52 protein-coding genes and 3 tRNA genes (1 of these 55 only partly in view) are annotated in these 56,538 nt (G+C 62.8%); 31 read left to right on the top strand and 24 right to left on the bottom strand.

Translation table 11 applies throughout. The features are described 5' to 3' along the window. Both E3T38_RS05860 and ccsB read left to right on the top strand, forming a co-directional pair. On the top strand, positions 1-1,474 hold the 3' portion of the coding sequence (locus tag E3T38_RS05860) for a cytochrome c biogenesis protein ResB (protein WP_134547018.1). The gene continues 203 nt to the left of window position 1, outside the view; only the last 1,474 of its 1,677 coding nucleotides appear in the window; its start codon lies beyond the left edge, outside the window; the stop codon is at positions 1,472-1,474. An 18-nt stretch (positions 1,475-1,492) separates the two neighbouring features. Then, positions 1,493-2,542 carry a c-type cytochrome biogenesis protein CcsB gene (ccsB, locus tag E3T38_RS05855; RefSeq protein WP_134547069.1) on the top strand — a complete coding sequence of 350 codons (1,050 nt, stop codon included), beginning with the start codon at positions 1,493-1,495 and terminating at the stop codon, positions 2,540-2,542. Between the two features lie 14 nt (positions 2,543-2,556). Here the strand turns inward: ccsB and E3T38_RS05850 are convergent, their stop codons facing one another. The 3 genes from E3T38_RS05850 to E3T38_RS05840 form a co-directional block, all read right to left on the bottom strand. Continuing rightward, on the bottom strand, positions 2,557-3,540 hold the full coding sequence (locus E3T38_RS05850) for an o-succinylbenzoate synthase (RefSeq protein WP_134547016.1): 984 nt from the start codon (positions 3,538-3,540) through the stop codon (positions 2,557-2,559). A gap of 159 nt (positions 3,541-3,699) precedes the next feature. Then, positions 3,700-4,035, bottom strand: coding sequence for an ATP-dependent DNA ligase (locus tag E3T38_RS05845; protein ID WP_134547014.1), 336 nt, complete (start codon positions 4,033-4,035; stop codon positions 3,700-3,702). 39 nt (positions 4,036-4,074) lie between these two features. Continuing rightward, a complete protein-coding gene (locus tag E3T38_RS05840; protein WP_166805443.1) occupies positions 4,075-5,058 on the bottom strand; it encodes an RNA polymerase sigma factor RpoD/SigA in 984 nt (327 codons plus the stop codon). Positions 5,059-5,334: 276 nt separating this feature from the next. Here E3T38_RS05840 and E3T38_RS05835 point away from each other — a divergent pair, with 276 nt between their 5' ends. From E3T38_RS05835 to E3T38_RS05815, 5 genes are all read left to right on the top strand, one after another. Further along, positions 5,335-6,474, top strand: a complete 1,140-nt coding sequence (locus tag E3T38_RS05835; RefSeq protein ID WP_241984321.1) for an AMP-binding protein — start codon at positions 5,335-5,337, stop codon at positions 6,472-6,474. Positions 6,475-6,757: 283 nt separating this feature from the next. After that, entirely contained in the window at positions 6,758-7,294 is a 537-nt protein-coding gene (locus E3T38_RS05830; protein WP_134547010.1) for a hypothetical protein, read from the top strand. 21 nt (positions 7,295-7,315) lie between these two features. Continuing rightward, positions 7,316-7,657, top strand: a complete 342-nt coding sequence (locus tag E3T38_RS05825; protein WP_134547008.1) for a hypothetical protein — start codon at positions 7,316-7,318, stop codon at positions 7,655-7,657. Between the two features lie 8 nt (positions 7,658-7,665). Next, positions 7,666-8,709, top strand: a complete 1,044-nt coding sequence (locus E3T38_RS05820; protein ID WP_134547006.1) for a peptidase — start codon at positions 7,666-7,668, stop codon at positions 8,707-8,709. Between the two features lie 123 nt (positions 8,710-8,832). After that, positions 8,833-9,753, top strand: coding sequence for a 1,4-dihydroxy-2-naphthoate polyprenyltransferase (locus tag E3T38_RS05815; RefSeq protein ID WP_241984323.1), 921 nt, complete (start codon positions 8,833-8,835; stop codon positions 9,751-9,753). On the opposite strand, the gene E3T38_RS05810 is transcribed toward E3T38_RS05815, so the two are convergent. Beyond that, the gene (locus E3T38_RS05810; protein ID WP_134547004.1) at positions 9,727-10,026 is read right to left on the bottom strand and encodes a DUF4229 domain-containing protein; all 300 of its coding nucleotides are present in this window, start codon (positions 10,024-10,026) and stop codon (positions 9,727-9,729) included. The two genes, E3T38_RS05815 and E3T38_RS05810, sit on opposite strands and share 27 nt — an antisense overlap. Positions 10,027-10,098: 72 nt before the next feature. Here E3T38_RS05810 and E3T38_RS05805 point away from each other — a divergent pair, with 72 nt between their 5' ends. Both E3T38_RS05805 and menD read left to right on the top strand, forming a co-directional pair. Beyond that, positions 10,099-10,575 carry a PLD nuclease N-terminal domain-containing protein gene (locus E3T38_RS05805; RefSeq protein ID WP_134547002.1) on the top strand — a complete coding sequence of 159 codons (477 nt, stop codon included), beginning with the start codon at positions 10,099-10,101 and terminating at the stop codon, positions 10,573-10,575. After that, positions 10,541-12,271, top strand: coding sequence for a 2-succinyl-5-enolpyruvyl-6-hydroxy-3-cyclohexene-1-carboxylic-acid synthase (gene menD / locus E3T38_RS05800; protein WP_370448994.1), 1,731 nt, complete (start codon positions 10,541-10,543; stop codon positions 12,269-12,271). Before E3T38_RS05805 ends, menD begins: the two co-directional genes overlap by 35 nt. Positions 12,272-12,280: 9 nt before the next feature. Here menD and E3T38_RS05795 read toward each other — a convergent pair whose 3' ends face one another. Then, the gene (locus E3T38_RS05795) at positions 12,281-13,477 is read right to left on the bottom strand and encodes an isochorismate synthase MenF (protein WP_134547064.1); all 1,197 of its coding nucleotides are present in this window, start codon (positions 13,475-13,477) and stop codon (positions 12,281-12,283) included. A gap of 114 nt (positions 13,478-13,591) precedes the next feature. Between E3T38_RS05795 and E3T38_RS05790 the strand changes: the two genes are divergently transcribed. From E3T38_RS05790 to E3T38_RS05780, 3 genes are read left to right on the top strand one after another with little or no spacing between them, the layout of a single operon-like run. Beyond that, positions 13,592-14,293, top strand: coding sequence for a demethylmenaquinone methyltransferase (locus tag E3T38_RS05790; RefSeq protein WP_134546998.1), 702 nt, complete (start codon positions 13,592-13,594; stop codon positions 14,291-14,293). Between the two features lie 22 nt (positions 14,294-14,315). Next, positions 14,316-15,386: a polyprenyl synthetase family protein gene (locus E3T38_RS05785; protein ID WP_134546996.1), complete on the top strand. Its 1,071-nt coding sequence runs from the start codon at positions 14,316-14,318 to the stop codon at positions 15,384-15,386. Positions 15,387-15,446: 60 nt separating this feature from the next. After that, positions 15,447-16,829 carry an FAD-dependent oxidoreductase gene (locus E3T38_RS05780; RefSeq protein WP_134546994.1) on the top strand — a complete coding sequence of 461 codons (1,383 nt, stop codon included), beginning with the start codon at positions 15,447-15,449 and terminating at the stop codon, positions 16,827-16,829. A gap of 131 nt (positions 16,830-16,960) precedes the next feature. Here E3T38_RS05780 and E3T38_RS05775 read toward each other — a convergent pair whose 3' ends face one another. Beyond that, positions 16,961-17,449 carry a YajQ family cyclic di-GMP-binding protein gene (locus E3T38_RS05775; RefSeq protein WP_104126358.1) on the bottom strand — a complete coding sequence of 163 codons (489 nt, stop codon included), beginning with the start codon at positions 17,447-17,449 and terminating at the stop codon, positions 16,961-16,963. 314 nt (positions 17,450-17,763) lie between these two features. Here E3T38_RS05775 and E3T38_RS05770 point away from each other — a divergent pair. From E3T38_RS05770 to E3T38_RS17350, 3 genes are all read left to right on the top strand, one after another. Then, a tRNA-Tyr gene (locus E3T38_RS05770) sits at positions 17,764-17,845 on the top strand. A gap of 72 nt (positions 17,846-17,917) precedes the next feature. Beyond that, complete coding sequence (locus tag E3T38_RS05765; RefSeq protein ID WP_241984319.1) at positions 17,918-18,754, top strand: inositol monophosphatase family protein; 837 nt, start codon at positions 17,918-17,920, stop codon at positions 18,752-18,754. Between the two features lie 181 nt (positions 18,755-18,935). Further along, positions 18,936-20,123 carry a M23 family metallopeptidase gene (locus E3T38_RS17350; protein ID WP_134546992.1) on the top strand — a complete coding sequence of 396 codons (1,188 nt, stop codon included), beginning with the start codon at positions 18,936-18,938 and terminating at the stop codon, positions 20,121-20,123. A 159-nt stretch (positions 20,124-20,282) separates the two neighbouring features. Here the strand turns inward: E3T38_RS17350 and E3T38_RS05755 are convergent, their stop codons facing one another. Continuing rightward, positions 20,283-21,107: a GTP pyrophosphokinase family protein gene (locus E3T38_RS05755; RefSeq protein ID WP_370448993.1), complete on the bottom strand. Its 825-nt coding sequence runs from the start codon at positions 21,105-21,107 to the stop codon at positions 20,283-20,285. Continuing rightward, a complete protein-coding gene (locus tag E3T38_RS05750) occupies positions 21,104-22,804 on the bottom strand; it encodes an alpha-amylase family glycosyl hydrolase (protein ID WP_134546990.1) in 1,701 nt (566 codons plus the stop codon). Before E3T38_RS05750 ends, E3T38_RS05755 begins: the two co-directional genes overlap by 4 nt. Before the next feature lie 126 nt (positions 22,805-22,930). On the opposite strand from E3T38_RS05750, the gene E3T38_RS05745 reads away from it, so the two are divergent. Further along, positions 22,931-23,002 (top strand) — tRNA-Thr (locus E3T38_RS05745). Between the two features lie 31 nt (positions 23,003-23,033). Next, a tRNA-Met gene (locus tag E3T38_RS05740) sits at positions 23,034-23,107 on the top strand. On the opposite strand, the gene E3T38_RS05735 is transcribed toward E3T38_RS05740, so the two are convergent. Further along, entirely contained in the window at positions 23,105-23,530 is a 426-nt protein-coding gene (locus tag E3T38_RS05735; protein WP_255452727.1) for a tyrosine-type recombinase/integrase, read from the bottom strand. The genes E3T38_RS05740 and E3T38_RS05735 overlap by 3 nt on opposite strands. An 82-nt stretch (positions 23,531-23,612) precedes the next feature. Between E3T38_RS05735 and E3T38_RS16650 the strand changes: the two genes are divergently transcribed. Together E3T38_RS16650 and E3T38_RS05730 are read left to right on the top strand one after the other, a co-directional pair. Next, positions 23,613-23,756, top strand: a complete 144-nt coding sequence (locus E3T38_RS16650) for a hypothetical protein (RefSeq protein WP_166805442.1) — start codon at positions 23,613-23,615, stop codon at positions 23,754-23,756. A 13-nt stretch (positions 23,757-23,769) separates the two neighbouring features. Next, entirely contained in the window at positions 23,770-24,111 is a 342-nt protein-coding gene (locus E3T38_RS05730; protein WP_134546986.1) for an anthrone oxygenase family protein, read from the top strand. A gap of 117 nt (positions 24,112-24,228) precedes the next feature. On the opposite strand, the gene E3T38_RS05725 is transcribed toward E3T38_RS05730, so the two are convergent. Further along, positions 24,229-25,578, bottom strand: a complete 1,350-nt coding sequence (locus tag E3T38_RS05725) for an FtsX-like permease family protein (protein ID WP_134546984.1) — start codon at positions 25,576-25,578, stop codon at positions 24,229-24,231. Further along, entirely contained in the window at positions 25,575-26,321 is a 747-nt protein-coding gene (locus E3T38_RS05720; RefSeq protein WP_198417312.1) for an ABC transporter ATP-binding protein, read from the bottom strand. Before E3T38_RS05720 ends, E3T38_RS05725 begins: the two co-directional genes overlap by 4 nt. 113 nt (positions 26,322-26,434) lie before the next feature. Here E3T38_RS05720 and E3T38_RS05715 point away from each other — a divergent pair, with 113 nt between their 5' ends. The 3 genes from E3T38_RS05715 (at position 26,435) to E3T38_RS05705 (ending at position 30,132) form a co-directional block, all read left to right on the top strand. Then, complete coding sequence (locus E3T38_RS05715) at positions 26,435-27,706, top strand: histidine kinase (protein ID WP_134546982.1); 1,272 nt, start codon at positions 26,435-26,437, stop codon at positions 27,704-27,706. A gap of 16 nt (positions 27,707-27,722) precedes the next feature. Further along, positions 27,723-28,376, top strand: coding sequence for a response regulator transcription factor (locus E3T38_RS05710; protein ID WP_174775213.1), 654 nt, complete (start codon positions 27,723-27,725; stop codon positions 28,374-28,376). A 373-nt stretch (positions 28,377-28,749) separates the two neighbouring features. Beyond that, the gene (locus tag E3T38_RS05705) at positions 28,750-30,132 is read left to right on the top strand and encodes an MFS transporter (protein ID WP_304466232.1); all 1,383 of its coding nucleotides are present in this window, start codon (positions 28,750-28,752) and stop codon (positions 30,130-30,132) included. Between the two features lie 91 nt (positions 30,133-30,223). On the opposite strand, the gene E3T38_RS05700 is transcribed toward E3T38_RS05705, so the two are convergent. Then, positions 30,224-31,243: a LysR family transcriptional regulator gene (locus tag E3T38_RS05700; protein WP_370448992.1), complete on the bottom strand. Its 1,020-nt coding sequence runs from the start codon at positions 31,241-31,243 to the stop codon at positions 30,224-30,226. 44 nt (positions 31,244-31,287) lie between these two features. Here E3T38_RS05700 and mmsB point away from each other — a divergent pair, with 44 nt between their 5' ends. Together mmsB and E3T38_RS05690 are read left to right on the top strand one after the other, a co-directional pair. Further along, entirely contained in the window at positions 31,288-32,232 is a 945-nt protein-coding gene (mmsB, locus tag E3T38_RS05695; RefSeq protein WP_134546980.1) for a 3-hydroxyisobutyrate dehydrogenase, read from the top strand. 59 nt (positions 32,233-32,291) lie between these two features. After that, on the top strand, positions 32,292-33,776 hold the full coding sequence (locus E3T38_RS05690) for a CoA-acylating methylmalonate-semialdehyde dehydrogenase (RefSeq protein WP_134546978.1): 1,485 nt from the start codon (positions 32,292-32,294) through the stop codon (positions 33,774-33,776). 136 nt (positions 33,777-33,912) lie between these two features. Here the strand turns inward: E3T38_RS05690 and E3T38_RS05685 are convergent, their stop codons facing one another. The 8 genes from E3T38_RS05685 to mftA form a co-directional block, all read right to left on the bottom strand. Next, entirely contained in the window at positions 33,913-34,653 is a 741-nt protein-coding gene (locus tag E3T38_RS05685) for a DUF429 domain-containing protein (RefSeq protein ID WP_134546976.1), read from the bottom strand. Positions 34,654-34,757: 104 nt separating this feature from the next. Next, positions 34,758-36,167: a mycofactocin biosynthesis glycosyltransferase MftF gene (gene mftF / locus E3T38_RS05680; protein ID WP_134546974.1), complete on the bottom strand. Its 1,410-nt coding sequence runs from the start codon at positions 36,165-36,167 to the stop codon at positions 34,758-34,760. Beyond that, positions 36,164-36,946, bottom strand: a complete 783-nt coding sequence (gene mftE / locus E3T38_RS05675; protein WP_134546972.1) for a mycofactocin biosynthesis peptidyl-dipeptidase MftE — start codon at positions 36,944-36,946, stop codon at positions 36,164-36,166. The genes mftF and mftE overlap by 4 nt, the downstream gene beginning before the upstream one ends. A gap of 108 nt (positions 36,947-37,054) precedes the next feature. Continuing rightward, positions 37,055-38,263 carry a pre-mycofactocin synthase MftD gene (gene mftD / locus E3T38_RS05670; protein ID WP_104196871.1) on the bottom strand — a complete coding sequence of 403 codons (1,209 nt, stop codon included), beginning with the start codon at positions 38,261-38,263 and terminating at the stop codon, positions 37,055-37,057. A 278-nt stretch (positions 38,264-38,541) separates the two neighbouring features. Next, positions 38,542-39,708, bottom strand: a complete 1,167-nt coding sequence (locus tag E3T38_RS05665; protein WP_241984318.1) for an NDMA-dependent alcohol dehydrogenase — start codon at positions 39,706-39,708, stop codon at positions 38,542-38,544. Positions 39,709-39,756: 48 nt separating this feature from the next. Further along, positions 39,757-41,151 (bottom strand): mycofactocin radical SAM maturase, encoded by a 1,395-nt coding sequence (gene mftC, locus E3T38_RS05660; RefSeq protein ID WP_134546970.1) that lies wholly within the window; start codon positions 41,149-41,151, stop codon positions 39,757-39,759. Further along, positions 41,148-41,423 (bottom strand): mycofactocin biosynthesis chaperone MftB, encoded by a 276-nt coding sequence (gene mftB, locus E3T38_RS05655; RefSeq protein ID WP_134546968.1) that lies wholly within the window; start codon positions 41,421-41,423, stop codon positions 41,148-41,150. Before mftB ends, mftC begins: the two co-directional genes overlap by 4 nt. Before the next feature lie 9 nt (positions 41,424-41,432). Then, complete coding sequence (gene mftA / locus E3T38_RS05650; RefSeq protein WP_134546966.1) at positions 41,433-41,564, bottom strand: mycofactocin precursor MftA; 132 nt, start codon at positions 41,562-41,564, stop codon at positions 41,433-41,435. A 99-nt stretch (positions 41,565-41,663) separates the two neighbouring features. On the opposite strand from mftA, the gene mftR reads away from it, so the two are divergent. Continuing rightward, positions 41,664-42,296 carry a mycofactocin system transcriptional regulator gene (mftR, locus tag E3T38_RS05645; RefSeq protein ID WP_134546964.1) on the top strand — a complete coding sequence of 211 codons (633 nt, stop codon included), beginning with the start codon at positions 41,664-41,666 and terminating at the stop codon, positions 42,294-42,296. 5 nt (positions 42,297-42,301) lie between these two features. Further along, complete coding sequence (locus E3T38_RS05640; protein WP_134546962.1) at positions 42,302-43,954, top strand: GMC family oxidoreductase N-terminal domain-containing protein; 1,653 nt, start codon at positions 42,302-42,304, stop codon at positions 43,952-43,954. A 150-nt stretch (positions 43,955-44,104) separates the two neighbouring features. On the opposite strand, the gene E3T38_RS05635 is transcribed toward E3T38_RS05640, so the two are convergent. The 4 genes from E3T38_RS05635 to E3T38_RS05620 all read right to left on the bottom strand — a co-directional run bounded on the left by E3T38_RS05635 (position 44,105) and on the right by E3T38_RS05620 (position 47,908). Further along, complete coding sequence (locus tag E3T38_RS05635; RefSeq protein ID WP_134546960.1) at positions 44,105-45,130, bottom strand: glycine betaine ABC transporter substrate-binding protein; 1,026 nt, start codon at positions 45,128-45,130, stop codon at positions 44,105-44,107. After that, positions 45,131-45,835 (bottom strand): ABC transporter permease, encoded by a 705-nt coding sequence (locus E3T38_RS05630; protein ID WP_370448995.1) that lies wholly within the window; start codon positions 45,833-45,835, stop codon positions 45,131-45,133. Positions 45,836-45,963: 128 nt separating this feature from the next. Beyond that, a complete protein-coding gene (locus E3T38_RS05625) occupies positions 45,964-47,238 on the bottom strand; it encodes an ATP-binding cassette domain-containing protein (RefSeq protein WP_134547050.1) in 1,275 nt (424 codons plus the stop codon). Between the two features lie 28 nt (positions 47,239-47,266). After that, the gene (locus tag E3T38_RS05620) at positions 47,267-47,908 is read right to left on the bottom strand and encodes an ABC transporter permease (RefSeq protein ID WP_134546956.1); all 642 of its coding nucleotides are present in this window, start codon (positions 47,906-47,908) and stop codon (positions 47,267-47,269) included. Positions 47,909-48,416: 508 nt separating this feature from the next. Here E3T38_RS05620 and E3T38_RS05615 point away from each other — a divergent pair. The 5 genes from E3T38_RS05615 to E3T38_RS05595 all read left to right on the top strand — a co-directional run bounded on the left by E3T38_RS05615 (position 48,417) and on the right by E3T38_RS05595 (position 55,981). Then, complete coding sequence (locus E3T38_RS05615; RefSeq protein ID WP_241984317.1) at positions 48,417-49,595, top strand: ROK family protein; 1,179 nt, start codon at positions 48,417-48,419, stop codon at positions 49,593-49,595. A gap of 140 nt (positions 49,596-49,735) precedes the next feature. Then, on the top strand, positions 49,736-51,097 hold the full coding sequence (locus E3T38_RS05610) for an extracellular solute-binding protein (RefSeq protein ID WP_134546953.1): 1,362 nt from the start codon (positions 49,736-49,738) through the stop codon (positions 51,095-51,097). Between the two features lie 2 nt (positions 51,098-51,099). Beyond that, positions 51,100-52,047 carry a carbohydrate ABC transporter permease gene (locus E3T38_RS05605; RefSeq protein ID WP_134546951.1) on the top strand — a complete coding sequence of 316 codons (948 nt, stop codon included), beginning with the start codon at positions 51,100-51,102 and terminating at the stop codon, positions 52,045-52,047. A 7-nt stretch (positions 52,048-52,054) separates the two neighbouring features. Beyond that, complete coding sequence (locus E3T38_RS05600; RefSeq protein ID WP_134546949.1) at positions 52,055-52,885, top strand: carbohydrate ABC transporter permease; 831 nt, start codon at positions 52,055-52,057, stop codon at positions 52,883-52,885. A 24-nt stretch (positions 52,886-52,909) separates the two neighbouring features. Beyond that, the gene (locus tag E3T38_RS05595) at positions 52,910-55,981 is read left to right on the top strand and encodes a glycoside hydrolase family 38 C-terminal domain-containing protein (protein WP_134546947.1); all 3,072 of its coding nucleotides are present in this window, start codon (positions 52,910-52,912) and stop codon (positions 55,979-55,981) included. Positions 55,982-56,538: the final 557 nt, after the last annotated feature.

Genomic DNA, 56,538 nt, shown 5'->3' with positions numbered 1-56,538 from the left:
CGGGGTCACCCAGTACTTCACCGACAACCCCGACCTGGCGCCGATTCTTGACAAACTGCAGGCTTTCGACGTCTACACCTCGGCCTGGTTCTCGTCGATCTACCTGCTCCTGTTCATCTCGCTCATCGGCTGCGTAATTCCGCGCACCAAACATCACTTCCAGGCCCTGCGCGCCAAGCCGCCGACCACGCCGGCTCGCCTCGGACGCCTGTTTGGTTTCACCACGCAAGACGCGCCGGCGCACACGGATGCCCGCGACGCCATCACGCACGCCCGCACCGTCCTGAAATCCAGCGGCTACCGCGTCGCGCGCTTTGATTCCGACACCGAGTCATCCGTTTCGGCCGAGCGTGGCTACCTGCGGGAGACCGGAAACCTTGTCTTTCACGCTGCGCTGGTGGGTATTTTGATCACCGTTGGATTCGGTGGCGGCTATGGTTTTAGCGGCCAGCGAGTGCTCGTCGAGGGCCAGACCTTCGTGAACACGCTGCTCGCCTACGACTCTTTCAACCCGGGACGATTCTTCGACGACACCACTCTCGACCCGTACACCCTGAGCCTGGATGACTTCTCGGTCTCCTATGAACAACGGAATCTGCAGGCATACGGCCAGCCGATCGACTTTACTGCCGACGTGACCGTCACGCCCAAGGCCGAGGCGGCTGAGCCCGGCGCCGTCAAGGTCAACGGACCGCTACGCACCAACGGGACGAGCATCTACCTGCTCGGCAACGGGTACGCACCGACCATTCAGGTAACGGCCCCCGACGGTACCGTCGTCTTTTCAGACTCGGTGCCATTCTTGCCGCAGGACGCCAACCTCACCTCGCTCGGCATCGTGAAAGTGCCCGACGGACTGGCCGAGCAGATCGGTATGATCGGCTTCTTCTATCCCACTCAGGACACAGCGGCCTCCGGCGCGAACTTCTCCAGCTACCCCGACCTCGAATACCCGCTGCTCACTCTGAATGTCTATACCGGCGACCTCGGTCTCAATGCCGGCGTGCCGACATCCGTTTATGCCCTCGACACCGACACCCTGACGCAGCAGACCGGCGGTAAGACCGGTGTTGCCTCAATCGAGCTCAAGCCGGGTGCATCGGCCGCACTGCCGGGCGGCCTCGGCACCGTCAGCTTCATCGACAACAATCCGGCGTCCTCGGCGGCCGGCGATTTCACCCAGTCGGTTCCGCGCTTTGCGAGCTTTGACATTCATCACGACCCCACACAGATCTGGCTGATCTCTTTCTCCATGCTCGTATTGTTCGGCCTGTTCACCGGGCTGCTCGTGCCGCGTCGCCGTGTTTGGGTGAAGGCAACGACCCGAGCCGACGGAACCGTACACCTCGAATACGCCGGCCTGGCCCGTGGCGATGACCCGGCCCTCGAGGCCGCCGTCAGCGCGGTGGCCGCGCGTCATCTCAAGCTGTTGAAGACCCACCAAACCGTCGTCGCCACCCCCGAATCGACTTAGGATCGCACTGTGAATCTGATTGACTCCGCACTGCTCAACTCATACTCGCTCTACGCGCTGTATTCGGCAATGGCCATCTACGCCCTCGCTTTCATCGCTTTCGCAGTCGACCTCGCGCGTCGTTCGAGCGCCGTGGGTGCGATTGAAGCCGCCGACCTGGTCGAAACGGATGCTGCCTCCTCGGCCGGTTTTGCCGCCTCCGCCGGCAGCACCGTCACCCTGAAGCGACCCGTGCTGTCGCGCATCAGCGCCCGCATGGACGACGACGCGGCGCTGCCGTACGGCCGCTCGTCGAGCCTGCGCGTGGGAGTTGCGCTCACCGTACTGGGCTGGGCGTTGCACCTCGCGGCGACCATCATGCGCGGCTTCGCGGCCGACCGGGTGCCGTGGGCGAACATGTACGAGTTCGCACTGACGGGCACGCTGCTCATCATGACGGTGTTCCTGATCGTGCTGATCCGCGCCGACCTGCGTTTTCTCGGCACCTTCGTCACCGGTCTCGTGCTTGTACTGCTCGGCGTGGCAGCCCTGCAGTTCTATGTGGAGGTTGCTCCACTGCCGCCGGCACTGCAGTCGGCCTGGCTGGTCATCCACGTATTCGTGGCGTCGTTGGCCACCGGGATGTTCGCGCTCGGCTTCGCGCTGTCGACCGTGCAACTGCTGCAGTTCCGGCGCGAAAACAGAACGCTCGAGGCCGCCGCGGCGCGCTCGGCTGTGGCATCCGGTCGGCGCCTGCGTTTTCTGGCCACCTTGCCGTCGTCGGCGACACTGGAAAACCTCGCCTACCGCATCAACATCATCGGCTTCATTTTGTGGACCTTCACCCTCATGGCCGGTTCCATCTGGGCCGAACAGGCCTGGGGGCGTTACTGGGGCTGGGACACCAAAGAGGTGTGGACCTTCATCATCTGGGTCATCTACGCCGGTTATATCCACGCCCGTGCAACCCGCGGCTGGCGCGGATCGCGTTCGGCCTGGCTGGCGATCATCGGTTTTTCCGCTGTCATGTTCAACTTCGGCATCGTCAACGTGTTCTTCAAGGGCCTGCACGCTTACTCGGGCCTGTAGCCCTTCGGTTGCCGCTACTCAGCAGCGACCAGTGCGTGCGAGCGCGTGAGGCGCGCGAGCCACCAGTCGCGACGATCAGGACTGGTCGCGTGCTGAGCGAGGAGAGCAGCGTCTGGCACGACGCGGCGCACCGGGATGGCCCCCGCGACCGGGAGCAGCGGATTATCCGTGACATCCTCGGCGAGTAGTGAGGCGGTGCCAAGGCCACAGTCGAAGTAGAGTCCAGGAACGGATGCCGCGAGGTGCGCGCCCATCGAGAGCCCGATCGACGTGTCGAGGGCGCTGGAGACCACGACAGGCAGCCCGGTCCGACCGATGATCGACAGTGCGGCGCGGATGCCCCCAAGCGGCTGGGCCTTGATGATGAGAATGTCGGCGGCGCCGGCCCGCGCCACGGCGAGCGGGTCGCCGCTCTTGCGCACGCTCTCGTCGGCGGCGATCGGTACGCTCAGGTACGTTGTGCGCTGGCGAATCTCGGCCAGTTCAGGCACGCTCATGCACGGCTGTTCGACGTATTCCAGGTCGAAAGCGCTTAGTGCGTGAATGGCGTGTTCGGCTTCGTCCACGTTCCACAGGCCGTTCGCATCGATGCGGATACGACCCTCCGGACCGAGTACGCGACGTACCTCGGCCACCCGGGCGACGTCGTCGGCCAGGGCCTGATCCGGGCTGGCGACCTTGACTTTTGCCGTACGACAACCGGGAAAACGTGCAAGCACTTCGGCGACCTTGTCCGCTGGCACGGCCGGTACCGTGGCGTTGACTGGGATGCTCGTACGCAGGGCGTGCGGCGTACTCTGCCAGCCGAAGTCGATGGCGGCGCGCAACCAGTTGGCGGCCTCGGCATCATCGTATTCCACGAACGGGGAGAACTCAGTCCAGCCCTCTGGGCCTTCCAGCAGCAGTGCTTCCCGATTGTCCAGCCCGCGAAACCGGTCGAACAGTTTCAGGGAGACGACGTGCGCGGAACCGAGTAACTCATCCAGTGAGGGCATCATGGGTCCAGTGTGTCAGTCTCCGGCTGGGTAGACGGCCAGAGCCTCGCTCAACCCGCCCGTACAGCTCGCCGCCATCGATCTCGATCTCGATCTGGATCGATTCGATGGAACGGTCGCTGGGCGAACATGATTTCTTGTCGCAAACGGTGTCGATGCGATCTAAGGCTCGTCCTTCACAACGCCCGGCTGCACTGCCGGAGAGCTGGTTTCCGGAATGATTTGCAGCCCGCCGGAGGAATTTGCCGTCGCCATGAGCGCTTCGATCCACTCGCGGTTGAGCGTGGGCGCACGGCTGCCGAAATACTTGTAGGCGATGGGGATTCCTGGGTGGAGCCAAATCGTGATGCGTCCGTCGCCAACCTGCGGCTCGTCGCGCCACGTGAAGTAGAACGATTCCCCACGGCGCAGCTTGGCGCCGATCACGACCTGTATGTGGGCGAGCACGCGATCGTCAAAGTCTGCGGTAAGGGTCGAGTCGTAGGTTAGTTTTCCCATGTCGCGCTCCTGCTGGCGTGCAATCGATACGGTCGGCGTTTAGTCCCGCAGATAATGCTCCAACCGTGGCACGTGCAGCAAAGCGAGGGCACGCTTCTCAATCTGACGCACTCGTTCCCGGGTGACGCCCTCAGTGTGGGCGATCTGGTCCAGGGTGCGCGGTTCATTGCCGTCGAGGCCGAACCTGGCTCGCAAAATAGAACGTTCCCGTGGTGGCAGCGTGTCGAGAAAGTAGCGGATGTCTGCCGCCCGCAGCGTCAGCGTGGCGTGTTCGTCGGGTTGGGGGAGGTCGTCATCAATGATCAGTTCGGCCATATCGCCGGCGCCATCACCGACCGGAGTATGCAGGGAGATCGGTTCGTTGTCGTATTGCAAGAGGCGCAGCACATCGCGCACGGGAAGCTGGGCGGCTTCGCCGATTTCACGTGCCGTGGGGTCACGATCGAGCACGCTGGTCAGGTCGCGTCGGATGCGCTTGATTTTGTTGAGCTTTTCGGCGGTGTGCACCGGGATACGGATCATGCGGGATTTGTCGGCCATGCCGCGGTGGATTGCCTGGCGAATCCACCAAGTGGCATAGGTGGAGAATTTGTAGCCGGTCATGAAGTCGTACTTTTCGACGGCACGAACGAGCCCCATGTTGCCGTCCTGCACGAGGTCCATGATGGGCACTCCGCGGCCGGAATAGTGCTTGGCAATGCTCACGACCAAACGCAGGTTGGCCTCGATGAACTGATTTTTGGCGCGGCGCCCGTCGTGCACAAGCCAGGACAGTTCGCGCTCTTCGGCCGAGTCGCGAGTACCGGCACCGTCGCCCTGCAGCAGCCTGGCCTCAGCGAAGAGTCCGACCTCGATGCGGCGCGCCAGATCAACTTCCTGCTCGGCGTTGAGTAAGGCCCCCTTGCCGATGCGGCGCAGGTAGTCGCCGAAAGCATCCGTCGATGCGGCGGCGTAGTTGCCCGGCGAGGCTGATCGGCGAGGCGACGCGGGGCTCGTTCGTGGCTCCTGAGCGGTGGTAGTCATCGTTATGAGCCCCCGCATGTGGTTTTCGTACCTTGCGTGATGTCCATGGCGACCTCCCCGTACTTTCCAAGTCATTAGTACACCCCCGAACGGGGTGGACGACAAGGGGTTGACTTCTTGCTTATTCCACATTACCTGAGGTTTTTTCGTCTTCTCAATCCCCAATCTTACGAGTTGGAAAATTCGAAAAGTCAATGCTGGCGCCGCGTAGGCTGGCACTATGAGTGAACGGGTGCATGATTTCTCCTCCGGGCGCCCAAGCGACGCAGCAGCGCCGTGGTGAGGCCGCTGCGGGCGCTCGTGCCGGAGGATCCGCCGGCCTTTCTCGCGGCGCTGAGGGATGCACTCGCGGGCAACGGACCGGCACTGATGCCGATGCCGACAGGTGGTGGAATGGTTCTCGAAGACGTGCCGATACGGGTCGCGGTTGTGATCGAAACCTCCGGGTCGACCGGCACGCCGAAACGGGTCATGCTCGCCACTAACGCACTGCTGGCCGGCGCCGCAGCCTCAGCTGTCGCCCTCGGCGGGACCGGACAATGGCTGCTCGCTCTACCCGTGCACTACATCGCCGGGGTGCAGGTGCTCGTGCGCTCGATCGCCGCCGACACCAATCCGCTCGTGCTTCCACCGGGCCACTTTGATCCGGTGGACTTTCTTCGGCTAGCCGAGACCATGACCGAGCCGCTGCGCTTCACCGCGCTGGTGCCGGTGCAGCTGGCCCGCCTACTTGACGCAGCGGATGACCCGGCACTGCTGGCTGTGCTGCGTCGCTTCACCGCGATTCTGGTCGGCGGGCAGGCGATCAGGCCCGATCTCATTGCTCGGGCAGCTGAACTGAACGTGCCAGTCGTGCGCACCTACGGGTCGTCGGAGACCGCTGGCGGCTGTATCTACAATGGGGTTCCGATCGGTGACACCCTCGTGCGGGTTGTCGACGGGCAGCTCGAACTATCGGGCTCCGTGCTCGCTGAGGGCTACCTCGGCGATGAAACGCGCACCAGTGAGCGCTTTCTGGTGGAGCACGGTGTGCGCTGGTACCGCACCGGCGACCTCGGCGAAATCGACCCGATAACCGCTCGGGTCACGGTTCTGGGTCGCGCCGACAATGTGATCATTTCGGGCGGCGAGAAGGTGTCACTCGATGCCGTCGAAGGCATCGTGCGGTCCTGCCCCGGTTTCGAGCAGGCTGTCGTGATCGGGGCCGACGACGACGAGTGGGGGCAGGTTCCGGTCATAGTAATGCCCGGGAAGACGGGTGCAGTAATGGATCTGGAGGGAGTGGCAGCATTCGTCGTTCCCATTCTGGGCCGGGCCGCGCGACCGGGCCGCATTATGGTTGTGACGGTAATTCCACTGCTTTCCTCGGGTAAACCCGATCGCCTTGCCCTGGCGATTCTGGCGAAACGCCGGTAGGGCGGCAGATGGAGCGAGTGCCTCGGGGCGGCACTGAGTCCTTGAGAAGCGCCCGTAAATTGCCGCTCGCGGGGGTCGAGTGTGCGCCGAGCACCACGACCACGCCGATGCTTTAGAACTTGAGGATTACCCCTCTATTGGGGATGACGGGGATTGGAGCCGCGGCGGGTCGGCGCAATAGTCTGTCCTCACAAAAGGGGACCGACCTTCTTGGGTCGGTTGTTCCCCCCTCCAGTCACAGGGGGGAAATTCGTGACCCGGACCCCCAGGAAGAGAGCTATATATGAACTTGAAAACACGCGCGTTCGCGGCAGCTGCCGGTGTGGGAATTCTCACGTTGGGCATCGTGCTGCCGGCTTCGGCGGCCCCCGGCGACACAACGGCCACGGTCACGGTACAAGGTGGGGTCTTGGCGATCTCCGTGCCGACTTCGGCAGGAAACCTCGGCACTCGCGCCAACACGGTCGACGGCGGAACGATCAGTGGCTCCCTGGGAATCGTCAAGGTCAGTGATGCTCGCAGCGCTGGTGCGGGTGCCACCTGGATTGCCAGCGTCATCTCGACCGCCTTCACCCCGCTAGCGGGCCCCACCATTGCCGCCAGCTACGTGGGCTACACGGCCGGAACAATCAGCAAGTTTGGAACGGCCACGTACCTGGCTAACGATCCGGCCAATCTGACCGGTGTCTCTCCGGCGGTCACGGCCAGCGGCATTACCGGCGACAATGCCGCGTCCTGGAATCCGACGATCAATGTAAAAATCCCTGGCGGCACGCCCGCCGATGTCTACGCGGCTACGATCACCCACTCGGTTCTCTAACTCCTTAAAGCTGGACACAATATGTTGGAGCAGGGGGCACGGTTCATTCGCCAGGCGACGACCCGCAGGGTCGTCGCCTGGTCCAGCGCGATCCTTATGCTGAGCCTGCTGCTCGCCCCGGCACCGGCCAGCGCAGTCGCGCCGGTGGCGCTGGTGCGCTCCGCTGCCGACTTCTCGGTGTCCAACGAGGTGGATTCCACCGGGGCGTCGCTGGCGGACCTGACGGTTGAACCCGCGGCGCCAGCCAGGGATGCGGTCGTCGGGTTCAACAGGGCCAGCTGGGACCCGACAATCACGGTGGCCGTGCCCGGTGGTAGTTCTGCTGGCCTTTACTCGTTCACTATCACCCATTCCGTGCTTTAGGAGTCTCCTTGCCAATACAACCCGTCGTTGCTGCCGTCCTTGCTGTCGCTACCGGTCTGCTGGTGTCGTTCGCACCGCCCGCCCAGGCGGCCGGGAGTTCGGCGCCAGCCGGCAGCATCGGCCTACGGCTCCTGGACATTCCGGCCAACGCGACTGATGACCCGCGCGCGCGCCTCTATATCGTTGACCACGTCGCTCCCGGAGCGGTCGTCAAGCGCCGGATCGACGTGGCGAACGGTTTGCCGGACGCGACGATGATCAACCTGTATTCCGGCGCGGCAAGCGTTACCGACGGCGCCTTCCTCGGTGCCGAAGGTAACACCCCCAACGACCTGTCCACCTGGCCCTCTGTCGATCGTGAATCGCCCACCGTGCCTGCCGGTGAAAGTGTGACAGTTACGGTGACAATCACGGTTCCCGCAGATGCCGCACCCGGCGAACAATACGGCGTGGTCTGGGCGGAAGTGAGCGCACCGCCCACAAGTGGAGGCGGTGTGAGTGTAGTCAACAGGGTCGGGATTAGAATCTACCTCTCTGTCGGACCGGGGGGAGCGCCCGCGGCCGACTTCCTGGTCGGCACGCTCACCGCCGCGCGATCGGCCGACGGTCAACCCATGGTCGTTGCGTCGGTGCAGAACATCGGTGGGCGGGCCCTTGATATGTTCGGCACCCTGGAATTGCTGGGAGGCCCCGGCGGGCTCAGCGCCGGTCCATTCCCCGTCGTCCTCGGTACAACCGTGGGTATCGGTGACACCGAACCTGTCACGATTGTTTTGGACAAGGAGGTACCGGCCGGCCCCTGGGATGCCACGATCACCCTGCACAGCGGGCTCCTGGAACGAAGCGCGAATGCGACTATCACCTTTCCTGACGTCGGCACAGCGGCCGCGGTACCACTAACGTCTGGACCGCCCGAGTGGCTGTATTTCGCCATTATTGGTCTGCTACTGCTGTTGGTCCTGATCGCTCTTCTCGTACGGCGTCGGCGCGACGATGACCTAGCTGACCGGCCGGCTATCGGGTATGGCGTTGTGCAGACGGACGCCCAGTAACATGGGGGCGTGGCACAAGGAGCTCGGCCGGTCAGGCCCAAACAACAACGATTGAACCCCGCGGCGAAGCTGGCTGGTCTTGATCCCGCCAGAAAGACCAGCGGCAAATCGGGCCATCCGGCCATCAAAAACGGACCACCCCGCAAGGGACCGGCCGCGTTCAAACCGGCCACCGCCGCCGACTGGGTATCGGGCGCACGCCTGCGCACTCTGCCGCTCGCCGTTGCGCCGGTGCTGCTCGGTACCGGCGCCGCCATCGTGGCGAGCGGACCCGGCGTCTACCATCCGGTGCGCGCGCTGCTCGCACTCGCCGTGGCGCTGCTCCTGCAGATCGGCGTCAACTATGCCAATGACTATTCCGACGGCATTCGAGGCACCGACGCCTTTCGGGTCGGACCAGCCCGGCTCACCGGCGGCGGCGTCGCCAATCCGCGCACCGTGCTGCGCGTGGCCCTGATCTTCTTTGGCCTTGCTGCCGTGGCTGGCGTCACGCTCGTCATTCTGACCCAGTACTGGTGGCTATTGCTCGTTGGCGTCGTGGCCCTCGCTGCAGCGTGGTTCTATACCGGCGGCAAGAAGCCCTACGGCTACCAGGGTCTTGGTGAAGTGTTCGTGTTCGTGTTCTTCGGTCTCGTAGCCACCGCGGGCACGACCTATGTGCAGGTCGGCGACTTCACCACCGAGAGCGTTCTCGGTGGTGTGGCGATGGGGCTGATCGCCTGTGCCGTGCTCATGGTCAACAACCTGCGCGACATCGTGCCAGACAAGGCCGCCGGCAAGCGCACCCTCGCGGTGCGAATCGGAAGCACGGCCTCCCGGGTCGTCTTCTCGATTTTCCTGCTGCTGCCGTTCGTGATCGCGGGTCTTTTCAGCCTGATCTATCCGCTCGGAATCTTCACGTTCTTCGTGCTGCTGCTGGCTCTGCCGGCCTGCCTCATCACGATCACCGCCACGTCCGCGAAAGAATTCATCCTCGCCCTCAAGCTGACGAGCCTCGCGGCGCTGGCCTACGGCCTGCTACTGGGACTTGCCTTCGCGTTCTGACTTGACACGTTCCTGGGCACTCATCAGCGAGTCCTCGATCTCAGAATCCGGGTTGGCGGTCTGCTTGTCGGGGTGTCGCGCGTGGTAGAGATCGCGGGCAACACTCGCGCGGGACTTGCCCAGCAGAAGGTACGACAAGCACAGGCCGACCAGCGCGGCGATCACAGCGGACGCCCAGGGCCACAGCCCCAGGGACAGGAGAATTGCGAGCGGTACGGCAAACATTAGGACGCGCAATATGGAGTAATACAGCCAAGGGGGCAGGAATTTCATAGATCAAGCTTAGAATGCCGCGGCTGAGTAGGCGCACATGTCTCTCACGGTCTAGCGGCTTACAATCTAGGTATGCCCAAGCTCTTGATCGGACTAGGACTGGCCCTCGTCATCCTCACCGTCTATACCCTTGTGGACTGTGCAATGTTCGACCGCAAACGCATTCGCGGATTGCCGCGCTGGGTCTGGATTTTCGTCATTGTTCTCGTGCCACTGATCGGCCCATTGCTATGGCTGCTCGTCGGCCACGGACGCTCTACTCCCGCGACCCGGTCCTTTCGTTCGGTGGCGCCCGATGACGACCTCGAGTTTCTGCGCGGGCTGAACAGCGATGGTCCTGACGGCGCCGGTCTCAACGGCGGCAACGCGAAATCCGACACCGGCCAAAACCGTCCCTTCAACGAGAAAGACCAGCAGGAACGCATTCGCCGTATGGAGCAGGACCTCGCGGACCTCGACAAGAACGACCCAACTACCGGGGAAACGACGAAGAAGAAAAAGAAGAACGAACCGGGTGAAGGCGAGCAGCCTGGCCGGCGGGATGCCTGAAAGCCTCAAGAGCAGCCCGGCGTCCGATTTCAGCTTCGCGCTTTTGGACGAATTCGTTCGGCTAGGGGTTCGTGATCTGGTGCTTTGTCCCGGAGCGCGCTCGCAGGCGCTCGCCTTGGCCGCGGCGGCGCTGGAACAGGCAGGGAGCATCCGCTTACACGTGCGCACCGACGAACGCAGCGCGGGCTTTCTCAGCGTGGGCCTTGCCCTCGAAACCGCCCTGCCAGCGCTCGTTGTGGTGACGTCGGGTACGGCGGTCGCCAACCTGCACCCGGCCGTGCTCGAGGCGCACCATGCCGGGGTGCCCATGATTTTGCTGACGGCCGACCGCCCGGCCGAGCTGCGCGGTATCCGCTCGAACCAGACCACCGTACAGTCAGGCCTGTTCGGGGTTGCCACCCGGCTGTGCCTCGATGTTCCGGCGCCGGTCGGCGAGCCCGATGAGGAAGGCATTGCCGTGGCGCTGGCACGGCAGGCAATGGATGCTGCGACCGGCGGTTCGACCGCGGCTCCCGGCCCGGCACAACTCAACCTGGCCTTTCGCGAGCCGCTGTCGGCTGCGCGGCCTGCCCGCCCTACTCTGATGGCACGCTCTATCCGCGTAACCCCGTCTACATCAAGTGATGGGCCGGCCATGCTCCTCGCGCCGGGACTACGCACGGTCGTCGTGGCCGGCGATGGTGCCGGACCTGAGGCCGAAGAGCTGGCCCATGCCGGTGGCTGGCCGTTGCTGGCCGAGGTATCGAGCGGCGCTCGGTTCGGCCCGAATTTGATTGTGCACTACCGGGAACTACTCGCTGCCGCCGATCTCGGCGGCCAGGTGGAACGGGTGGTCGTGTTCGGTCATCCCACCCTCAGCCGGGAGATTCCGGCTCTCATCGCCCGTGACGGTGTCGAGACCATCATTGTCGCAACGACCGGACTCGAATGGTACAATCCGGCCCATGCTGCACGAGCTTTCACCCGTTCGATCGGCGCGGACGCTGAGTGTGTGCTGGCGGCCCAGACGCCCGCGGCACGGGAATGGCTCGGCCGCTGGGTCATGACCAGCAGGGCTCTTGCAGAGGCCGCGGCTGATGAAGGCCGGGCACCGATCGATAAGCGCGGCATAACCCGCGCTGAATTGGCAATTTTGCGAGCCCCGCTGACGAGAACGCTGCTCGTCGACGCGGTCTGGCGTGCATCGTGGCCGCACGACCGGCTCGTGCTCGGCGCGTCCCGGCTGATCCGGGAGGCCGATAAGCGCGTCCCCGGCAAGAAGATCACCGTGCTGTCCAACCGTGGACTGGCCGGTATCGACGGCACGATTTCCACCGCGCTCGGGGTGGCGCTGGCCAGCCAGGCCGAGCCCGAGCCGCGTTCGGTCGGCGTGACCCGGGTTCTGATGGGCGACCTCACCTTTCTTCACGATGTCGGTTCGCTGCTGCTCGCCCCGGGCGAACCAGAACCCCGGCTGCAGGTCATCGTCGGCGTTGACGGTGGTGGCAGCATCTTCGACGGCCTGGAGGTCGCCGCGACGGCTTCGGCCGCCGCGATGGAGCGGGTGCTCTACACCCCGCGCAGCGTCGATCTGAAGGCGCTCGCCGCAGGCTACGGCTGGGACTATGAGATTGCTGCCACGAGATCCGAGTTGGAGCGTGCCCTCACCGGCGCCCCTACCCGCCCCAGCATCCTCGAGGTTCCGCTAGTTCGTTAGCGGCTCGAATCAACCGAAGGCTTCGACGATGGGACGGAACTTCATTTTGGTCTCGGCGAGCTCGCGGTCGGGGTCGGAGTCCAGCACGATGCCGCAGCCGGCGTACGCGGTGATGCCGCCAGCGGGTACTACCTGCGCGCAGCGCAGCGCAATCGCCCACTCGCCGTCGCCGTCGGCGCCCACCCAGCCGACCGGTCCGGCGTAGCGGCCACGGTCGAACGGTTCAAGTTCGCGAATCAGGGCCAGAGCAGCGTCGGTCGGGGTTCCAGCGACCGCAGCAGTCGGGTGCAATGCTGCGATCAAATCGAGAGACGTCGACCCGTCGCTCAGGGTGCCTTCCAGATCGGTCGCGAGGTGCCAGAGATTGGGGAGTTTCAGCGTGAACGGAATCTCGCTCGTGGCGAGCGCCGAGGTGTGCGGGCGGAGCGACTTGAGCACGCTCTGCACGGCAAATTCGTGCTCGTCACCGTCTTTCGATGAGGTCGCCAGGGTGAGGGCCGCCTCGCGATCTTCCTCGGCATCCGCTCCCCGGGAGATCGTGCCGGCCAACACGCGGGCGTTGACCGAACCGTGGTCGGCGCGAATAAGAGTTTCGGGGCTCGACCCGATGAGGCCGTCGACGGCGTAGGTCCAGCAGTCCGGGTAACCGAGCGCGAGTTTGGTGATGGCGCGGCGCAGGTCGGACTCGGCCGGCACCCGCCCGACCAGGTCGCGAGCGAGCACGACCTTATTGATCCGTTGACTTTGAATCCGCGAGACGCCCGAGCTGACGGCTGTGCGAAAATCCTCGGGGGGCAGCGTGCCGGGCAGCAGGGCGATGCGGTACTCGTCGCCGAGCGGACGCAGCGTCAGCGGGTTTTCGGGAGCGCTCTGCCCGGTCTCCCAGATGCGCGTCACCCAGCAGTGGCCGTCTTGGCGGCCGACGATGATCTCGGGAACGATGAGCACGCTGGTCTCGGCAGACGTCTCATCGAAGGCGAAAGCTCCGAAGGCGAGCAGCCCGCTACCGGCGCGGGCGAGCGGGTCTGTCACGGTGGCCAAGGCGACGACTTGTTTCCAGGCGGCCGCGGCATCCGTCATGCGGGTCGGGCCGGAAAACTCGAGTCGCAGCGCGCAGCCGATGCCGGCCAGGCCCTGGTTGCGACGCATCCAGAGTAAGGGCGTACGGCGATCGAGCAGCAGGATCAGTTGGCGGATATCGGCCATCGGGGAGGTTTCGACCGTCAAGGCCCGCACATTCACTTCTGTAGCCTACGCCCGCGCGCGTATGCCCCGGCAACCGTGCAGTTTCGGCGGGCCTATGCATCCTAGAATGATGGGGTGAATAGAGCAGACCTGAACAAACGGCCGGCGCAGGTGGCTGCCATGTTCGACGAGGTCGCCGCCCACTATGACCGCACGAACACGCTGCTGTCGGTCGGCAACGCGTCGCTCTGGCGCATGGCCACCACCAAGGCAGTCAACCCGCAACCGGGCGAACGCATTCTCGACATCGCGGCCGGCACGGGCACCTCGAGCGCGGCTCTCGCCCACAGCGGAGCCCACGTCGTCGCCGCCGACTTCTCGGCCGGCATGATCGAGGTCGGTCGGGCTCGCCACGCCCACAATGAACACATTGACTTCGTGCAGGCTGATGCGACCGCCCTTCCCTTCCAGGACAACGAGTTCGACGCCGTCACCATCTCGTTCGGACTGCGCAACGTGGTCGAGCCGAAGAAAGCCCTGGCCGAGTTTTACCGCGTGACCAAGCCCGGCGGGCGCGTCGTCATCTGCGAGTTCTCGACTCCACCCTTGACGCTGGTTCGCCAGAGCTACTTTGCCTATCTTAATCACGTCATGCCGCGCGTCGTGCGCCTCGCATCCTCCAACGCCGAAGCCTACGACTACCTCGGCGAGTCCATCGCGGCGTGGCCGACCCAGCGGGTGCTCAGCGGATGGCTGCGCTCAGCCGGATACTCCGCTGTCGCCTACCGCAACCTCACCCTCGGCATCGTGGCCCTGCACCGCGGAATCAAGCCCTGACCAACTCGATAGGCTGTCTTACGTGAAATCCAGAGTCCCCGTGATTCGACGCACCGCGTCGGTGACCAGCCAGGCGGGCCTCGGCGAACGTATTTTCTCGACTTCCGCCGACCGCGGCTTGGCGGCGAATATCGATGCCGGCATCGAAAAGGTCGAAGCGGCGCTCATCGATGAGCTCGTCTACGCCAACGAAATCGCTACCGTCACCAGCCGTTACCTGCTCAATGCCGGTGGAAAACGCGTGCGTCCCATGCTCGCGCTGCTCACCGCGCACCTGGGTGAGGGCGTTGTGCCCGACGTTGTCACCGCAGCCACAGCCATCGAACTGACCCACCTGGCCTCGCTCTATCACGACGATGTCATGGACGACGCGGATAAGCGCCGCGGCGTGCCGAGCGCGCAAACCGTGTGGGGCAACTCCATTGCCATCCTCACGGGTGACCTGCTGTTCGCCCGTGCCAGCCAGCTGATGGCCCGGCTCGGTGAACGCGCCATCAAACTGCAGGCGACCACGTTCGAGCGCCTTGTGCTCGGTCAGTTTCAGGAGACGGTGGGCCCACGCGCTGGTGAAGACCCGGTCGCGCACTATATTCAGGTGCTTGCTGGGAAGACCGGTTCGCTCATCGCCGCGGCCGCCCAGGGCGGTGTGGTGTTCTCCAACGCCCCGGCCGAGTACGAGCAGCCGGTCGTGGACTTCGGTGAGAAGATCGGCGTTGCCTTTCAGCTCATCGACGATGTGCTCGATTTGTCCCCGCAGCCGCAGGAGACGGGCAAAGTGCCGGGAACGGACTTGCGGGCCGGTGTGGTCACGCTTCCGGTGCTTCGATTGCGTGAACGTGCCGCGAGCGATAGGGCGTCCGCTGATCTGCTGGAGCGGCTGGAACGTGACGTGATGACGGCCGGTGCGCAACAGGGCGCGGATGCGGACGCGGCAATCACCGCGCTGCGCGAGCACGCCGTCACGGCCGAAACCCTGGCCGAGGCTCACGGCTGGGCCCGTGACGCCGTTGCCGCCCTCGCTCCGCTGCCGAATGGTTCGGTCAAGAAAGCCCTCACCCGATTCGCCGAGTCCATCGTCGAGCGCTCCAGCTAGATCCATTCGAGAGCGGGCGAGGGCTTGGGCCCGGCCGGCCCGCGCAGTAAGGAATCTTCAGTGACCAAATTGAGACTGGCCATCGTCGGCGCAGGACCGGCGGGCATCTATGCCGCCGATATTCTGCTCAAAGCCGAGCGCAACTTCGAGGTCTCGATCGACCTGTTCGACCACCTGCCGGCGCCGTATGGCCTCGTGCGCTACGGCGTCGCCCCCGACCACCCCCGCATCAAGGGCATCATCACCGCTCTGCGGGGCGTGCTCGACAGTGGTGATATTCGCGTGTTCGGCAACGTGCGGTTCGGAGTGGACGTCACCCTCGACGACCTCAAGAAGCACTACAACGCGGTCATCTTCGCGACCGGCGCGGTGCAGGATGCCGATCTCAATATTCCAGGCGCGTCCCTGATCGGTTCATACGGCGCCGCCGACTTCGTGAGCTGGTTCGATGGCCATCCCGACGTACCGCGCACCTGGCCGCTTCACGCACGCGAAATCGCCGTGATCGGCAACGGTAACGTGGCCCTCGACGTGTCGCGCATGCTCATCAAGCACGCCGACGACCTGCTTCCGACGGAGATCCCCGGAAACGTGTACGACGGGTTGAAAGGGTCACCGGTGACCGACGTGCACATATTTGGGAGGCGTGGGCCGACATCCGTTAAATTCACGCCGCTGGAACTGCGTGAGGTGGGCGAGCTGAATGATGTGGACATGATCGTCTATGACGAGGACTTTGAGTACGACGAGGCCGCCCAGTCCGCCGTCGCGAGCAACAAACAGGTTTTCGTGATCGATAAGACGCTGAACCAGTGGCGTGCCCGCGAGACCGGCGCCGCCGGCCGCCGGCTGCACATGCACTTCTTCGCCAAGCCGGTCGAGTTGGTCGACGACGGCACGGGCCGGGTCGGTGCGTTCCGCTGGGAACGCACCGTAACGGATGGCGCCGGCGGCGTCGTCGGCACCGGCGAAATTCGCGAGATCCCGGTGCAGGCCGTTTACCGAGCCGTCGGCTACTTCGGGTCGGAATTGCCGGGCGTGCCGTTTGACAAGAAGCGCGGCATCATTCCCAACCGCGAGGGCCAGGTGCTACGCCGTGACCCGTCGGCCGGTACCGGCGGGCTGTTCAACCAGCAGATGTACGGCGTCTACGCGACCGGCTGGATCAAGCGCGGGCCGGTCGGTCTGATCGGCCACACCAAGAGCGACGCGATGGAAACGATTCGTCACCTGATCAATGACCTCGGGAACTGGTGGCGCCCCGAGTCGCCGTCGGAGGAGAGCATCGTGGACTTGCTCGATGCGCGCGGCGTGAAATACACCGGTCTGGACGGTTGGCACAATCTCGACCAGCACGAACTCGGGCTTGGCGAGGCTGTGGGCCGCACTCGCATCAAGGTTGTGGACCGCGACGAAATGGTGGCGGTGTCGCGCGCCGAGTAGCACTCCAAGTGCGCGCCTCTGCGGACGGGGCCCGGGCCCCGTCCGCAGGCCCAGTTTATAAACTGGGCCCCGGTTCACAAGGTGGGCCCGGCGGACAGAGGACGAGGGAGTCCCCTTGCCGGAGAGGTCCGCTAGCGAAAGTTTGTGAACTGCAGGGCCACGTCGAGGTCTTTACCCTTGAGCAGCGCCATCACGGCCTGCAAATCATCACGACTCTTCGAGCTGACCCGCAGTTCGTCACCCTGAATCTGGCTTTTGACGCCCTTGGGGCCCTCATCGCGAATGATCTTGCCGATCTTCTTCGCGTTCTCCTGGTCGATGCCGGCCTTCATGCTCGTCTCAATGCGATATTCCTTGCCGGAGGCGAACGGCTCGCCAGCGTCGAGGCTACGCAGTGAGATGCCGCGCTTGATCAGCTTGGCCTCGAACACTTCGAGGATCGCCTTGACGCGCTCCTCGGTGTTCGCCTTCATGAGCACCTTGTCACCGCTCATCGCGATCGAAGCTCCTACGTTCTTGAAGTCGTAGCGCTGTGCGACTTCTTTGTGCGCCTGATTAAGGGCGTTGTCGACCTCCATCGGGTCGACCTTGCTGACGATGTCGAACGTTGAATCTGCCATTCCCCCATGGTATCCGACCCGCGAGAGTGCAAAAAGTGCGCGGTTAGACACCATACGCGAACCCTCCTTTGCGGTCTCGAACATCGGCAATGGGTAGACGGCGGATACCGCCGACATCGCGGCCTCAGTGGCATCGGCGGCGACACGTCGACCAAGATGCGCACGCCGCCGGCCACCCGGGGAGTGCCGCCCACCGGGTGCCGGAAACGCCTCATCACGATTTCGACGCCCGTTGATTTCTCGGTGAGGCGTTTCGTCTTGTATTGTTAAAGCCGCGTCTCCGGTCAAGTGATTACACCTGGTCGGGAGCGCCTGGCGAGTTACCCAAGCGGCCAAAGGGATCTGACTGTAAATCAGACGGCGTAGCCTTCGTGAGTTCGAACCTCGCACTCGCCACGAGTATAACCAGAACAGGCAGGCCCTCGGGCCTGCCTGTTCTGGTTAAGGCCTTGCCTGTAGCGTGTGGGGATGATGCATCCCGCCCCGACCGAGCTGCTCGACCTTGCACGCACCGTCGCCCTCACCGCAGGCGCGCTCGCCCATCGGCGTCGCACCGAGGGGGTCGAGATTGCAGCTTCGAAGTCGTCACCCGAAGACATTGTCACCGCGGCCGACCGCGAGGTCGAGTTGCTCATTCGCGGCCTGCTCGCAGACGCCCGACCGAACGACGGGTTTTACGGCGAAGAATCCGACGCATCCGCGCACACCAGCGGGCTCACTTGGGTGGTCGACCCCATCGACGGCACCGTCAACTACCTCTACGGCATTCCGTTCTACGCCGTCAGCATCGCCGTTGTGCAGGGTGATCCCGACCCGGCCAGCTGGAACACCCTCGCCGGCGCCGTCGTCAGCCCCGCCCTCCGCGAGGTGTTCACCGCGTCGAAGGGCTCTGGCGCCTGGCTGGGCGACCAACGCCTGCACGTGAAACACGACGTTCCGCTCTCGCTCGCCCTGGCCGGCACCGGCTTCAGCTATGAGGCGGACCGGCGGGTGTGGCAGGCGAAAGTCGTGGGTGGTCTCATCGGCCAGGTGCGGGACATCCGTCGTATCGGGTCGGCCGCACTCGACCTCTGCTCGGTCGCCTGCGGGCGTCTCGACCTCTATTTCGAACGCGGACTCAACCCATGGGACCACGCCGCCGGTGCCCTGATCGCGCGGGAAGCCGGCGCTCGGGTCGGCGCTTTGCACACGGATGCCGAGGGTCGCGACCTGCTCATCGCCGCAGCTCCGGCCCTCTACGATCAGTTCGCACCGGTACTCGCCGCGCTCTTCGAATGCTTCCCGCCTGACGAGGGACCCCGCTGAAACTATACCCATTACCCCCTTTTGGGTGTGATTGGTCGCTTTCCTCTGGTATTCTCAGGGTTGCGCGTTACCCTTAACCGATTCGTTATATTGATTTTCCGTCATTTGGCGTGATTCAGTACGAGCACAAGATCCCGTCCGCTACGCCGAAAGCTGCACTTTGTCACGTCACACTCCACTTATGGACACCACCGTGTCCGGTGACAGTGACGGCACCGTATTTCCCCCGGCCGAACCGGCAGCGCTTACCCGTCGGGAGCGTCGCGAACGCGAGCGGGTAACGTTCTCACGGGTCGAATCATCGGTCACAGCACCGTTGACGGAAACCGCCGATGACCTCGTGCGGCTCAGCCCTGTGGCCGATCTGATAGTCACGGCCGATCTGGCCGAGCCGGACCTTGAACCGGTTGTGGTCATCGAGACTGACCGCATTGTCGCGGCTCGACCGGTCGCCGACGCCGGGCCTACCGACTACGAGAAGTTGTTGGCTCCCGGCGTGACCCAATCGATCCCGACGGTCATTCCCGCTGCCGGTGAACGGCCACGTCGCCATCGCATCGAGCAGAAGTCGGGGGAGACGTTTGCCCCCGCGCGCGATTTCGTTCCGGCCGGGGCGCTGCCCCGCCATACCCCGCGTGCACGACCGCTCGGCGGCACCATGCGCAAGCGCGCGGCCAAAGGCGCTTCGATTCTCGCGATGTCGTTCGTGGCTCTGATGGCCGTCGCCACCTCGATTCCGGCCGAAGCGTTACTGTCGTCACAAGACGTGCAGGCATCCGTTCTTGAATCGCAGCGTGTTCCGGCGACTGACGATATGCAGAGCATGGATCTGGCCGGCGGTGACACCGTTACGGTCGTGCGTGATGGCTACAAGTCGAGCACCATCGCCGAGGTTGCTGAAGCCAGCGGTATCCGCATGGAAGACACCTTCACTAACAATCCGAACGGAACCATTCAGTGGCCGTTCGCCGTTGGTGTTCATATCGGCGACCAGATCGGCTACCGCAATTGCGCCGGCTGTTCGGTGAACCACGGCGGCCAGGACTTCAACCCGGGCGTCGGCGCACCGATCCAGGCCATCGCCGACGGTGTGGTCAGCTACGCCGAAGACGGTGAAGCCAGCCTCGGCGTGCACATGATGATCGACCACATGATCAATGGCGAGCTCGTCACCAGCGTCTACGCGCACATGATCCACGGATCGATGCTTTTCGCGGAGGGTGACGTGGTCAAGGTTGGCCAAGTCATCGGCAAGACCGGCAGTACCGGGATGTCGACCGGCCCGCACCTGCACTTCGAGATTCGTCAGGGCGGAATCACCGGCACCAAGGTCGACCCGCTCGCCTGGCTCTACGCCAACACCAACTAGCGCACCTCGGGTCCGGCCGCCCGTCGGCGCGCGTACAACTCCTGCAATTTCTTGCGTCCGAACAGGGAAGGCGCGGAAAGTCGCGGGAGTATTTCGGAACGCCCGCAAATTGCAGGAGTTATGCGCGGTAGGCGGGCAGCTCACGGCGCCGCCGCCGGTTTAGCTCGGCTCGCTACGCCCGCGCATGAAGGACTCAAGCAGGCCCTTCGGCAGCGGAAACGGTGGCAGGCTGTCGAAGCTGAACAGATCAGCGTCATCGGTAACGGGTTCGAGCGCCACGACCTGGTCGTGCAGCAGTTCCATCTTCACATCGAGCCGGTTGGCGGCATCCGCTGCCTGCCGCAAGTCTTCTACCAGGGTGTCTGGCACGGCGCCGTTGTACTTGTAATAGATCTTGTGTTCCAGGCTCGCCCAAAAGTCCATCGCGATCGTGCGGATCTGAATTTCGACGGTGACTGGCTGCACACGGTCGGACATGAATACCGGAATCGCGACGATGAGGTGCAGGCTCTGGTACCCATTGGCCTTCGGTTCCCGGATATAGTCCTTGACTTGGAGCACCGTTATGTCGCGCTGTCCGGCGAGCATGTCGCGAACGCGATAGGTGTCGGAGATGAAGCTGCAGGTGATGCGAATTCCGGCGATGTCCTGGATATTGTCGCGGATTCCGGTCAGCTCGAGCGGGTGCCCCTTGCGGATGGCCTTCTTGAGAATACCCTCCGGCGACTTGAGCCGAGAACTGACGTGCTCGATCGGGCTGTAGTCGTGAATCGCACTGAATTCCTCCTTCAAAATATTGATCTTGGTCAGTATCTCGTCGGTCGCGAACTTGTACGACATCATGAACCGGGTCAGTTCGAGCTTCAACTCCCGCATGGCGGTGATGCTCGCAGAGGTACTAGGCGAGCCGCTGCCGGAGTCGGGGGAGACGACGCTGCCCGCGTCGGCCGCGCTGCCGACGGGTGCATCGTCGAACATGGTCATGGTTGAACGGTGCGCAACCAGGCCGTCGTATCGCCCGGCAGGGTGCGACTGACGAGCTCTTCGCTCGCCAGCAGAACCTCGCCAGCGGGCAGCTGAACGGATGCCGACCCCGTATTCGCCACGACAATCACGTCGCCATTGCGGTACGCCGCGACCTCGGGACCGAAGCCGTCGATCCACTCGACCGTGCCGGAGGCGAGGGAGTGCTCCCGGCGCAGTCGCAACGCGAGCTTGTACAGCTCGAGGGTTGATCCGGCCACGCCGTTTTGCTGGTCGCGAGCGAGCCCGGCCCATTCGGCCGGCTGTGGCAGCCAACTCTTCTCTCCGGTGCTGAAGCCGAACGACTCGCCGGCGGCTTCCCACGGAATCGGCACGCGGCATCCGTCTCGCCCGTAGCGTTCGCCGTTGGTGCGAAACCAGGTGGGGTCTTCGCGCGCATGGTCGGGCAGATCGACGGCCTCGGGCAAGCCGAGTTCCTCGCCCTGATACAGGTAGCTCGAGCCGGGCAGCGACAGCATCAAAGCCGATGCTGCCCGCGCGCGTCGCAGTCCCAGAACAGTGTCGGGCAGTCCAACCGTCTTGGGGCCGATGCCGTGACCCTGCAGGTTATCGCCGGTGAGGGCGAGCCGGGAGGCGTGGCGCACGACGTCGTGGTTGGAGAGCACCCAGGTGCTCGGCGCCCCGACGTTGCCGAAAGCTTCAAGCGACTCGTCGATGACGCTCTTCAGCTGCGGCGCGTTCCACGGGGTCTCCAGGTAGGCGAAGTTGAAGGCCTGGTGCATCTCGTCTGGGCGCACCCACTTGGCCATCTGGCTGAGCGGATCGACCCAGGCTTCGGCCGCGAGAACGCGGTCGCCGGGGTAAGCGGCGAGCACCTGGTGCCAGTCGCGATAAATCTCGTGCACGCCGTCCTGCGCCCAGTAGGGGGCCGTCAGCGGCGTCTCGGCGCTGATCCCCGGTTCGAGAGCGGATGCCGGTGCCCCGCCCATGCTTCCGCCCTCGGCGGGAGGCGTGTAATCGGGGAGGCCGGGAGCCTTGATCATGCCGTGCGCAACATCCACTCGAAAGCCGTCGACGCCGCGGTCGAGCCAGAAGCGCAGTACCGCACGGAACTGCTCGCGCACCCACTCGCTGTCCCAGTCGAAGTCGGGCTGACTGCTGTCGAACAGGTGCAGGTACCACTGGCCGGGAGTGCCGTCCGGATCGGTCGTGCGGGTCCAGGCGAGGCCGCCGAAGACGGACTCCCAATTGTTCGGCGGTAGCTCACCGCTTTTGCCCTTGCCGTCACGGAAGGTGTAGCGGGCGCGCTCCTCGCTGCCAGGGCCGGCGGCGAGGGCAGCTTGGAACCAGCCGTGGTCACTCGAGGAGTGATTGGGCACGATGTCGACGATGACTCGGATTCCGAGGTCGTGGGCGGTGCGCTGCAGCACTTCGAAGTCGTCGAGGGTGCCGAACAATGGGTCGACGTTGCAGTAGTCGGAGACGTCGTAACCTGCGTCGCGTTGTGGCGAGGTATAGAAAGGAGACAGCCAAATGGCATCAATGCCCAGGTCTTTGAGCTGTGGCAGTCGCGCGCTGATGCCGGCGAGGTCTCCCATGCCATCACCGTTCGCGTCAGCGAACGAGCGGGGGTAGATCTGATAGATGACGGCGGTGCGCCACCATTCGGTGCCAGGGGTCAGTTCGGTGCCAGTCATCCTAAAATGCTACGGCATTGGCGCTGTATGCCTGTAGCGTGGGGAGTGGTCTAGAGCGCCCTGTCGGGGTGATAAAGTTTCTAGGTTGCCAAAAACGCGGCGTTGCAACTGTTTTTTGGTTGCTCTGCCCCCTTAGCTCATTGGTAGAGCACTTCCTTGGTAAGGAAGAGGTAGTGGGTCCGATTCCCACAGGGGGCTCAGGCTTGGAAGCGAACAGCCGACAAGTCGCGGCGGGGTAGCTCAGTTGGTTAGAGCACACGGCTCATAATCGTGGTGTCGCGGGTTCAATTCCCGCTCCCGCTACACGGTACTCACTAAAATCGCCCCGGACTTCTGCGGAAGTCCGGGGTGTTTTTTCGCCGATTTTGGGCCAACCCCGCATAAACCCCGCAGATTTAAACTGGCGAGCTGGGAATTCATCGTTTCAGCCGCGCGCATACCGCCCGTGTTCTTAGCCATGTAGACGTCCTGGGTCAGGGACGAGTTCGCGTGCCCGAGGTATTCGGCAATTTCACGAGCGCTCAATCCTGACTGGTTCAAAGCCGTGACCACCGTCTTGCGGAAGCTATGGGCCGTGACCGTCGGATATCCGATCCGGTCGCGAGCCATCCGCCAGTCGCGCGAGGTATTACGAGGATCTCGAATGTTGCCACGCATGGTCGGAACGACCAGGTCATGGTCGTTTCGCCTAGTGCGCAGGCTTGTCCTGCTGTCGGCCCGGTGCAACGAGGCCGCGTGGTGCTTCTAACCGGAGATCGCGGCGTATTGCCGCAACGGGCCTGTGGCACGAAGTATCAGCGGCTCACTCATGACGGAACTGTTCGGAACCGCCGTGACGGCGGCAGCGGCGGTCGGGGCCGGTGTCACCGGAGGGGTCTACTTCACGTTCACCACAATCGTGTCTCCGGCCCTGCGACTGCGTTCCGCCCCTGCGACTGCGTTCCGCCCCTGAGGCTGTGGCCGTAATGCAACGGGTCAACGAAAAAGCCGTCCGTGCCCCCTTCATGATCGTCTTCTTCGGGGGCGCCCTGGCCGCGTGCGCGGCAGCCGTCACCGCTCTGCTTCAGGACGCTGGCGCCGAAATGGTCCCCGTTCGCGTCATCGGCGCAGGCCTGACAGTGGCGTCCTTCGCCACGACAATGTTGTTCAACGTGCCGCGGAACAACGCGATGGCCCGGATCAGGCCATCCAATGCGGACTCCGCTGACGCGTGGAGATCTTTTGACGCAGGTTGGAGTCGTGCAAATACGACTCGAGCCGTGCTGGCTATCGCCGGCTCGGCGTTTCTCGCCTCGTCGCTGGTCTAACGCCTCTAACTAGAGCGCGAACCCTCATGACGGCATCATTGGGCGCACGGTCACGATGGAAATTACCGATCCGGTTGAGCAAATACGAACGATTGAGGCGCGACGAGTGCCGGGGTTTTATTCGGAGCTGAGGGTGCGCATGACGTCTCTTCTCAGACCGACAATGGTCGGACCCAGCGTGGCGAGCAAGATGAGCGCGCATCCGATGCCCGCGATGATGAGGCCGGGCATGGCGTCGATTGTGGCGGTGGTACCAGGAACGGCAGTTGACAGGCCCGCGGCGAGGATGACGCTGCTAGCGACGATGATGGCGAGGGCGAGAATCGCAGCGGTAATGACGTAGATGACGGCTTCAAGCGCGGCCGTGAAGATAATCGTGCGGTGGGTGGCCCCGGATGCTTGGAGGAGTGCAAGTTCTTGACCGCGCGTGCGGCTACTCATGAAGACCACGATGGCTGCAGCAACGGCCGCGAGTAGGAGGGGGCCACCGAGAAGGAGAGCAACCTCGTTAGCGTGCAGAGCCGCGTTTCCTCCGGTTCCTTGAATTCGGAACGCGTCGTTGAGTGTGGCGGCCGCGGTGTAGAGTCCAGCCGAGAGGCTGATGCCTACCAAAAGTGGCGTGATGGCCGCCGTGCTGTAAGCGAGATGGTAGCGAGCCTGATGTCGCGCGAGAAACCATGCCGACGAGACCCGGGCCGGCAGCACCGCTGTCCATGCCATCAACACTGCGGGATACAGCAGCGGAGCGATCGCAACGATGAAAATGGTGAGCACCGGAGTGATCAGCGGAATTCGGGAGCTACTTTGACTGAGCGTCGCGCCGAAAAGGCTCGACGACAGTGCGTAGGCAGCGGTTACAGCCGCTATGACGAAGATCCAGCGAAACCAACGCATGCGCCCACGCCGCGGCTCGGCGTCACGAAGAATTTCCAGTGGTGGTGTGAACGCTGCTCGCCGTGCAGCCCGCCACCCGCCGAGAAGCACGATCCCGCACACACCGAGCACGCTGCTGAGAACGGTGACGCCCCCGAAATGAACGTGCACGCCCCCGAGACCGGGTACGGTGCCGAAACCGAGCGCGAAGAGCGGATCAGCTGCTGGCCTGGCCGCAGCTACCCCGAGCGCGGCTCCGACGAGGGACACGATCAGCAGCTGCAGTAGGACAAGGATTCCGACGGTGCGGGGTCGTGCGCCGATCAGCTGCCAGAGAGCGTAGGACCGTTGCTGCAGGGTCACCGTCAACGTGGCGACGCTGCTGAGGACAGCAAGGGCACTGACTCCGCTGAACATCAGGATCGTCGCGGCGGCGCCGGAGAGGATGCCCTGAAATTTTTCGCCCAGTTCGGCACCGGTATCGGCAATCGATGCTCCGATGGCCAGTACGAATCCGGCAGCGACCGCCAGGATGAACACACCGACCCACGCCCGCCATTGCGAGCGCAGTTCGGAGAAGATGAGCAGCATCATCGTTCACCTACCGTTCGGGCGTTTCGCACTGCGTCGAGGACAGCGTCTGCGGTGGGCGAGACCAGTTCTCGATGGATGGTTCCGTCGCGCATCACCAGGACTCGATCGGCCAACGCTGCTGCCTCCAGATCGTGCGTGACCATCACCAGCGCCGAGGTGGGGGTCGTGGTTTGTCGGAGTAAACGGAGCGCCTCGGCACCATTTGCGGTATCGAGCGATCCGGTCGGCTCGTCGGCAAACACAATGTCTGGCTGCGATGCCAGAACGCGGGCGATCGCGACCCGTTGTTGCTGGCCGCCGGAGAGTTCACCTGGCCGTTTTCGTGCGTGGGCGCTCATCCCGACATCGGACAAGGCCCGCTCGACGCCTGGAGGGTTGGGGCCGTGCTTGGCTAAACGCGCCGGCAGCGAGACGTTCTGCCTGGCCGAGAGAGACGGGATCAGATTGAACGATTGAAACACGAAGCCGATATGGTCGCGGCGGAGGGTCGCGACCTGAGAACGTGTCTGCTTCGAGAGATCATGACCCATCACAGATAGGGCTCCCGATGTCGGGCTTTCCAGGCCTGATAAGCAGTAGAGAAGTGTGGATTTACCCGATCCACTCGGCCCCACGATGCTCACCATCTCGCCGGGCATCACGGCCATAGATATTCCTTGGAGAACCGGCGCCGGCTGATCTCTTTTCGTGAGTGGCGGAAACGTTTTGTAGAGGTTATGGGCTTCAAGCAGCGGTATGGTCACAAACCCATTCCATCGTGAGCACTCTTACGGCGCAGTCACGCAGGCACCCCAAATGACGGTAGTGCTGGCACTACAGAACATCGTGTGTTGCACGGTACCCCTAGCCTGAAACTATGAACATAACGGTTTGGCGCGCGATCGGAGCCAAACCGTGGCGATTCTGGTTTTCCCGCTGGCCGTGGCTTACCTTGCTCTACCTGTTCTCAAGCGCGATGCTCGGGCTGGTCTTGTTGCCGATGATTGCGATGACGTTCGTGTTCATCCCCTTGTGGGGGCTGGCCGTGGGAGCGCTGGAACGGCGACGGTTGAAACTACTGGGCTTCGCCCGAATCGAAAATGCCCATGTTCGGGTCGGCGCCGATGAGCGCCACAACTGGCTGAACATCCGGATGACCGAAGCCGCAACCTGGCGCGACGTCGGAGGACTCTTCGCTACTCTCCTGATGGGGTGGCTCGGGCTGGCGCTACTCGTCGTCGAAGCGGTCGGCCTCGCCGCGATTGTCGCGATCGTGGCCTCGGCTACGCACGGCCCTTTTCGAATGAACATCTCCGCAGGCGTGAGCGTCGAGATGATGCCGTCAGACATTTGGAAGGCCTGCGCAGCAGGACTTGTCGCGCTTGCCGTTGCTGCCTACGTCAATGCCATACTGGTGGCCGGCCAGGCATCGCTGAGCCGCTTCCTCCTCTCACCGCGGCAAGCAGAACTTGAGCGTTACATTGAACGACTCACCAGGTCCAGGGTTTCGTTAGTGGAAGCGTTCGAGCAGGAACGACGCAGAATCGAACGTGACCTGCACGACGGTGTTCAGCAGGAGCTCGTGGCCTTGTCGGTGCGGCTCGGGCTTGCCGAAATCGACCTCGAGCACGCCGCGCAATCTGGTGCAAACGTTCGAGAAGCGCGCCAAGCCGTTGCCGTAGCCCACGACCATACCGAGCATGCCTTACGCAGTCTGCGGGCCACTGTTCGCGGCATTCACCCGGCGGTCCTCACCGACCACGGACTCGCCGCAGCGCTCCAGGAACTCGCTGGCCGCGCCGGATTGCCCATCGAACTCGACGCCACGCTGGTTCAAAGAGCATCCGCCGCCTCAGAAGGATGTGCGTACTTCACGGTCAGCGAGGCGATCACGAATGCGGTGAAACACTCCTCCGCGACAATAATTCACATAGCCGCGCAGACCACCGCCCATGAACTCATCGTGACCGTGACCGACAATGGTCACGGTGGTGCTGACGAGACGCTGGGAACGGGTATCCGCGGGTTGAAAGAGCGCGCGGAAACGCTCGGCGGAGCACTGAACGTTGACAGCCCTCCTGGCGGTCCGACGATGCTTCGACTGCGCCTGCCCGCGGCTACTACCCTGACCGCGATCGCCGCGGGCTGACGAGAACAAGGTCCCCATGCGTATCATCCTGGCCGAAGATTCCACACTGCTACGAGAAAGCCTGACCAGTCTGCTTGAGAAACTGGGACACACCGTCATCGCTACCGCGACCGATGCGCCAGGACTCGTCGACGCCGTTGCACTCGCGGCGCACGAAAACCGCTTGCCCGACCTGGTGATCACCGACGTGCGGATGCCACCGAACAACCAGGATGACGGCCTGCGTGCGGCTCTTCACATCCGTCGATCACACGGAACGGTGCCGATCCTCGTCCTTTCGCAATACGTCGCCGATGCATATGCCGCCCAGCTTCTCTCCGAAAACGATGGAGCGGTCGGCTATCTTCTCAAAGACCGGATCGGCCGAATCTCCGATTTCTCCCGCGCCCTCGAAACGATCGCGGCAGGCGGAACCATCATCGACCCGGAAATGGTGCGTCATCTCCTCGCCAGAAAGACCGGAAGTCCGATCGAATCTCTGACCCCGCGTGAACGGGATGTTCTTACCCTCATGGCAGAAGGATTAGCAAACCAAGCCATCGCCAGCCAACTTGTTGTCAGTGCAGCCGCCGTCGCCAAACACATCGGAAGCATTTTCACGAAACTCGATCTGACGCCCGACGACGGCCACCGCCGCGTCAAAGCCGTGCTGCTCTACTTGAATACCTGATCAGGCGGTCCAGGTGCGCGCTCCCCAGCGCTCTCCCGTGTTACACGATTCTCACGGCTGGTGACCGAACAATCTAAGCGCGTGAGCGGCTGCCCTCGCACGGCTCGGGATCACAGCCGGCACCGCCGCCGGAGGAAGGGCGGTACTACTTGTCGGTGGGCGACGTTGTGTCAGTGGCGTCCGCTTGACCTCTCGCAAAAGTCAGCTAGCAGCCCTGTGCATTGATGCAGATGGTCTCTGCACGAATCGTCGTTGTGTGATGTTGACGGCACGGCAATACTTTCAATGATTCATTGATGGTTTTGTCGTCGCATTTATAAAGTTGGATGCGCTATTCCACGCAGTGTCAGAGTTGACACCGAAGGAGATTGAATTGAGCACGCAAGTTCCCACAAGCCAGAGTGGTACAGAGAAAAAACCGACAGGATTGAAGAAAGTGGTGGCGGCCTCAATGGCCGGCACCATCGTTGAATGGTATGAGTTCTTTCTGTATGGCTCGCTGGCGACTTTGGTGTTTGGCCAAGTGTTCTTTCCCAATGCCGGCTCGCAACTTGACGGCATCCTCGCGGCCTTTCTGACCTACGCCGTCGGCTTTCTCGCACGTCCAATCGGCGGAATCGTCTTTGGCCACTTTGGTGACAAGTTTGGGCGCAAGCGATTGCTCCAGGTTGCCATTGTTTTGGTCGGCGTATCCTCATTCCTAATGGGATGTTTGCCAACGTTTGATCAAGTTGGCTATTGGGCGCCGGCGCTTTTGGTGTTCTTGCGATTCGCTCAGGGCTTTGCGGTTGGCGGCGAATGGGGTGGCGCCGTATTGCTGGTAGCTGAGCACAGTCCCAATAAATCCCGTGGGTTCTGGGCCAGCTGGCCGCAGGCAGCCGTTCCGGGAGGAAACTTGCTGGCCACCGTTGTTCTCCTCGGGCTTTCTGCGACCCTGCCCGAGGAAGCATTCCTCAGTTGGGGCTGGCGGGTCGCATTTTGGCTCTCAGCGGTAATCGTCATTGTCGGGTACTACATTCGCACGAAGGTTCAGGATGCCCCGATCTTCGAAGAATCACGTCTGAAGGCTGAAGCTGCACCCACGCCGGGCTACGGCGCCATTGAAGTATTTCGACGCTACCCGCGCGGTGTCTTCACCGCCATGGGACTGCGATTTGCAGAAAACGTGCTGTATTACCTCGTCGTCACCTTCTCGATCACGTACCTGGTGGTGGTGGTCAAAATGGACACAGCCAAGATCTTGTTGCTGATGCTCATCGCGCATGCAATCGAGTTCTGTCTTATTCCGCTGGTCGGAAAACTCTCCGACGCGGTTGGCCGGAAACCCGTTTACTTGACGGGCGCGGTGTTGGGCTCGACCTGGGGATTCTTTGCCTTCCCCATGATGGAGACCGCGGATGAACTGATCATTATGATCGCCGTCACGATCGGCCTCGTGTTCCACGCACTGATGTATGCCGGGCAGCCCTCAATCATGTCGGAAATGTTTCCCACCCGCATGCGGTATTCCGGTGTTTCACTCGGGTACCAGGTCACGTCGATCGTGGCTGGTTCGCTCGCCCCGATTATCGCCACCGCTTTGCTGAGGGGCACCGGGTCATCGGTGCCGATTGCCGTTTATCTGTTGGTTGCCTGTGCGGTGACGGTGGTCGCTGTGGTGTCCATGAAAGAAACGAGAGGTATCTCGCTTCACGATGTCGATGCAGCCGACCTAGAAAAAACGGCGGCGCTGCGCGAACGCACCGATGCACGGTAAAGCGTCGGATAGACGGGCCCGGGGTTGCAGACACACTGATCTGGTGCAGGCAGATCTGTAAAGCCACAGACCGGTGGGGCCGCCGTGCGAGCTAGGCCGCCAGTTCGTCCCGGCGCTCGGAGATCTCCTGCTGGATGGCCTCAATTGCTGCCTTCACGGCCATGGATCGAAGAGACTCGGCGCGGGCGGCAGCCCAAATAGGCAGCTCTCGGTGAAAAAAATCCGGTAACACGGGGACAAAATCCGGCCGCCCCCACACCATGAAAGATGGAAGCAATCCGATGCCGCTGTGGCGTCGCACGGCTTCGACCTGGGCGAAAATACTGGTGGATTGAAAGATCGCGGCTGGATTTGGTAACTGTGACGAGCGATGCCCCAGCTCGGCGACCTGGAGGGATGACTCGACATAGGACACAAAGTTGTGGTCCTTGATGTCATCAATAGTCTTTGGAGTTCCTTTCGTGGCGAGGTATTCGGGGCTGGCATACAGTCGGATGAAATAGTTCGTCAGAAAGATCGTCTGTGCTCTACTCGAGTCGATTGGGCCGACCACGACTTCCAAGTCGACGCCGGAGCGGTTCTGGTTGATCTTTCTCGTCGCGCTGAGCATCTCCACATTCAGCTTGGGATGTTGCTGTTGAAGCTTGACCAAGGCGGGGGTGACAAAAGCTGCGCCGAAGCCGTCGGGCGTGCTGATGCGTACGAGTCCGAAAAGCGGATCCGCGTCATGCGCCAGTGTTGAAGTGAGAGCGCCCAGGCTGGTCTCGATAATCTCAGCTGCACGGACTGCCTGGTTTCCGAGCTCGGTGAGTTCCCATCCGTGCGGGCTTCGCTCGAGGGTACGCCCACCCAGCCGCTTGTCCAGCGCCAGAATCCGGCGGGAAATGGTGGTGTGGGTGGTTTCCAGCGCCTCGGCCACGGCGGTGAATCGCCCCAGGCGCGCCACGGTGAGCAGGATGAGCAGGTCATCCGGGCTCGGGAACCGCTTGAAATCAACCATCACGCGCCGGCCTTCTGCCAATGGGTACATCAGCGTATTTGTGCATGAATGCACAGGGTGTCTGTATTTTTTTATCTTGATTGCACCGTAACACGGTGTGAGGGTGGTCATACAGAAAGTGTGTTCTCGCTGGAAAAGAGCAAAGGAGCTTGCGAATGGCTGTAATTGGATGGATCGGTCTGGGCAATATGGGTGGCCCGATGACGGCAAACCTGGTGAAGGCCGGGCACGAAGTGCGCGGCTTCGACCTGAATCCGCAGGCGCTCGCGACCGCGGCGGCCAATGGACTCACACCGGCAAGCAGCATTGCGGATGCTGTCTCTGGCGCCGAGGTCGTCTTCACCATGCTGCCCAAAGGTGAGCACGCCATTGCCGTGTATCTGGGTGAAGGCGGCGTGCTGGCTTCGGTGAGTCCCGGCACCCTTCTTGTTGATTCCTCCACCATTGACGTCGAATCCGCTCAAAAGCTTCACGATGCTGCAGCCGAGGCTGGATTCCGTTTTGTTGACGCTCCCGTTTCCGGCGGGATCAGCGGTGCTCAGGCTGGAACATTGACGTTCATGATCGGCGGGGAACCCGACGCCGTCTCTGATGCCAGCACGTTTATCGAGTCGATGTCTGCCAACATCATTCCGACCGGCGGTGCGACCACAGGCCAGGCCGCGAAGATTTGCAACAATCTCATGCTGTTCATCAATCTCGCGGGGGCCGCTGAAGGTGCCGTTCTGGCCGATCGTCTCGGTCTTGACAAGCAGGTGTTCTGGGACATCGCATCGGTCTCCTCCGGTGACAGTTGGGCCCTGCGCACCTGGTATCCAATTGCCGGAGTCGTGGCATCCTCCGCCGCTAACACTGCTTTTGCACCGACGTTCACGACGGAGTTGGCCAATAAAGATATCGGCCTGGCTATCGCCGCCGCGCGGGCAACGAATACACCACTGGAGATTGGGGAGCATGTGCAGCAATTGTTCCAGCGCGTTCTGGATGCTGAACAGGGCCGTAAAGACTGCTCCATAATCGTCAAGCTCGTCGACGGAACCCTGGCTCCTGAACCCGAACCGGAACAGATTCCGGCGCTAGCCCAAGCGCAGGTGCGCTGATGACAACGGTCGTGACCTCATCCACTGACCCTCGTCCCGCAGCTACAGAGAGCACTACCATGCAGCGAATTCCGCACTACATCAATGGTCGAAAGATCACCGACGCCGAGCGTTTTGCCCCCGTCTACAATCCCGCCACCGGAGAGCAAAACAAAGAGGTCGCTTTGGCTTCAGCATCCCGGGTCGAGGAAGCTATCGCGGCCGCCAGTGCGGCGCTGCCGGGGTGGCGGGCCACCAGCCTGGCCAAACGCACCAACATCTTTTTCAAGGTTCGAGAGCTCCTCAGCGAGCGCAAGTCGGAGCTGGCGGCCATTCTCACCAGCGAACACGGCAAGGTGCTTTCTGATGCGGAGGGCGAGATCACCCGAGGCCTGGAGAATATCGAGTTCGCTACCGGACTCTCCCACATGCTCAAGGGGGAGCACTCAGAGCAGGTATCGACCGGCGTTGATGTTCACTCGGTGCGCCAGCCGGTTGGCGTCGTGGCCTGCGTTACTCCGTTCAATTTTCCAGCCATGGTGCCGTTGTGGATGATTGGCAGTGCGCTGGCCTGTGGCAACACCGTTCTGCTCAAGCCCAGCGAGAAAGACCCATCTACGGCCATATTCATTGCCGAGATTTTCTCCGAGGCAGGGCTCCCCGACGGCGTGCTGAACGTCGTCCAGGGCGACAAAGAAGCCGTGGATGCACTGTTGGAACACCCGCAGGTGAAGGCCATCAGCTTCGTCGGATCCACGCCTGTTGCCAAGTCCATCTATAAGCGGGCCGCCGAAAACGGCAAGCGCGTGCAGGCGCTGGGCGGCGCTAAGAACCACATGGTGGTACTCCCGGATGCCGATCTGAACACGGCTGCAGATGCGGCAGTGTCGGCGGCGTACGGCTCAGCGGGGGAACGCTGCATGGCGGTCAGTGTGCTCGTGGCCGTTGGCGGTATTGCTGATGAACTCGTCGATGCCATCAAGCAGCGCATGACCGGACTGACGATCGGCGCGGGAACGGATGCTGCTTCAGAGATGGGCCCGCTGATCACCGCTGCGCACCGCGACAAGGTTGCGTCGTATGTTGCCGGGGCAGCGGATGAAGGTGCCACCGTTGTTGTGGACGGTCGCCAGCACCAGTTTGATTCAGATGGCTTCTTCATCGGCGTCAGCCTGATCGACCACGTGAAGCCAGGCATGAAGGTATACGACGACGAGATCTTCGGCCCCGTACTGTCGGTCGTCCGCGTGGATACCTTCGAAGAAGCCATTCAGTTGACCAACGCGAACGAGTTCGGCAACGGGGCAGCCATTTTCACGCGCGACGGCGGTGCCGCGCGGCAATTCGAATTTGAGATTGAGGCCGGAATGGTCGGGGTCAACCTGCCCATACCGGTGCCGGTTGGGTCGTTCTCCTTCGGCGGCTGGAAGTCATCACTGTTCGGTGATACCCACATGTATGGGCCGGACAGCATTCGTTTCTACACCCGTAACAAGGTGGTGACCACCCGTTGGCCCGACCCAACGACGAGTGAGATCAACCTCGGGTTCCCGCAAGTCAGCTGATCTCCAGCCTCAGCGGTAAACCATCAAATACTCCGGGATCGCGGCATCCGTGCCGTGGTCCCGGAGCGAGCGGACCAGATCAGGAGCCGGAAACGACGGCGCTGCAGGGTGGGGGAACTAAGGAACACCCTGACGACTACCGGAGTAGATCGGCGAGAGAGCCGGACGGGAGCAAGATCCAGCCTTCCCGGCGGGCACGATCACGCATGGATGGTTCGGGCGGCTCGTAGAATCCCAGGGCGGCACTGCGGGCGGCGAGTGCGGCGACCATGGCGTCGAAGGCATCCGCTGAGGTGATCATCTGTGGCGCGAACGAGCCGAGATCGAGCCAGGGCGCGACATCCTGAATGTGTTGGAGAAGCTGCTTTCGAATGGTGGGCTCCGTTCGGTACTTCGTTGTGGAGAAACCCCACAGTCGTAGCGATGCTCCCGGGTAGATTTCTGCGACGACTCCAGAACCTGACCTGTCGATGTTGATGCCGGTCTCGGAGATCCTGGCCAGCAGCCCGGCGCACCGCATAGCGGTGAGTCCGAGCCGGTCGGTGGACACGCTGAGCGGCCATCGTCCGGTTCTTTTTCGTACGTCACGATCGGTCTCGCGGTAGGCCAGAGTGCGGCGCCAGTCCATTCCGCCGTCGACTCCGGGCCGGCTCTGGTCGCCGCTGGAGTGCGCGACCACAAAATGCACGAACTCGTCCGGCCAACCGAACGCGCAGTCGATGCCGAGTTTCTCAACGGTGCCCGCAGTGCGAGCGATGATGTTGTCAGCGACGCCGAGCTGGAGCTCACACAGTGATGCTCGATTGTCGGCCCAGTCAATGACGGCCAGGGCGGTGCCTTTGGGCTCGGCAGCGAGATCCACTCCGGCAGTGCGCATGTCCCCAGTTTAGGAGGGGTGGACGCCCGTTCGGATAGCGCCGTGTGTACGTGTACGTGTCGGTGGCCCGTGCGGTGATTCTGCTCCACTGCTGGATCGGATAACTAACGACGTCCGCGAATGTCGGGGCGAAGCGCCGCCGTTGAGCGCCCGCGAAGCGCGCCGAGCCAGAGGCCTGCCCCGTAGGCGAGGTCGTCGGCTCGGCGTGCGATCCCGAAGCGCACGACGTCGAGTTGCGGTTTCGTGCGTCGGTAGTCCAGGACGACGTCGAGAATGGCGGCGGCGATCGTTGCCCGGCGTACGCGTCGGGAGACGATGCTGCCGAGCACCGCGAGTGGCCACCAGTGCCGCGTGAGCAGGGCCATCGTCTGCGAAACCGATGCGGCAACGCCGGTGGCCGTCAGCTCGATACCGATACGCAGCGGATGCTCGTGGCGGGATAGCTTGCGCGAGATGCGCACGGCGGCAACGGCTGAAATGGCGAGGGCGAGGGGAACCGACCAAACCCGCTGGGCGAGCAACGCCACCATGACGCTGACGCTCCAGGGCGCGAGGATCGCCGGGGCGATGTTGCCGGGATGTCGGAGTGCCAATGCATGGCCGCCCGTGCCGTAGAACGCTTTGCGTTTGGCCCAGTCAGACAACGTGACTCGGTGTTCGTGGGCGCTCGTCGCGGCTGGTTCGTAGCGCACCCTCCACCCCCGTTCGACGAGTGTCCACACGAGGTCGACGTCTTCGCCGACTCGCATACCGTCGCTGAACCCGGCGCCGAGGGCTTCGACCCGGGCCACGACGAAAGCCGTTGACACCCACGACACCCGCGCGCGCGGCCGCACCGTGGCGGGAGTCGGTCCGAGGTCGAGCGATGACCGCGCGTCCTCGTAACGAGAGATCCAGTTGACTCGGGTCGACAGCTGGAGCCCGATCACTCGCGGGGCGACGAGAGCAACCCTCGGATCAACGAAGTGCCGGAGCAATGTTGCGACAGCCCCGTCGGTGACGACCATGTCGTTGTCGACGAATGCCACGTAGGTCGTGTGCACCAATCGCAGCCCAGCATTGCGGGCCCCAGCCGGACCCAGGTTCTCGGGCAGGCCGATGAAACGGGCTCCGGCGGTGGCGGCGATCCGTTTCGCCTCACTGGGATCGGGCGAAGCATCATCGACCACGATGACTGATTTGTGGGGCCCGATACTCGTGAGAAGGCGGTCGAGGGATTGCGGCCGGCCGTAGGTTGGAATCACGTAGGTGACGTCGCTCTCATCCGCTGCCGGAAGCGTGTCGAGTACCGGATCGGCCATACCAATTTCGAGCAGCTTGTCCACGAGGGCGCCCGAGCCGGCACCGTCGACGGCCAAGCGGCGCCCGGCGAACATGCTGGCGGCGGCCCGGGAGAGATAGATTGCGCGGGTCGGGGAACCTCCGACCAAGGATCGGCCCTGGTCACGGACCGTGACCGTGCGATTGAGGTCGACCGTGAAACCGGGTGGGAGCACAGCAGCGGGCGGCTTCATGGTCTATCTTCCATAGCGTCCGGTGCCGGTGCCGGTGCCGGTGCCGGTGCCGGTGCTGTGCTCCGAGCGAGGTCGCGGAGGCATCCGCGCGGGTCGATGGACTCGTCGAGGATCCGGCGCTGCACACCCTCGCACATCTCGGACATGAACGCAGCGCCGGTCGTGGCGGTGGCTCCGGTCGGATCGCCCAGAATTCCGGTCGGCGATACCGCCCGCACGCCCTCCGACTTGAGCCGGCCCAAAAGGGCAGACATCGGCGTCGTCGCGCCAGGCACCACCGATGCCAGGTCGACCAACTTGGCGTCGAGATGCAGCAGAATCGATGTCTCGGTGAGTCCGGCATGGGCATCTCCCCGGGCAACCGTGCACGGAGCCCAGGCGACAGAGTGCCCCTCACCCCGGAGCAGGGAAACGGATGCGGTGAGCGCAGCAAGGTTTCCGCCATGGCCGTTGACGAGCACAATGCGACCAGCCCAGGTCGACAGGGAGCGCACCAGCTCGACAATGACCATCGTGAGGGCTTCGGTGCCGATCGACACGGTTCCCGGAAAATTCTGATGCTCACCGCTCGCCCCGTACGGCAGGGCGGGGGCGACGACGACGCAATGCCCCCTGATGGCCAGATCAGTGGCGACTCGCTGTGCCACCGCCGAGGCGATTATGGTGTCGGTGGAGAACGGCAGGTGTGGTCCGTGCTGCTCCGTCGACCCGAGGGGCACGAGCACGACTGGGGTAGGCGACAGCGCTGGCCAGGTGCTGTACGCCAATTCACCGTGCATTCGTGCCCCCTCATTCGACTTCTAGTTTGGCCCCGAAAAGTGCCGGGCGCCGCCACAGCACGGCGACATGGCAGTAACGCGGCGATGACGTGGTTGATGGTGACGTGATTAGTGCCGGGTTGTCGCTTCGATTGTGCTCAGCGTCGCGCCGAGGGTGCGCGAGAACGTCGGCGGGATGTAGAAGTCTGCGGGCGATAGCTCGTGGATTGAATCATGGCCGAGGCCGAGCACCGCAGAGTCCAGTCCACCCCGCAGAATATCGAGTACGTTCTCGACTCCGGCCTGGCCGTTTGCAGCGAGGCCCCAGAGGTAAGCACGGCCGATCATGACCGCGCGTGCACCGAGTGCGAGGGCCTTGGCGACGTCGCTACCTCGACGGATGCCGCCGTCGAGCACGATTTCCACGTCGCCGTTCACCGCCTCGGCCACCGAGGCCAGCATGCGGATCGATGCCGGTGTTCCGTCGAGGTTGTTGCCGCCGTGATTGGACACGGAAATAGCCGTTACACCCGCGTCGACGGCTCGGCGGGCATCGTCGATTCGGGTGACGCCCTTGAGCATGAAGGGTCCTCCCCAGGTTTCGCGCATCCAGGCCACGTCCTCCCAGGAGGGTGGCGGCGTCTGCATCCACTCGTAGTAGGCGCCGAAGAATGTCGGTGCAGTGCCGCCGGGGGGAGTGAGATTGGGAGCGGTGAGGTCGGGGATACGACCGGACTTCGCGAAACGCAAAAGCCATTGTGGGTGGGGGAGCACGTTGGGCGCGAAGTTGATCATTGTCTTCAGGCTCATCTTCTCCGGAATCTGCGGGCTGCCCCAGTCGCGACCGTTGGAGAATGACCAATCGAGGGTGGCGATGAGTCCCTTGGCTCCGGCGGCCCGCGCCCGGTCCATCCGCTGCACCATCGATTCCCTTGAGCCCGACCAGTACATTTGGAAAAGCGTGTTCGGGTTGGCAGCAATTACGTCTTCAACAGGTTTGCTGGCGAACGAACTCAGACCCATGATGGTGCCGCGGTTAGCGGCTGCCCGGGCAACGGCCACTTCACCGTCGGGGTGCACAGCCTGCACCCCTGTGGGAGAGATGATGACCGGCAAAGAAATGGGTATGCCCATCACGGTTGTCGTGAGGTCGCGCACCGCCTGATGCCCGGCGACATGCGGTGAGAAGCCCAGTTCACCAAACGCTGCCATGTTGTCGTCGATGGTCAGCCCGCGCTCGGAACCGGCAACGAGAGCCCCATACACAGACGAGGGGAGGGCTTTCTTGGCTCGTCGCTGTGCCTCGGCTACGGTTTCAAACCATGCATTTTTCGCCATGGCAATTCCTGCTTTCTGGTTGTCGTTCAGGCTCTACAAGGTGGCCGCGAACCCTACCGATGTCACGGTGGGCAGGCATGAGATGAGCGGTTCCGAGCCCGGTTGTCGCGAGCTGACGGACCGCTGATTTCACCTCTTCCCTCAGCGCATTTTCGTGAGCGAATCGTGTTCAGGGGAGAAGCGGATGCCGTGCAGGGGTGGCACCCGCTCCTCCTCACTATCTGTTCGAACTACTTGATGACGGCGCTGGCCCTGCGCTGGCCTGCGCTTCGCTGCGCCTAGACCCCGACGGTCACCGCTTCGTGCGCGAGCGCGGGCGACTCCGCAGCCACCGGTGAGAGGAGAATAACGCCGCGAATGTTCTTCCCGTCCCGCATATCCTGGTACGCGTCATTGATCTGGTCGAGCGTGTACCGGTTGGTGACGAGTTCGTCGAGCTTGAGCTTGCCCTGCTTATACAAGTTGAGCAGCGTCGGGATGGCGTAACGCGGAGACCAGGAGCCGTAGAGCGCACCCTGGATGCGCTTCTGGTTCATGACCAGGCTGAACAGGTCCGCCGGGATGCCGACCTCGCCGAGTGGTGACATCGACGTGACGACGACGATTCCACCCTTTCGGATGGCATCCGTCGCCGTGCCGACGATGTCGCCGTGCAGCACGCCCGGAGTGCAGATCGCGGCGTCTGCGCCCTGCCCGTTTGTGATGCTGCGCACAAAGTCGATAGCGGCCTGCGCCTCGGCGAAGACCTCCGTCGCTCCGAACTCGGGTGCTTTCTCCCGTTTGAACGGTGCCGGGTCGACCACGACGATGTGCGAAGCACCGGCTGCGGCCGCGCCCTGGACGGCGTTCATGCCGATGCCGCCCACACCGAAAATGATCACCACGTCACCGTTGTGAATGTCGGCCGAGTTCACAGCCGAGCCGTACCCGGTCGGCACACCGCAGGCGACCAGTGCGGCGACGTCCAGGGGAATGTCGGGATCGATCTTGACGATGGATGCCTCGTCGAAGACCTGCCACTCGGCGAACGTTCCCAATGCGGCCATCGTGGCGAGATCTTCACCGTTGGAGTGCATGCGGTAGCCGCCGGAGGGCTGGTTCCCGATCAGCGTATTCGCGCCGAAGTCGCAGAGGTTCTGCAGCCCCATCGCGCACCACCGGCACTTTCCGCAGGAGGGGATGAACGACGTGACGATGTGATCGCCCACCGCGTAGTCCGTGACCTGGCTGCCGATGGCGCGGATGATGCCAGCACCTTCGTGTCCGCCGACAATAGGAAGGTTGATCGGCATGTCTCCGCTCGCGGCATGGTCATCGCTGTGGCACAACCCGGTGGCGACCAGTTCTACCAGCACTTCGGTGGGACCCGGATCATCCAGATCCACCTCTTCGATCTGCCACTGTCCCGGTTGTTCACGAAGTATGGCTGCATGGGTTTTCATCATGTTCTCCTTTTTGAGATGCGTTCGATCCACGTCGTCGTGGACCGCGTTTCAACTGCAGCTGCACGCGCCTTTCCTGCCGCATACGCAGCGGGATTTCGAACTCGCGAGCAGATTTATTCCGGCCCGGGGGCTCTCATTCAAGGCCCCTGCCGGTGGTTGTTCGGGCGTGAACCCGACAAGGGGCCCGACTTCGCAGTCGCTGGCGTTCACCGGAGCTATCCCGGCGCGACGGCTGAGCGTGAGCTGTATCGGTCCCATTCCTTCGCGACCGACTCGGGTAGTGCGGTGGGAGTGGTCGACGATTGATGATTTTGGAAGCTCCACCGCTGTGTCCTTGCGGTTCTTCAGCAGCTCTTCACCATAGCCCTGGACGCATTCCGGGTCGGGGCCGTCCAGCGGCAGTCCGGTGAAGAATTTGGCGGCCATGCAGCCGCCCTTGCAGGTGTCGAAGAACGTGCACGAGGTGCACGCCCCACCCGACTGCGGTTCGCGAAGTTTGAGAAAGAGTTCCGAGTGCTTCCAGACCTCCTGGAACCCGCCCTCTGAGCGCACGTTGCCGGCGAGAAACTCTTCGTGGATGGCGAAGGGGCAGGCGTAGACGTCGCCGATGGGGTCGATGAGGCAGACGACACGGCCCGCGCCGCAGAGGTTGAGCCCGGGCAGGGCGTCTCCAAAGGCGGAGAGGTGGAAGAACGAGTCGCCGGTGAGCACACCATCTCCGTGTGCGACGAGCCAGTCGTAGAGTTCGCGCTGCTGTGTTTGGGTCGGGTGCAGTTCGTCCCAGACGTCCGCACCGCGACCGGAGGGGCGCAGGCGGGTAAGCCGCAATTGGGCGTCAAATGTGTCGGCGATGGCTTTGAAGTCGTCGAGCTGGCTGATGTTCTGGCTCGTGCAGACGACCGATATCTTGAATCCCTTGAAGCCGGCGTCATACATGTTCTGCATGGCTTTCATGGCCGTGGCGTAGGAGCCGGGGCCTCGTACATGATCGTTGACTTCGGCTGTGGCGCCGTCGAGCGAGATCTGCACGTCGACATAGTCGCTTCTCACGAGGCGCTGGGCAATTTCCGGCGAGATTTTCACGCCGTTGGTGGAGAATTTGACTCCGACGTGGTGTTCGGAGGCGTAGTCGACGAGTTCCCAGAAATCGGGACGCACGGTCGGTTCACCGCCGCCGATGTTGACGTAGAAGACCTGCATCCGCTCGAACTCATCGATGACGGCCTTCGCCTCTGCCGTCGTCAGCTCGCGAGGATCGCGGCGCCCGGAACTGGAGAGACAGTGCACGCAAGACAGGTTGCACGCATACGTTAATTCCCAGGTCAGACAGATGGGGGCGTCGAGGCCGTATTCGAAGAGATCGACAAGACGCTCGGTTTTGCGGGGAGTGTCTTTCGGGGCAAGAACGAAGGGGGATGTTGGGGGTGCATCGAGTAGAGTCACGAGGCCCTTTCGATGACCATGGAGGATTTTGCGAGTGTGCTGAGTGCGCGCTGGTAGCGGGGAAGATCGCTCTCAGCGATGCCAGCGGCCGCGCAGGCTGCACGGGCAGTTGGGGCTTCTGCGAGAGTTCTCACGACGGCGAGAAGAGTCGTGTCCTTCAGGAACGAGAGCTTGCGGGTGCCGAAATGGTAGAGCAACGCGCCGAACGGCTCCGGGCGGACGGAGACCTGAGGATGAAGATCCCATCCCCGGTCGAGATTCAGGTCGGGCATGTCGGCGATTTAGTAGACGCCGCACATGCCATCGATCGAGATCTCCTCGACCAGAGTGTCGGATTCGAGATCGAACCCGACAGATTGTTCCGGGGCGGCGGGTCCAAATTCGGTGGGGCTGGTCTTTTTTGCGGAAACCATGTGGTACTCCTTGTGCTAGAAATCGACATCGGTGGCGAAAGCTTGGTGCATGCATCAGACTAGTGGCACTCAGTGCCGAAAGAGAAGGGGTACCTGCAGATGAATGAGCGCTCTGTGGCACCGCGGATGGGCCGGCAGCCGCTGACGACCCGCGCCGCCCTGAGCCACGTCGCGCTTCAACTTTTTCTTGAGCGCGGTTTCGAACAAACGACCGTCGATGACATTGCCACCGCCGCCGGAATTGGGCGTCGAACCCTGTTTCGATATTTTCCCTCCAAGAACGATCTGCCCTGGGGGGACTTCGAAGCGGAACTCGCACGTATGCGAGTGTTCCTGGCCGCTACCGACGCGACCGTGTCCGTCGTCGATGCGCTCGCAGCGGCGGTCATCGAATTCAACCGATTCCCGCCCGAGGAAGTTCCCTATCATCGCGAGCGGATGCACCTGCTGTTGAACGTTCCGGCGCTGGTGGCGCACTCCACGCTCCGTTACGCCGAGTGGCGCCGGGTTGTGTCGGATTTCGCGGCTGGCCGCTTGGGAGTGGCCGTCGACGCGATCGAACCGACGGTGATCGGTTGGGTATTCCTCGGCGCATCGCTTGCGGCTTACGAGCAGTGGCTCAGAACTGACGACTCAGACCTCATCGAGCTGCTGGAGTCGGCCCTTGTGCTGCTTCGGGAGGGGTTTGCACCGGGTCACTTACGAACCGGTCAACCCGGCGGACGGGAGTGAATTTCATGGAGCCAGTGTTGGACCTGAACTATGACGTGATCGTGGTCGGCGCCGGCGCGGCCGGAGCCCCGCTCGCAGCCCGACTGAGCGAAGATCCCAACAGGCGGGTTCTGCTCCTCGAGGCGGGACCGGTGCCGTCGTCTTCCGGCGGGTTCCCGCCCGAGTTGCTCGATGCTGGAACCGTGCAGGGGGCGATGCCGGGGCATCCGCAGAATTGGTCGTTCACCGGTCACCTCACCCCAAAACTTGCCTACTCGATCGCGCGCGGTCGGATCCTTGGCGGATCATCGACGATCAACGGCTCGTATTTCATTCGTGCCAGAAAAGCCGACTTCGATTCTTGGTCAATCGGGTCACCCGAGTGGGCCTGGGAGAAGGTAATGCCGTTCTATCGCCAAATCGAAACCGACCTGCAATATGGCGAAACTGCCGTTCACGGTGGCGCTGGGCCGATGGTCGTCGGTCGGCCCCCGCAGGACCATCCGGTGACCGTCGCCTTTCGCGCGGCGGCTTCGGAGCTGGGCTTCGCCGAAGAACGCGACAAGAATGACCAGGCACTGCCGGGACACGGGCCGCTCCCGATGAACACCCTCGATGGAGTGCGTCAGAACACCGGGATCGCCTACCTGAATCCGGTGCGACATCGCGCCAACCTCACTGTCTGGGGTGACAGCTATGTTCGCCGCGTGCTGTTCGCGGAAACGAGAGCTATCGGTGTCGAGGTCGCGCGCGGCGGCGGGATCGTTCAGCTGCACGGCCGGGAGATTGTGCTCTCGGCGGGTGCGATCAAGTCACCTCACCTGCTGCTGGTTTCCGGGGTGGGCCCCCGGGAACAGCTGGAACAATTCGGTATTCCGGTCGTGCGCGACCTGCCCGGGGTCGGGGCGAATTTCAGCGATCACCCGGACATTACCGTGCTGTGGCAGCCGCGCCGACAGATCGTCGACTATCGCACGTCGCAGTCGATGGCGGCCTGTTTGAACTTCACGGCGACCGGTTCCACCGCGCCGGGGGATCTGGAGATTCTCCCGATGCTCAAACCCATGGAGTATCTGTTGACCGGAAGAGCGCGCGGCCTCATCGTCGGGGTGTGGGCCGCAGCGCGGCATCCGCTTCGATCACTTCGGGCGATGCGCGGGGTATCGATGCGGCGCTTCGCGAAACAGATCGCCCACCGGGGGGACCTCGCGCTGCTCGTCGCCGTGCAGTCAGAGACCTCGCGCGGACGCATCAGCCTGGAGTCGGACGACCCCGCCAGGCAACCGCGCATCGACTACAACTACTTGTCGACCGAATGCGACCTCGAACGCATGCGCGAAGTTGTGCGGGTGGCGGTACGTTTGTTGCGAACGGATGCCTACAAACACCTGTTTAGGCGATTGACCGAACTGACCGACATCGTTCTCGAGAGCGATGACCTGCTCAATGACTGGCTACGCTCCCACCTCGGCACCGCTATTCACCTGTGCGGCAGTGCACGGTTCGGGCCAGCAGATGATCCGGAGGCCGTCGTCGATCAATATGGGCGCGTGCACGGTGTCGAGGGGCTGCGCGTCGCCGACACCTCGATTCTGCCGACCACGCCCGTGCGCGGACCGGCCGCGACCGCCGTTCTCGTGGGGGAGCGAGTGGCCGACTTCATTCGCCGCGGAATGTAGGCGTACCTGCCACTGCCCCTACCCCGATGACTGCCCGGGCCGCGCCTTCAGCGCAACCTCCCCAACGGAGGACCGGCTGGCCGAGATTTTCAACCTCGGCCAGTGGGGCCCGAAGAAGAACTGTGATCAAAGCTAGCCAGGAAGCTTCCGCTAGGCGGCCGGGTCAGTGATGAAACCTTCGTCGATCATCCAGGCGTAGGCCACATCGGCGGGTTCGGCACCGTCGACGTCAACTTGACGGTTCATGCCGCGCAGAACCTCGTCGGTGAGTTTGGGTGATATCGCGGCGAAGATCTTTTCCAGGCCGGGGTGCGCCTTGAGCGTTTCGGTATAGAAAATCGGTGCCACGTTGTATGCCGGAAAAAATGCGAGGTCATCGGTCAGGACGGTGAGGTCGAGCGCGTCGATGCGACCGTCGGTTGTAAAGACTTCACCGAAGTTGCAGGCCCCGTCGTTGGTCGCGCTGTAGATCGCACCGGTGTCGTAGACGCCGATGTTGCTGTCGGGCACGCTGTCGGCGGCGCCACGTTCCAGCCCGTAGTGGGCGAGCATGGGGTTCATGCCGTCCGGTCGGGAGTTGAATTCGGCTTCAACGCAGAAGGTTCGGTCCGCGACGGGCAGTGCGGCGAGTTCGGACATGGCGGTGATGCCGCCGAGTTCGGCGATCGCTTCACTGCGTACCGCCAGGGCGTAGGTGTTGTTCATCGGTGCCGGCGCGCCCCAGGTGACCCCATTGGTGAGGTCGATGTCGTGCACGGCTTGCCACATTTCGTTCTGGTCGGTGATCACCTCGGTCTGGCCAAGATAGGTCAGCCACGCGGTGCCGGTGTATTCCCAGAGCACGTCGGCCTGGCCCGAAAGAATGAGTTCGCGGGCGGGCTGGCTGCCGGGCACATTGCTGAGGTCCGTGACGTCGAATCCTGCGGCGGTCCCGGCGAGCACCGCGATCTTGCCGAGCAGTAGCTGCTCGGTATAGTTTTTGGACGTGACTGTGAGGTTGACGCCCTCGGCGCCGTCGAGCGGGGTGATCGAACCGGGTCCGACGGCGGGAACGTATGAGGTCGCCGGCTGCAGACCGCAGCCGGTTAGGGCGAGGGCAGTCACGGCGAGCACACTCACTGTCAGGCCCCAGTGGCCGAGGTGTCTGCGACGGGTGTGAAAAGCGGGGCGGTGCATCTAGAGTCCCTTCGGGCGGGCGACGTGTTCTACCACGCGGCCGATCCAGTCGATGAGGAGGGCCAGTAAAGCCACGAGCAGGGCTCCGGTGACGAGCACGGGGGTGAGGCTGAGATTGACGCCGGTGGTGATGAGGATGCCGAGTCCGCCGCCGTTGACGAACGTAGCGAGGGCTGCGGTGCCGACCAGGAGCACGAGGGCGGTACGCACGCCCGACAGCATGACCGGCACGGCGAGAGGTAGTTCCACGCGAAAGAGCACGGCTGTGGAACTCATGCCCATGCCGCGTCCGGCTTCGATGAGGCGGGCGTCGACCTGCTGCAGGCCCACCATGGTGTTTCGCAGCACCGGGAGCACCGCGTAGAGCACGAGGCTCAGCGTCGCCGCCCAAAAGCCGAAGCCGACCCAGAATGCGAGGAGTACGACGACGCCGATCGCGGGGGCGGCCTGCCCGATGTTGGCGATCGCGAGCACCGGAGCGGTCAAGAACCGCAGGGGGCGTCGGGTCAGGGCGATTCCCAAAGGAATTGCGATGACCAATACGATCGCGGCGGCGAGGAGGGTGAGTTGGATGTGCTCCACGGTGTAAACCCAGAGCGCGTCCGGGGCGAGGGTGGTGAGTTCGATCGCTGAGAGGTTGGCCGTCAGCAGCCAGATGACGAGCGCGGCGAACGCGAGCAGGATGCCGGCCAGCTGGTAGGCCAGTCCCCGCCAGGATTGCCAGCCCGCACGAGCCTGACTGACCGGTACGGCCCGCGAGGCCGGGTCGCCGGGTGTTTCGACGGCGGAGTCGCCGCCGACAATGCTGGCTTCTGTAGTCAAGGCGCGGGTACTCATTGATTGGCCCGCGCGTCGGCGCCATCGCTCTCGGTCTCATTCAGTTCGGCGGCAGGCGCCTGCGCTTGGAACACGCCGGTGTTCAGTCCGACGGGCGCTTGGTCCGACTCGAGTGCGGCAGCGGTCTGCGACCGGGTGATGGCATCCATGACGGTCTGTACGTCGATGACGCCCTTGAACATGTCGCGGCGGCCGGTGACGAGCGCAGCCCCGGCGCTGGAGACGAGCATGGTGTCGAGTGCGTCATTGAGCGTGGCACGATAGCCGACGACCGGAAGTTTCGGGTCGGGAACGTTGCTGATGACCTCGAGGCGGCCGAGCTTGCGCCGGGAGAGCCACTGGATGGGACGGTGACGCTCATCGACGATGACCGCGTGACCGTGGCCGGCGTCGATGAGGCGGGCCAGGACATCCGCTGCCCGTTCGCCGGGGCTACCCACGACGGCGTCGCCGAACCCGACCTCTGCCACCCGGGTCAGGGTGAGCTGTTTGAGGCCGGCGCCGGACCCGATGAAGTTTTCGACGAACTCGTTGGCCGGGTCGCCGAGAATGCGTTCTGGGGTGTCGTACTGTTCGAGCTGGGCGCCCTCGTTGAAGATGGCGATCCAGTCGCCGAGCTTGACGGCTTCGTCGAAGTCGTGCGTGACGCAGACGATGGTCTTCTGCAGTTCTTCCTGGATGTTGAGCAGTTCGTCCTGCAGGCGTAGGCGGGTGATCGGGTCGACGGCGCCGAACGGCTCGTCCATGAGCAGCACGGGCGGGTCGGCCGCGAGGGCACGCGCCACCCCGACGCGTTGCTGCTGACCGCCGGAAAGTTCCTTGGGGTACCGATTTCGGTAGAGCGCCGGGTCGAGGGAGACGAGCTCGAGGAGTTCGTCGACGCGGGCCGTGATGCGGGCCTTGTCCCAGCCGAGCATTTTCGGCACGAGGCCGATGTTGGTGGCCACCGTCATATGGGGGAAAAGCCCCCCGGCCTGAATGACATAGCCGATGCCTCGGCGGAGGGTATCGCCGTTCATATTGGTGACATCGTCACCGTCGACGACGATGCGGCCTTCGGAGGGTTCAATGAGTCGGTTGATCATCTTGAGGGTGGTGGTCTTGCCGCAGCCCGAGGGGCCGACGAGCATGACGATCTTTCCGGCCGGGATCTCCATGGTGAGACCGTCGACGGCGGGGCGCGCCTGGCCGGGGAAACGCTTGGTGACGTGGTCCAGCAAGATGTTCGCACCGGTGATGCCGGTCGGGGTGGTGGAACCTTCGGTGCTCATGGATTCGCCGCTGTTGGATGTAATGAGTTCAGACACGGATACCTCGGGGTGTGGTCAGGCGGCCCAGGCCGACGAGAAGGAGATCAAGAATAAGGGCGAGCACGACAACGCCGATGACGCCCGTCAGCACCGACTCGAGGGAGTTGGCACCGCCGAGTCGGGAGAGGCCGGAGAAGATGAATCCGCCGAGGCCCGGGCCGAGGGAATATGCAGCGATCGCAGCGATTCCCATGACCATTTGAGCGGATACTCGAATGCCGGTGAGGATGATTGGCCACGCCATTGGCAGTTCCACCTGCAGGAGCGTGCGGAACCGGCTCATGCCGATGCCGCGGGCGGATTCCACGATCGACGGTGCGATACCCGCCAATCCCACGACCGCGTTGCGCAGAATGGGCAGAGTGGCGAAGAACGCCACGACAATGACGGCCGGAACGACGCCGAATCCGAGCGGCGCGATGAGAAGCCCGATCAACGCAAACGACGGGATAGTCAAGCCGATGGCCGACACCGAGTTGGCGATCCCGGTGAGCGCGGAACTGCGGTAGACGACGGCGGCCAGCACGACGGCGAGGACTGTCGCCAGGATCAGGCACTGCACGACGAGACTAAAGTGCTGCCAGCTGCTGAACAGGATCTGCTCATACTGATCCCCTAAAAAATCCCACACATCAAATCCCCTTCGCTTCGATCACACACTGATTTACCGCCACCGGCACGGGCAGAACTGGAGGCGCCGATGCGGAGCTGGAGGGGGTCGCGGGCTGAGCCATAGGCCAAAGTGCCTTTCCAGTCTTGCACGGCCATCCCCCGATGGGCGCAGCAAGACGTTACGGTTCGATCACGTGCGCCGACTCTCCCACGGGGGCGACAACCCCCGCACGGCAGCACACGAGCTCAACGAACGCCCCCGCAAAACCCTCGACGGGGACACCCTCGCCGAATGCTTCGCTAAGCTGCTGACCACTGAATAGACCACCCGGCGTTGCAACGACCCTCAGAAACTGCCTTCATCCCAGCGGTGCCGACCTGAAAAAGTGCTCAGGCAGCCGCAGTTTGAAAGTTGGAGGGCGAGCGCGTCATACTTAATCCTGTCGGGAGCCACAAGCGCGCGACTGCGAGGAGCGGGCATGCGAAGGGGGTCAAACCTTCACGCGCTGGGCGGATTTAACCAGACGGTGGTTTTCGACACCATCCGGCGTGCCTCCGACGGACTCAGCCGCGTCGAGATAGCGGCAAAAACCGGGTTGAGCGCTCAGACCGTCTCCAACGTCTCTCGTCGGCTGCTCAATTCAGGCATCATTCGAGAGGCCGGCATTCAGAACCTGGGCGTTGGTAAGCCGCGCACAATCTTGCAGCTTGACCCTGCGGGACATTTCGCGATCGGCGTGCACATCGACCCGGCAGTCATCACGTATGTCTTGTTGAATATCGACGGCGAGGTACTCACCCATCGCGTCGCGCGCACCCCGTCGGCGGTGAACCCCGACGCCGGGATCGCGGCCATGCGTGACTGCATCGAAGCACTCATTGTTTCTTCCGGCGTCGATCGAAGTCGCGTTCTCGGCGTCGGTATCGCCTCCCCGGGACCCATCGATGTCGATCGCGGAATTGTGCTGGATCCGCCTCTTCTAGCTAATTGGCACGGAGTTGCCCTGCGGCGCGAGCTGGAAAAGGCTACCGGCTTCTTTGTTCTCCTCGAGAAAGATGTCACTGCTGCGGCTGTGGCCGAGGTCTGGAAGAAACGTGAACTCGAGCGCGATGACTTCCTGTTTTTTTATTACGGTACCGGCGTGGGTACTGGCCTAGTTTTCAGCGGTGAAGCCCTCAGGGGACCGACCAATAATGCCGGTGATGTCGGCCACCTCATGGTCGATGCCAGCGGCCCGATGTGTCGTTGTGGTCGCACTGGTTGCCTCGGTGACGCGATTAGCCCCGAAGCCATTGTGAAGATTGCCATTGCTCGCGGGCTCGTCGCCACGAATCCTGAGCTGTTGGATAACACCGCCATCGACGCTTGCTTCACCCGACTCGCATTACTTGCCGACGCCGATGATTCGGCGGCAATAGGTCTCCTCGACGATGTCGCGCGGCATCTGGCCGCAGCCATTGTGACCGTGGTGAATCTTCTCGACCTCAACCTCATTGTCTGTGGGGGGCCTTATTGGGCAGCTGTGTCTCGGTTCATGCTCGCGCGACTGCCGCAGCTCATCAACGAATCCGCAGCCCTGGTCACGACGAGACCCGTGACTGTCACCACCTCCGAAATCGGTGAAGACGTGGCTGCGATTGGCGCGGCGTGCCTGGTGCTGGACGCTACACTCACCCCGCGGTCGTCGACGTTGTACATTTCCTAGCCTTCATTTCGAAGATCTCAGTCCTGTCACATTTCTTGAATGACTCTTGACAGTAATTAGTCCATCCGTTGTACTTATGCAATACGCAGAATCACCGGCAATGACGCCGAGGACATCAGCGTCAGGGACTCAGGCGATTCATGAAAAAGTCACGCGTTTCCGCCGCCGCACTCGCGGCCATGGCAGCACTCGTCTTGTCCGGCTGTTCAGCGGGCGGTGGCGAGACAGCCTCGGAATCGACCACAATCAAGGTGGCCTACCAAAAGTTCGGGGCGTTCATCCAAGTGGACAACCACATGAAGGCGATGAAAGAAGCCTTCGAGGCAGAGAACGAAGGCTTGACCGTAGAACTCGTACCCATCGAGGCTCAGGAAAACGACTACGCAACCAAGCTCGCTCTGATGAACCAATCGTCCGCTACAGCTCCCGACGTCATGTACGAGGACACGTTCCGCGTCCAGTCCGATAGCGATGCTGGTTATTTGGCGCCGTTGGACGAGTACACCGACGGATGGAGCGACTGGGGCAACTTCTACGACAATGCCAAGCGCGCCGGACTCGGTAGTGACGGCCTGACCTACGGCATCCCGATGGGCACTGACACTCGGGCGATTTGGTATAACAAGGACCTTTTCGCGCAGGCGGGACTGGAGGTTCCGTTCGCTCCAAACACGTGGGAGGACCTTCTTGACGCTGCAACCACGATCAAGGCCGAGCTTCCCGACGTTATTCCGTTGAATGTCTACTCGGGCAAGGCTCAGGGCGAAGCGGCAAGCATGCAGGGTTTCGAGATGCTGCTCTATGGAACGGCCGATTCCCTTTATGACGCCGACAGCCAGAAGTGGATAACCGGTTCCGACGGGTTTGTTGACTCGCTGGGCTTCATTGAAGACCTCTACCAAGGCGATCTGGGACCAACCCCCGAGCAGGCGCTTGACAAGAACGTGGGCAACCTGGTTTCGGGAGAGTGGTTGCCGCAAGGGAAACTCGCGATGGGGGTCGACGGCTCGTGGCTCAGCGGAACATGGCTCGAAGCGGGTACCGCCCCCTGGCCCGAATGGAATGACGTGATGGGCCAGGCCGCGATGCCGACTCAAACTGGAGGCGCCCCGGGTGCGACGAGTATGTCGGGTGGGTGGACGCTGGCCATGGGTTCGGGGGCCCAGAATAAGGATGCCGCGTGGGACTTCATTGCGCTCGCCCTGAACAAAGACAACTCGCAGTCCTACGACGTCGCCGCGAGCCAGATAGCCGTTCGTAGTGATGTCTCTGAGGATGCGAATTATCAGGCGGCCAACCCGACTTTTGGCTTCTTCTCAGAGATCGTAGAATTTACTCACTTTCGCCCGGCAACGAGTGACTATGCGCAGATCTCGAGTGCAATCACGGTCGCCATGGAATCCGTGATGACCGGTCAACAGAGCCCTGAGGAAGCGGCCGCCGCCTACGATGAAGCAGTGATCGGGATCGTCGGCGAAGACGGCACGACGAGTGTGAAATAACCATGCCTGCGCCTGCACCGGCGCGAACCGAGGAACGGCACGGCCGAAGTGGAGCGCGTCGGCCGGGCCGCCCACGGTCCGCCACACGTCGCGCAGTCATTCGCAGCATTCCGTTGCTGCCGGCCATGATTTTGCTGACGATCTTTCTGCTCGGGCCGGTCATTAGCTCCTTTTACGGCTCGCTCACCAACGCGTCGCTTTCAGGCGCAACGGCCCGAAATTCAAGCTTCGTCGGCTTCGACAACTACGCAGCACTGTTTGCCGACCCCGATTTTCCCAAGTCGGTCATGCTCACTCTGGTGTTCCTGATCGCCTCGGCAGTCGTGGGCCAAAACATCCTGGGACTGGTGCTCGCGATCCTCATGCGATCGTCCAACCGGATGGCTCGTTCCCTTGTCGGGACCTTCGTCGTGACGGCCTGGGTGCTGCCGGAGATCGTCGCGGCATTCGCCGCATATGCCTTTTTCAATGACACCGGCACTCTCAACAAAATGCTGGCCGCCGTGGAGATCGAAGGGCCGAATTGGCTGTATGCCCTGCCGCTACTGTCGGTGATCTTGGCCAACATCTGGCGCGGAACCGCCTTCTCGATGCTCATCTACGCGGCCGCCTTGCAAGACGTCCCGACGGAGATCACCGAGTCCGCCGAGGTCGACGGTGCCCGCGGATGGCAGCGCCTGCTGTTCATCACCATTCCAATGATTCGGCGCAGTATTTCAACCAACCTCATGCTCACTACTTTGCAGACTCTGTCGGTGTTTACCCTGATTTTCGTGATGACTGGCGGCGGCCCCGGAACCGACAGTTCTACTCTTCCAGTTCTCGCATACCAGGAAGCATTCCAATTCGGTCAGCTCGGCTTTGGTACGGCAATCGCCACGGTCATGTTGGTCGTTGGTGCCCTCTTCTCGATCGCTTATATCCGGGCACTCAAGCCGGAGGTGGATTGACGTGGGGATGACCTCGCCGAGTCGCCGAGCCATGAAGACGGCGTCAAACGCAGTGCTGCTTCTCGTGACGCTGGCGTTTGCCCTGCCGCTGATCTGGTTGCTGCTGGCTTCGTTCGACACCAGGGCAACGCTGTCTATCAAACTTCCCGAGACCTTTTCGTTGCAGAACTTCGGCGATGTCATGACACGCGAAACCGCGTTCACACCGCTTTTCAACAGTCTGATCCTGGCTGGTGGATGCGCCGTCATCACCGTCGTCGTTGCCGTTCTGGCCGCCTACCCACTCTCTCGCTACACGATGCGGGTGAATAAGCCATTTCTTTATGGCGTGCTCTTTGGGACGTGCCTACCGATCACGGCGATGATGGTGCCCGTCTACGCCCTTTTTGTGGCATTCAACCTTATTGACTCGCTGGCCGGTACGACACTCTTCCTGGCCGCAACGAGCCTTCCAATCGCAATCTACATGACCAAAAACTTCATGGACAGCGTGCCTATCAGTATTGAAGAGGCGGCCTGGATGGACGGCGCCTCGATGCTGGCGACCCTCACCCGCATCGTCATCCCTCTGATGCGTCCTGGTCTGGCCGTGGTTTTCATCTTCGTGTTCATCGGAGCGTGGGGAAACTTCTTCGTACCATTCGTTCTTCTTCTCTCGCCGGACAAACTCCCAGCGGCAGTGAGCATTTTCTCTTTTTTCGGACAGTACGGCTCAGTCGCCTACGGGCAGCTCGCGGCGTTCTCGCTTCTTTACTCCCTCCCAGTCATCACGCTCTACGTCTTCGTGTCGCGTGTTCTCGGCGGATCCTCGGCCATGGCCGGTGCCGTCAAGGGCTGACCCTTCCAGCGTAAGGAGCACCAAGTGCACGACAATTCCGCCCTCATTCGCGCCCGCATCCGTCGTTTCGTCAGCGAGCGGATCACCCCGTCGCTGTACCGGATTTCGTCACCGCTGACCATTAGCGCGTGGGAAGTGCCCGACGAACCCGTGCCGTTTTCTGAGGCGCAAGGTCAGGATTTCACCCCGTTCAGCATCGGCCAGCATTGGGGCAAGCCCTGGGGCACGACGTGGTTCCACATCACAGGTTTGGTTCCCTCCGACTGGTCTCGGTTTCACGACCTCCACACGCGCACGGAAGTCATCGTGGACCTCGGTTTTCTGTCTGGTCAGGCCGGGTTCCAGGCGGAAGGTCTGGTCTTCACCGCGCAGGGACAAATCGTGAAAGCGGTGGAGCCGTTCAATAACTATGTGCCGCTGATCGCTCAGCCGGGAGAGTCGGTCGATATCTACATTGAAGCTGCGTCCAACCCCGACGTGGGAAGTGACTGGGGCTTTCAGCCGACACTCATGGGTGACAAGGCTACGGCGGGTATCGAACCGATCTACCGCCTGCGCCGCATGGACGTTGCTTTGCTCGACATCCAAGTGTGGAAACTGGACCGGGATGTGTGGACACTGTTTGGACTCATGGAACAGCTGAGCCCTGACCTACCGCGTACCGCTGAGATTCTTCGGGCGCTGGAGAAGATGACCGACCACATGGACCCCGAGGATGTGAGTGGCACGGCATCCCGTGGCCGCGCTTTACTGGCGCCCCTTCTGGCGCAGCCCGCCTACGCCAGCGCCCACCGAGTCATCGCTGTCGGTCACGCCCACATCGACTCGGCCTGGCTCTGGCCGGTGCGTGAAACCATTCGCAAGTGTGCGCGCACGTTTTCAAACGTATTGCACCTGATGGATGAAGATCCCGACTTCATCTTCGCCTGTTCGTCGGCGCAACAGTATTCATGGATGAAGCAGCACTATCCGGAACTGTTTGAACGCATCCGTACGCGCGCACTCGAGGGCCGTTTCGTTCCGGTGGGCGGTATGTGGGTCGAATCCGACACCAACATGCCCAGCGGGGAGTCGCTGGCTCGGCAGCTGCTCGCGGGCAAGGCGTTCTTCATGCAGGAGTTCGGCATCGAACCCCTCGAGATCTGGCTGCCGGACTCGTTTGGATACACGGCGGCATTCCCGCAAATCGTGACCGCGGCGGGATCGAAGTACTTCCTCACCCAAAAAATCAGTTGGAACGAAACCAACACCATGCCTCACCACACCTTTTCTTGGGAGGGAATTGACGGCACCCAGGTCTTCACCCACTTTCCGCCGGTAGATACCTATAACTCGCAGTTATCGGGGGAAGAATTGGCCCGGGCTCAACGCCAATACTCCGAGAAGGGTGCGTCAAACGTGTCGCTGGTGCCGTTCGGTTTTGGAGACGGTGGCGGTGGGCCCAATCGGGAGATGCTCGCGGCGGCGGAGCGCACGCGTTCTCTCGAGGGTTCACCGACCGTGCGTATGGCCAGCCCGCGGGCGTTCTTCGAGGAGGCGGAGGCGACGTATGCCAACCCGCCCGTGTGGTCGGGGGAGCTCTACCTAGAATTTCACCGGGGCACCTACACGTCGCAGTCCAGGACCAAATCTGGAAACCGTCGCAGCGAGCATCTGCTTCGAGAGGCCGAGCTCTGGGCATCAACGGCGTACTTTTATGCTGGCACTGACTATCCCTACGAACGACTGGCTGCCGCCTGGCAGGTTGTGTTGCTCAATCAATTTCATGACATTCTGCCCGGAAGCTCTATCGCGTGGGTGCATCAGGTTGCTGAAGCGGCCTACGAGACCGTGCGAATCGATCTCGAAGACCTGATCGCGACATCCGTGGCGGCGCTCGCTTCCTCGGCGCAAACGGATGCGACGCCGGTGAGCTTCAATGCGTCACCGTTCCCGGTAGCGGGAGTGCCTGCCCTGTCTGCTGCGCCGCGGATACCAACCGGAGCCGTGCGTCTGCATCAGGCCGATGGGGGGTTCGTGCTCGAGAACGACGTCGTGCGGGCATCTATCGATGCACGCGGGCTCCTCATTTCCTTGGTAGACCGCGTGAGCGGAAGAGAAGCCGTGCCCGCGGGGCAAGCGGGCAATGTGCTCCAACTTTTTCGGGATACCCCGACGCAGTGGGACGCGTGGGACATCGACGAGCACTACGACCGGAACGGCGTGGAACTTCTGGAAGCAGAAGAAGTCAAGGTGCTCGTGCAGAGTGCAGGGCTGGTCACGGTGCGCGTGACGCGGCGCTTCAGGGGATCATCCGTTCAGCAGGATCTGACCGTACTCGGTGACCAGCCGAGCCTGGACATCGTGACGACGGTTGACTGGCATGAGCGTCAAAAGTTGTTGAAGTTGGCTTTTGCGCTCGACGTGCACGCTGACCGCGCTGCGTCAGAAATACAGTTTGGCCACATTTATCGGCCGACCCACGTCAACACGTCCTGGGATGCTGCTCGTTTCGAGACCTGCGCACACCGGTGGGTTTTCGTCGGGGAGCCGGGCTTCGGGATTGCGATTGCCAACAACTCAACCTATGGACATGACATCAGCCGCGCTACTCGAGTCGGGGGAGGGACGACCACGATTGTGCGGGAGTCACTGCTGCGTGCGCCGACGTTCCCTGACCCGGATGCGGATCAAGGAGTGCACACGCTTCGCACCTCGATCAGTCTGACGCCAGACGTGCTCGGAGCAGCGGCGCAGGGCTACCGGATCAACCTGCCGCTGCGCGACGTGGTCGGCGCGGCCGTAACGCCCGTAGTCGTGAGCGAGTGCCCATCGATCGTGGTCGAAGCCGTAAAACTGGCCGAAGACCGTTCCGGTGACCTTATCGTGCGACTGTACGAGGCGAGCGGTTCGCGCTCCACGGGCACCGTCAGCTTCGGCTTCACTGTCTCAGAAATCGTCGAGACTGATCTGCTCGAACGAACTGTCGCCCCTGTAGCAGTGCAGTCGAGAACCGATGCTGGTGGTCAATTGGTGCTGCGCGCCTTCCAGATCATCACCCTGCGAGTTGCTCGTTCTGCCGCAGAAGGCGAGGGGAGCCTGCGCCACCATTCTTAGGCAGGCTCCCGGCGTTGGCGTGGCTATTCGCGGAATACTTTGTGCAGCCAGTCGTTGAGCGGTCGCAGAGCCGAAGGCGCGTAGGCGCNGTGATCGCGTGCGCGACGGTGGGCAACGTAACCTGGTCAACGCTTGCGGCGCCGGTGAAGAGGGACGCTTGATCAGGACCGGCCGGCACCGGGAATAAAGCGTCGCTTCCTCCGGCGATAATCAGGACCGGAACCGTGATCGATGGAACATTCACCAAGTTGACGGCCACAGCCGGAGCGAACGATGCTGTGTCACCACACGGATCAATAGTCAGCAACTGCAATGCCGCACTCTGCACGGCTGGTTCAGCGCTGTTGAATAAGGCGGCCGCAGCTCCTTCCGGTGCTCCGAAGGGAGCGTAACCCGCGGGTCCGACGGCGCCGACGCGCAGACCCCCGCTCGCGCATACATTTGCGGCATAGGCGGAATTGTCCCTCAGAAGCTGCGATTGCACACGATCGGCATAGCCGATGACAATCAATCCGTCGATGTCGCCGAACGAGTACGCCGCAACCTGGGCGATCTGG

This window comes from Cryobacterium sp. Hb1, from assembly GCF_004403585.1.
Taxonomy (GTDB): domain Bacteria; phylum Actinomycetota; class Actinomycetes; order Actinomycetales; family Microbacteriaceae; genus Cryobacterium; species Cryobacterium lyxosi.
The sequence above is the reverse complement of the archived record's forward strand: the minus strand, read 5'-3'. Positions and strand labels throughout refer to the sequence as shown.

What these genes read in the sequence shown, in the direction of transcription:
- E3T38_RS05850 (WP_134547016.1), bottom strand. Translation starts at nt 3,540, where the DNA reads ATGATGCCCTCACTGGATGAGTTACTCGGTTCCGCGCACGTCGTCTCC.
- E3T38_RS05845 (WP_134547014.1), bottom strand. Translation starts at nt 4,035, where the DNA reads ATGGGAAAACTAACCTACGACTCGACCCTTACCGCAGACTTTGACGAT.
- E3T38_RS05840 (WP_166805443.1), bottom strand. Translation starts at nt 5,058, where the DNA reads ATGACTACCACCGCTCAGGAGCCACGAACGAGCCCCGCGTCGCCTCGC.
- E3T38_RS05830 (WP_134547010.1), top strand. Translation starts at nt 6,758, where the DNA reads ATGAACTTGAAAACACGCGCGTTCGCGGCAGCTGCCGGTGTGGGAATT.
- E3T38_RS05825 (WP_134547008.1), top strand. Translation starts at nt 7,316, where the DNA reads ATGTTGGAGCAGGGGGCACGGTTCATTCGCCAGGCGACGACCCGCAGG.
- E3T38_RS05810 (WP_134547004.1), bottom strand. Translation starts at nt 10,026, where the DNA reads ATGAAATTCCTGCCCCCTTGGCTGTATTACTCCATATTGCGCGTCCTA.
- E3T38_RS05805 (WP_134547002.1), top strand. Translation starts at nt 10,099, where the DNA reads ATGCCCAAGCTCTTGATCGGACTAGGACTGGCCCTCGTCATCCTCACC.
- E3T38_RS05795 (WP_134547064.1), bottom strand. Translation starts at nt 13,477, where the DNA reads ATGGCCGATATCCGCCAACTGATCCTGCTGCTCGATCGCCGTACGCCC.
- E3T38_RS05775 (WP_104126358.1), bottom strand. Translation starts at nt 17,449, where the DNA reads ATGGCAGATTCAACGTTCGACATCGTCAGCAAGGTCGACCCGATGGAG.
- E3T38_RS05765 (WP_241984319.1), top strand. Translation starts at nt 17,918, where the DNA reads ATGATGCATCCCGCCCCGACCGAGCTGCTCGACCTTGCACGCACCGTC.
- E3T38_RS17350 (WP_134546992.1), top strand. Translation starts at nt 18,936, where the DNA reads ATGGACACCACCGTGTCCGGTGACAGTGACGGCACCGTATTTCCCCCG.
- E3T38_RS05755 (WP_370448993.1), bottom strand. Translation starts at nt 21,107, where the DNA reads ATGACCATGTTCGACGATGCACCCGTCGGCAGCGCGGCCGACGCGGGC.
- E3T38_RS05750 (WP_134546990.1), bottom strand. Translation starts at nt 22,804, where the DNA reads ATGACTGGCACCGAACTGACCCCTGGCACCGAATGGTGGCGCACCGCC.
- E3T38_RS16650 (WP_166805442.1), top strand. Translation starts at nt 23,613, where the DNA reads ATGACGGAACTGTTCGGAACCGCCGTGACGGCGGCAGCGGCGGTCGGG.
- E3T38_RS05730 (WP_134546986.1), top strand. Translation starts at nt 23,770, where the DNA reads ATGCAACGGGTCAACGAAAAAGCCGTCCGTGCCCCCTTCATGATCGTC.
- E3T38_RS05725 (WP_134546984.1), bottom strand. Translation starts at nt 25,578, where the DNA reads ATGATGCTGCTCATCTTCTCCGAACTGCGCTCGCAATGGCGGGCGTGG.
- E3T38_RS05715 (WP_134546982.1), top strand. Translation starts at nt 26,435, where the DNA reads ATGAACATAACGGTTTGGCGCGCGATCGGAGCCAAACCGTGGCGATTC.
- E3T38_RS05710 (WP_174775213.1), top strand. Translation starts at nt 27,723, where the DNA reads ATGCGTATCATCCTGGCCGAAGATTCCACACTGCTACGAGAAAGCCTG.
- E3T38_RS05700 (WP_370448992.1), bottom strand. Translation starts at nt 31,243, where the DNA reads ATGACCACCCTCACACCGTGTTACGGTGCAATCAAGATAAAAAAATAC.
- mmsB (WP_134546980.1), top strand. Translation starts at nt 31,288, where the DNA reads ATGGCTGTAATTGGATGGATCGGTCTGGGCAATATGGGTGGCCCGATG.
- E3T38_RS05690 (WP_134546978.1), top strand. Translation starts at nt 32,292, where the DNA reads ATGCAGCGAATTCCGCACTACATCAATGGTCGAAAGATCACCGACGCC.
- E3T38_RS05685 (WP_134546976.1), bottom strand. Translation starts at nt 34,653, where the DNA reads ATGCGCACTGCCGGAGTGGATCTCGCTGCCGAGCCCAAAGGCACCGCC.
- mftF (WP_134546974.1), bottom strand. Translation starts at nt 36,167, where the DNA reads ATGAAGCCGCCCGCTGCTGTGCTCCCACCCGGTTTCACGGTCGACCTC.
- mftE (WP_134546972.1), bottom strand. Translation starts at nt 36,946, where the DNA reads ATGCACGGTGAATTGGCGTACAGCACCTGGCCAGCGCTGTCGCCTACC.
- mftD (WP_104196871.1), bottom strand. Translation starts at nt 38,263, where the DNA reads ATGGCGAAAAATGCATGGTTTGAAACCGTAGCCGAGGCACAGCGACGA.
- E3T38_RS05665 (WP_241984318.1), bottom strand. Translation starts at nt 39,708, where the DNA reads ATGATGAAAACCCATGCAGCCATACTTCGTGAACAACCGGGACAGTGG.
- mftB (WP_134546968.1), bottom strand. Translation starts at nt 41,423, where the DNA reads ATGCCCGACCTGAATCTCGACCGGGGATGGGATCTTCATCCTCAGGTC.
- mftA (WP_134546966.1), bottom strand. Translation starts at nt 41,564, where the DNA reads ATGGTTTCCGCAAAAAAGACCAGCCCCACCGAATTTGGACCCGCCGCC.
- mftR (WP_134546964.1), top strand. Translation starts at nt 41,664, where the DNA reads ATGAATGAGCGCTCTGTGGCACCGCGGATGGGCCGGCAGCCGCTGACG.
- E3T38_RS05640 (WP_134546962.1), top strand. Translation starts at nt 42,302, where the DNA reads ATGGAGCCAGTGTTGGACCTGAACTATGACGTGATCGTGGTCGGCGCC.
- E3T38_RS05635 (WP_134546960.1), bottom strand. Translation starts at nt 45,130, where the DNA reads ATGCACCGCCCCGCTTTTCACACCCGTCGCAGACACCTCGGCCACTGG.
- E3T38_RS05625 (WP_134547050.1), bottom strand. Translation starts at nt 47,238, where the DNA reads ATGAGCACCGAAGGTTCCACCACCCCGACCGGCATCACCGGTGCGAAC.
- E3T38_RS05610 (WP_134546953.1), top strand. Translation starts at nt 49,736, where the DNA reads ATGAAAAAGTCACGCGTTTCCGCCGCCGCACTCGCGGCCATGGCAGCA.
- E3T38_RS05605 (WP_134546951.1), top strand. Translation starts at nt 51,100, where the DNA reads ATGCCTGCGCCTGCACCGGCGCGAACCGAGGAACGGCACGGCCGAAGT.
- E3T38_RS05600 (WP_134546949.1), top strand. Translation starts at nt 52,055, where the DNA reads ATGACCTCGCCGAGTCGCCGAGCCATGAAGACGGCGTCAAACGCAGTG.